The organism is Sphingomonas lacunae (assembly GCF_012979535.1).
GTDB classification, from domain to species: domain Bacteria; phylum Pseudomonadota; class Alphaproteobacteria; order Sphingomonadales; family Sphingomonadaceae; genus Sphingopyxis; species Sphingopyxis lacunae.
Map to the genome: position 1 here is coordinate 1814471 of NZ_CP053015.1, position 57671 is coordinate 1872141.

Genomic DNA, 57671 nt, shown 5'->3' on the forward strand with positions numbered 1-57671 from the left:
GCCTGCTTGTTCTACGGCACGTTTGAAGGCGCGCTGAAAGGTCTGGTCATACATGTGATGGCGACGCACGACACCGCTCCGTGGATCGGTCGAATGCGTGTGCTGCGCAAAAACCCAGAACCACGGCCAGGAATGCCCGGCGCGCGGATACTTCCGCTCAAGGGCGTCGGGAAGCGCAACGCCGCTGCGGCCCTCGGCCTGGTCCTTCAGCCACCATGCCCGTGCACGCGACAGCTGCTCGCGCAGGCTGGGTGCCAAGCTCTCGGGTAACATCAAGGCCCGATCCTTGGAGCCCTTGCCCTCCCGCACGATGATCGTGCCGTGATCGAAATCCAGATCCTTGACCCGCAGTTGCAAACCCTCACTGATCCGCATGCCCGTTCCATACAGAAGCTGGGCGAACAAACGATGCTCGCCTTCCAGAAAACCGAGGATGCGAACCACTTCATCCGGGGTCAGCACCACCGGCAAGCGCCGCGACGGCCGAGGTCTTCCGATCTCCTGAAGCCAGGGCAGATCCGTGCACAGCACCTTGCCGTAGAAGAACAGCAAGGCCGCCAATGCCTGACGATGCGTGGAGACCGAAACCTTGCGCTCGTTCGCCAGCCAGGACAGAAATGCCTCGACTTCGCTGCTGCCCAAGGTTGCCGGGTGACGCACACCGTGGAAACGGATGAAGGCACGAACCCAGTGGACATAAGCCTGTTCGGTTCGTAAGCTGTAATGCAAGTAGCGTATGCGCTCACGCAACTGGTCCAGAACCTTGACCGAACGCAGCGGTGGTAACGGCGCAGTGGCGGTTTTCATGGCTTGTTATGACTGTTTTTTTGTACAGTCTATGCCTCGGGCATCCAAGCAGCAAGCGCGTTACGCCGTGGGTCGATGTTTGATGTTATGGAGCAGCAACGATGTTACGCAGCAGGGTGACGGTGTTCGGCATTCTGAATCTCACCGAGGACTCCTTCTTCGATGAGAGCCGGCGGCTAGACCCCGCCGGCGCTGTCACCGCGGCGATCGAAATGCTGCGAGTCGGATCAGACGTCGTGGATGTCGGACCGGCCGCCAGCCATCCGGACGCGAGGCCTGTATCGCCGGCCGATGAGATCAGACGTATTGCGCCGCTCTTAGACGCCCTGTCCGATCAGATGCACCGTGTTTCAATCGACAGCTTCCAACCGGAAACCCAGCGCTATGCGCTCAAGCGCGGCGTGGGCTACCTGAACGATATCCAAGGATTTCCTGACCCTGCGCTCTATCCCGATATTGCTGAGGCGGACTGCAGGCTGGTGGTTATGCACTCAGCGCAGCGGGATGGCATCGCCACCCGCACCGGTCACCTTCGACCCGAAGACGCGCTCGACGAGATTGTGCGGTTCTTCGAGGCGCGGGTTTCCGCCTTGCGACGGAGCGGGGTCGCTGCCGACCGGCTCATCCTCGATCCGGGGATGGGATTTTTCTTGAGCCCCGCACCGGAAACATCGCTGCACGTGCTGTCGAACCTTCAAAAGCTGAAGTCGGCGTTGGGGCTTCCGCTATTGGTCTCGGTGTCGCGGAAATCCTTCTTGGGCGCCACCGTTGGCCTTCCTGTAAAGGATCTGGGTCCAGCGAGCCTTGCGGCGGAACTTCACGCGATCGGCAATGGCGCTGACTACGTCCGCACCCACGCGCCTGGAGATCTGCGAAGCGCAATCACCTTCTCGGAAACCCTCGCGAAATTTCGCAGTCGCGACGCCAGAGACCGAGGGTTAGATCATGCCTAGCATTCACCTTCCGGCCGCCCGCTAGCGGACCCTGGTCAGGTTCCGCGAAGGTGGGCGCAGACATGCTGGGCTCGTCAGGATCAAACTGCACTATGAGGCGGCGGTTCATACCGCGCCAGGGGAGCGAATGGACAGCGAGGAGCCTCCGAACGTTCGGGTCGCCTGCTCGGGTGATATCGACGAGGTTGTGCGGCTGATGCACGACGCTGCGGCGTGGATGTCCGCCAAGGGAACGCCCGCCTGGGACGTCGCGCGGATCGACCGGACATTCGCGGAGACCTTCGTCCTGAGATCCGAGCTCCTAGTCGCGAGTTGCAGCGACGGCATCGTCGGCTGTTGCACCTTGTCGGCCGAGGATCCCGAGTTCTGGCCCGACGCCCTCAAGGGGGAGGCCGCATATCTGCACAAGCTCGCGGTGCGACGGACACATGCGGGCCGGGGTGTCAGCTCCGCGCTGATCGAGGCTTGCCGCCATGCCGCGCGAACGCAGGGGTGCGCCAAGCTGCGGCTCGACTGCCACCCGAACCTGCGTGGCCTATACGAGCGGCTCGGATTCACCCACGTCGACACTTTCAATCCCGGCTGGGATCCAACCTTCATCGCAGAACGCCTAGAACTCGAAATCTAACGTCCGTTCGGGCATCGAGGTCCATGTCGGGGTGGGACGGGCCCGTGGCTTGGCATTGTCAGAGCAAAATTGCCGGTCGAGGGTGAGGGCGGTAAATCGGGTGGATGAGCAGATCCGCGAATCCGTTTCGGTACTTTAACTCTTCGCCCGAGATCATCCGCCTTGCGGTAATGATGTATGTGCGGTTTCCATTATCGTTGCGCAATGTGGAGGACCTGCTGTTCGAACGCGGGATTGACGTTTGTCACGAGACGGTGCGGTTCTGGTGGAACCGGTTCGGGCCAATGTTCGCATCTGAAATCCGGCGCCAGCGGGTGAGCCGGATGCGCGGTTTCAGGCATTGGCGCTGGCACCTCGATGAGGTGTTTGTGAAGATCAATGGCGAACGCCATTATCTATGGCGTGCTGTTGATCACGAGGGTGAGGTTCTTGAGAGCTATGTCACGAAAAAGCGCGACAAAGCGGCAGCTTTGGCCTTCTTGAAGAAGGCGCTGAAGAGGCATGGGCGGGCGGAATCAATCGTTACCGATGGGATGCGGAGCTACCCTGCAGCGATGCGGGAACTGGGCAATCTCGACAGACGCGAGGTGGGCCGCTGGCTCAACAATCGAGCGGAGAACAGCCATCTCCCGTTTCGACGACGAGAGCGCGCGATGCAGCGTTTCAGGCGGATGAAATCGCTGCAAAAGTTCGCATCAGTGCATGCCTCCTTCCACAACCACTTTTCTCAGGAACGCCATCTCGTCGATCGTCAGACTTACAAGCTTCGTCGCTCGGCCGCACTGGCCGAGTGGCAGTCGCTCGTCGCCTGAAGCTGTGCTCGATCTGCGCTAGCTCTGCGAATTGGAGACAAGTTGCGGTTAGACTGACAGCACCGTGCGCGACCGCCGGCAGGCTGGCGGAATCGGCCCTCTTGAAAAAACACCACAGTGGTGTTATCAAGAGCAATGACCGAGAAGCGAAAGCCGACCTATGACATTGAAGCGGTCAAAGCCGTTTTCTCGACGGTCGAGAAGCTCAATGTCACAGGTTCCGCTCTGAGAGGAGCGGCTTCGCTTGGTTTTGGCCGAAGCGAGATCGTTGCAACCATCCAGACGATCGAGCGACGCCATTTTTACAAGTCCATGACATCCTTTGCTGATCATCGGGTCTGGCAGGATGTCTACCACGTTCCCTCGGAACAGGGGGCTTTGTACGTCAAATTCACGGCCGATGCCGTGACCGAGTTTTTGCTTCTGTCGTTCAAGGAGAAGGGCAATGACTAACCCCACCTGCCCGGAAACGGGCCAGCCGATGTTCCGTGACGTTCGGCCGATGACCATCACCTACAAGGGGCACGAGTCCACCTTCGACATGCCCGGCTGGTATTGTGATGCAAGCGACGAGAGCATTCACACCGGTGACGACATGAAGGTTTCCGATCGGGCTCTGAACCGGCTCAAGGCCCAGGTGGAGGGCTTGCTCGATCCCGAGGCGGTGCGTCGGATCAGGAAGCGCCTGCATCTCACCCAGAAGGATGCTGGCCGCCTGATCGGGGGCGGGCCCAACGCCTTCCAGAAGTACGAGAGCGGTGACGTGGTTGTCAGTCATGCGGTGATGAGTGCCCTGCTGCTGCTCGACAGGGATCCGTCCGGCCTATCAGTTCTGAAGCAGAGGGTGCATCGGAAGGAGGCCGCATAGGCCTCTTGCGATTGCCTTTCCGCAATTGCCGACCGCAACCTTTCGCAGGCTCACTGCCTGATTAGATGCCCTTCGATGAGAGAGTTCGTCCGCAAGCTCTCTCCCACCGCCAACGCACCGAGTTGCGAAACAAACTGTCTCCCCCGGCCATGGTCAGTGAGCATGACCTCTTGAAAACCGTTGAATTTCGGTTGTTTCTGAGCGGAATGGCTCTCCACTGCCGCTTCGCCATCCACAGGCCGTGAGTTGGAAAAACCGCCCGCCTGCCAAGAGCTTCACGAACTCTATCACCTGCCCGAAAACCTAAAGCCCCAGAAAACGGCCATTTTCACCGACCGAACCCCTTCTTTCGAGGTTCGGTCGATATGATGTTCTCGCTGTCTGCGACGACCTACGCCACTGGCGTAGGTCCGACATTTGGAATTCTTTCCGCAGTTACGTCATCTACTCTGCCGCTCGTGCGATGATACGAAATGTCGCACTAGCCCGTGCAATCAGATCGTCATCTGCGAAAATCCGAGCGTTTGCGAAGGAAAGCGTGCGGCCAAGTTTGTCCGGCCGGGCGCGCACCTCCAGCCAATGACCAATCTTCCCAACGTGCAGGAAATCGACCGCAAGATTGACGGTCAAAGCAGAGACATTCTCCATCTGAAGGATGCAGCTCAGACCCATGGCATTGTCAGCCAATGCTGATATGACGCCTCCATGGAGCAGGCCTCGTGCGTTGCAATGTTGCCTGTCGATCCTCAGTGCCAATATAAAATCTGGCCCTGATCGCTTGATATAGAGCGGCTCCCAAGGATCGGTGACCGGACTTTGCCGGAAATGCGGTTCAAAGCCGGGCGGTATGGGATGTCCCGTGCCGGTCATGACCGGTCCACAAAGTTAGTGATTGCGTCGAGGACCAGCGCTGGCTCCTCCAACTCGGGTGTATGGCCAAGGTGGTCGAAGGTCACGCTGTGCACGTCGCTATACAGCCGGGCCAGCGAATGTGCGTTACTTGCCGGATGCGAGCGGTCGGCGCTTCCCCAGATAGAGAGCATAGGCTGCGGCGGCTGGGGTAGTTCTTGCCGCTGGTCGAGGTAAAGCTGATAGGCGCTGGCCAGCGACCACATCGCACCATGTGCGAATGACCGCTCGGCACAGGAACAGAAATGCTCGACCTGTTCCCTTCGCCCGACAGACAAGCCATACCATTGCGGCATTCGACGCGGAGCCATGCGCTTCATGGTCAGCTGCCCAATAACGGGCTTGGCAAGAATGCCCTTGGGGTCCCGAGCCGCTTTCCAGATCGCGAACGCCTCTGTCCCTCCTGCCTGGATCAAGCAGAGGTGCGACGCAAGCTCAGGCATGCGGTGGGCAATATCGATTGCAGCCAGGCTGGCGGCGCATGAAAAGGCAAAAATGCTTCCCTCACCGCAGACCGCACGAATGAAAGACGCCAGGTCATCATTTGTCTCATTAAAGCCGAAGCTGTAGCCGCTTAAAGTTGCGGAGAACCCCATTGCAGGCAATTCAACCACCACCACACGAAACTGTTTGGAGAATGCCTCTACCAGCGGACCATAGACTTCGATCGTCATTGGCGGGTCGACGGTAAAGATAATCGTCGGTCCATTACCTTCGTCAAGATAGCGGTATTGCACCATGGGCGTTCGATGAAACCGGACATTGGGTGTTGCCTTGGCAGGCCAGCCGTTCCGGTACTGCTCCATTCTCTTTGCACCATTCCAAGTGTCGATGCGCGCGCCGAGACTAGATATGAAGCTTCTCATCAATTGCTGTCCTGCCTTTGGATTAACGTTAAGGTCACTAAATTTTGCCGATCAGGAAATTTGCTTGGATTGCCCTTTATCCACGGGACCACGGATTCTCGATCGATAGCCGATTGAATGGCACTCTCCATTTTGCAATAAAGCAAAACGTTTTCTTGTTTTTGCAAAGATGTATTGGTGGCCATCGACCCGCAGGATCTTAATGACCTTATCGCTATCCGCGACGCAGGAACGCTCAGCGCCGCGGCCAGGGCGCGCGGTGTTGCGGTATCCACGGTCTCTCGGCGGATTGAGACGCTGGAATCCATGCTGGGCATACAGCTTGTAGATCGTCGCGCCGATGGAGTCAGGTTGACGCAAAACGGTCTTGCAGTTGCCGAGGCGGCGGACCCCCTGGCCGAGCAGTTGTTGCGTGTGCAGCGTTTGGCGACGAGCCTTCGCAAAGGTGCCCAATCAACCCCTATACGGGTTTCCGCCACCGAATTTGTAATTTCTGACGTGCTCGCCCCTGCCTTAAACCGACTGTGGGAAAGCGGAGCAGATTTTCCGGTGCATCTTCAGTCCCAGGCCGATGTTGTCAGCCTCGCAGGGCGTGATGCCGATCTCGCCATCAGGATGGTTCGCCCTGAAGGCGCCAGCCTCTATGCGCGCAGGCTTGCTGACATCCGGCTTGGCTTCTTTGCCGCCCCAAATTATCTCGCAGGCCGTTCGCCGGACGAGATCAAACTGCAGTCAGAAAAACTGCTGATCTATGATGACAGTTATGGCCGTTTGCCCGAACTTGATTGGATCGCGCGCCAAGGCCTTTCCGATACAGTCGTAATGCGGACAGCAAGCACAAGGGGCTTGATGACAGCAGCAGAGGCCGGAGCGGGCATTGCGCTACTTCCAGCGGCCTTTGCTTCCCGTTCGGCCTCGCTTATCCCCATCCCACTGCCTGAGGCCTTACCGACGCGTCAGCCCTGGCTCATAGTGCATCGCGATCTTCGACATCTGCCGGCTGTCAAAATCGTTCAAAAGTGGATCATTTCAGCCTTTGCAGCGCTTTAGGGCCCGGTATCTCGTTACATCAGATAAGGGCTGTCACTAGCGGCTTTGGCGCTTGAACGGACGCATAAAGATCATTTAAATTCAATCACATAAACTAAGAGAGAGTTGGTTGGGGGTCGCTCTCGCACCGCCATTTGACAAATAGGGCCCAAATACAAACTCGGTTAGAGGCCTCATCTTTCTGAAAAATGGCTTATTTTCAATGCTTTCAAGCGATTTTTGGTTGGTTTCAGTCGAGAGCCTGGCAACCATTTGATCATTCGAAAAAAACGCGAATTCAAATGCCTACCATTGTGATTTTTGCGAACCACAAAATGCACCTTCAGAACGAAACGGCGAAAATCCGCCATTTTTGAGCCCTAAAAAGCTCTCCACTGAATTGTGTTCGGTACGGTTTTTGAGCCAGCCACCGTTCCTGCCTGCCTCCGGCCCAAGTGTGCGCCATTGACGCACTTTTGCGTCGAACTTAGCCAGCCCCATGACAAAGAGAAAAAGCGCCCTCGGTGGGCTGAAGGTAACCGTGACTTATGTCGGTTCTGGCAAAAGCGCCGGCAGACAGCCTCGCGTTAAAGTCCCGCCGGTGAATGTCGGGGCTCTCCGTGCGAAAACCGGATTGTCCCAGTTTGAGTTCGCCCAGAGCATTGGGGTGCCCAAAGGCACTTTGCTCAATTGGGAACAGGGCCGCCGTGAACCTACCGGGCCTGCGCAAGTCCTGCTGGCGATCCTCGCGAAGAAGCCCTCGCTGGTGAAGGATCTCTTTGCCAACAAGCATGTCTATCAACCGCAACCGGATCGAGCCTGGTCGCCTGGAGGGCCGCACCCGGATGATATGACGCCCGAGGAACGCATGGCGGAGATTTGCCAGATCTTGGGATTAGGTCTGGTGCGACTTCATCAGAAGCAGGCGATGCAGTAGGCCTTCAGGGTCTCAGCTCAAACTGAGGCTGGTATGCCGATACTTTCGTGTCGGGCATTAATGAGAGGTTGCCTATGTTCAAATTTTAGAACCGCAGCCGCGCTCCAATCTGAACTGATCGCGGCGCGCCCCCTGCATAGAACGTCGATGACAGCAGAGGTCGATCGCCGTCGATCACAGGGCCGCTAAACGGCCGAGCAACGAAGTTACCATTGGCATCGAAGGCCGTCGGTCCGAGTTGGGCCGCAGTGGCATATTGCTTTTCAAACAGGTTGCGAACCGTAGCGAACAGCGTGACCGCGCTAGCCGGACGGACCTCTACGCCGAGGTTGAACACCGCGTAAGCATCGGTCTTGCCCGGGCCGAGGAAATAGACGCCGTCAGGCTGGTGAAGATTGTTCTCGTTGCCGCGCGCATTGACCCCGGAGGCCGCAATCATATCGAGACTGAAACTGACCTGCCGAATCGGGCTCCATTGAGCTCCGGCCTTCAACAGGTGGCGTGGGATCAGCGGAATGCGGTCACCGGGACTGATGGCAATGCTGCCTTCGAAGCCCGGTGCCACAGCATCATTGGCCGAGTTGGGAGAGCCGCCAACCACTTCGGGCGAGCGGTAGGTCGCGTCTAGATAAGTGTAGCTGGCCAAGAGCGACAACGCGCCGAATGTGGCCGAGCCCTCGATTTCGAAACCTTGCCGCCGGGTCTTCCCGAAATTGCGGAAATAGCCGAACCCTGAGGGATCGTCGGTCACGAACAGGATGTCGTCGCTGGCATCGGTCCGGAACAGGCTGCCGCCGAGCGTCCACGTATCACCTCGCAGCGAAGCACGCGCTTCGATCGTCTGTGCTACCACCTGCCGCAGCGGCGGATCGCCCGCGAGCGCATTGGGCAGGCGGCACGGGCTGGCGGGGTCAGAGCAGCCTAGCTCGATCGCCGAGGGCGCGCGCGAGGCTTGCGACCATGATAGCGTGAGTTCCGCCCCCTTTGTTGGCTGCCAGGTCAGCGAAGCCGAGGGGTTGAAGTGATCGTAGACCGGATCGCTGTCGAGCGAACCGGTGCCGCCGCCGGGGGTGATACGGTCACGGTTGTGGATGGATGTGCGGTCATAGCGCCCTCCCAGATCAAGCCGCAGGCGCTTGGCCAACTGCGCGCTTTCCAGCGCGTAGATCCCGAGGCTGGCGGTGCGGCTGTGCAGGTCGACCCGCGCATCGAAAGCGCCTTCGGAATTCTGGGTCCCATCGGCAAAGGCACCGGGACCATCGACCGTGACCACCGTGCGGTCGGGTAGCAGATAGCCGAACTGCGAACGCTGCGCGAAATCGGCACGGGCATTCACGTAGGACAGGCCGAAAGTGAGGCTCTGTTCGATGCCCGCAATGGGTTCGCGCATCGCCAGTTCGCCGCCAAAGCCCCATTCGCTTTGCGTCGTCAGTGAACGGTTCGCGAGGCCGTTGCACTTCTCGTTCGGTTCCTCGTTGAGCAGGACATTGGCGATGCAGCGCCACTTGGGAAACGCCGTGTTAACCTGACTCTCGCCAGTCAGCGGAAACCCTGTATAGCCCGCAGCAGTCAGCGCGGCCCGTTCGGCGGCATTGGGCTGATACAAGCTTTGGCCCAGCGAGCCGTCGTTGACGTCGCCGTTGAAAGTCGCGGTGCGGGTGCGCCGCCAGAACGCGTTGCTGCTGAAGCTGACTGTGTCGGAGAGCGCATGGCTGCCCTTGAGATTGACCAGCCAGGCCCGGCTTCTGGTGTTGTCGGGCGCGGTGTAGATACTCGACCGGTCGGCGGCAAGCAGACGCATTTCCTGAAGGCCGTTGCCGTTGAGGTTTGTGTCGGCGAAATGGCCGGAAAGCGACAGATCGCTTTGCGCGTCGCTCCAGCCCAGTTTGGCAAAGGTGCGGGTCGCACGCGAGGGCGAAAAATCGCGCCAGCCATCCTCGCGAAAATGATCGGCGGTGATGAACCAGTTGAGGCCATTATCGGCTTGGTCGCCCCACTGGGCGTTGCCGGTGAAGCGATTGAACGAACCATAGCTTGCTTCCAGCCCAATGCCCGGATCGTTCTTGCCATCCTTGGTCCGAACCGTCAGCGCGCCGCCCAACGAATTACGTCCAAACTGTGGGGCAGAGCCTGATATTAGGTCGATTTGGGCTATGGCCGATGTCGGGATCAGGTCCCAGTTGACCACTTCGGCAAAGGGCTGGTTGACCCGCACCCCATCGAGATAGACCGACAGACCTTGCGGCGTGCCGAGCAGCGGCGAAGCCGTGAAACCACGAAAGCTTATATCATTTTGCAGGGGATTGCCCTGCATGTCGTTGACACTCACCCCTGCTGCGGTGCGGACGAGTTGATCGGCCACGCTGACCGCGCCTGAAATTTCAAGCGCCTTCGCATCAGCGACCTTAGCCTCAGCACCTCCGAGCGGACTTGCCGTGACTAAGATCTGATACTGGTCTTTTTCCGCACCAAACGCTTTGCCGGGCAGCACGCTCCAAGCAATTGATCCGAGTACGATTGCTCGCAGTGCAGTCATGGAGCTCAATTTCTTATCCTAAATACCGCTCTCACCTGACGAGGCTCGACTGGATGGATATGTCGATCTTCCGTTCCTCCGGACTGCTCTCCAGGCAACCGCGAGGCATACCAGTAGCTGATGTCCGGGTCCTTGGCATCAAACAGGTTCAACACGTCCAATCCAAGACGCACCCGGCCAGACTCCCAATAGGCTCCCAGGTTCACAAGCGTTGTTGGTTGCGATCGCTGCGAACTATCCTCGATCAGCGGAGCACCTGCAAAATGCCGCAGCCTTGCCGTTAGCGTTGTTCGAGGTGAGACTTTTGCGCTGATCCCGCCGCCCAGCACAAATGGCGTCGCACCCGGGATATGACCCTGCCCAGCATCCACACCCCGAAACCGTGCATGCGTCCAGGATGCTGTGCTGTCTAAAGTGAGCCCTTCACTTGGCCGCCAAAACAGCGCGAGTTCACTGCCAAACCGCCGCGACGCGTCATTGGGCTCCGTGGTTCCAGCATCTCCCACAAATACAAGTTCTGATGCCAGATCGAGCCAATAGCCCACTAGCGACGCCGTCAGGCGTGAACGCTCTATGCGTGCACCGAGCTCTGCGCCGCGGGAGCGTGCGAAGACTGGAACCTTATCGGCTGACGCGCCGCTCGCTGGATCCACTTGGATAGCGGCTCCGCGGACATCGTTAGAATGATATCCCTCACCATAATTGGCGTAGAGTTCGATCCCGCCACCCGCTTGCCATGCCAATGCAGCCTTGGGCGTTACGATTGCAGCCGATCCCTTCCCAGAGTTCAGCGCTAGATCAGACTTCACATCATAGGTGATAGCATCACCACGCAGGCCAAGCACGAGGCGTAGGTTGCGCGCCAATGAGAGTTCCGCCTCACCGTATAGGCCCCCACCAAATTCGTCGACTCGATCTTCGCGAACGGTGCCTACCACTTCTCCCATGACCGTATCGTAGAGCCCAACTTGGCCGATCCTGTCCCAGCGCGTGTCGGCACCAATGCGCCAGGTCACGCGGTCACCCTTGAACTCATGACGAATCGAGCCGCCAAATACGCCACGCCTGTCGGCCTGACGGAACTGATCGCCGCTCACAGGATCATCGAGAAAGTAGGTGAAATTTGAGGTCAGCTCGAGGCGCGATCCAATCGCATAGGCCGAGACACGCGTATCCCCGAATTGGCCGTTGAATGTCAGCGCGATCCGTCCAGCTCGGCCACCAAGATGAGGGTCGATAAAGCCATTGCGCGGTATCAGACCAGAGGCGATCGCGCGTTCCGGCACCTGATCGGTCGAGGTCCAGCTATTGGCATAGCCTGACAGGCCAAGTGACCAATTGACCGCTGTATATTTGAGCAACCCATTGAACTTGCGCTGCCGTTCATCAAGCACCCATGGCCCATCGGAAACGGTAGCGTCCAATGCACCGAGTAGCGAGCCGCTTGCGATATCGGCGCTCCCGGCGGCCAAGCCGCGCCAATAGCCAAAAGATCCCCCCGTCACTTCGACAATGGGACGGCCAAGCCGCGACTTTGTTACAAACCGCATCGATCCGGCAGAGGCAAAATCACCATCTGCAGCGTGGTAGGGTCCCTTTGCATAATCGATCCGCTCGACCATTTCGGGGATCAGAAAGTTGAGATCGAGATATCCCTGCCCGTGCCCATGGCTGCGCATATTGATCGGTGCACCGTCGACAAAGCCAGCGAGGTCAGTGCCATGGTCCAGGTTAAACCCGCGCAGGAAATACTGATTGGCCTTGCCTGAACCGGAATGCTGCGTAGCAATCAGGCCGGGCACATTTTCAGCCAGCTCGCCAACCCGGCTAATCGGACGATTTTCAAAGTCGGCATAGCCAACCACGCCTTCAGACCCGCTGGTAGCGATCCCGACCTGATCTATCGACCGGCCATAAACGATGATTTCGTTTTCAATGGCACCTGGGGGAGCCTCGGCAAACGCCGGCGCGGCGGGCAGAGCCAATGCAACAGACAGCCATCGAACATTGATCATGGCCCTACTGCCGCCCTTCAATCTAAGTATCATTTTAGCGCTGGTTACCAACCGATATGCCGAGCCATTTCGCCAAGCTCGCAAATCGGCGAATGATTAGCAACTCGATGAGCCACATCGCCAGCAGTGAGGCGGCAAGCAGCGGCAGAAAAGCAGCTAATACCAGGATTAGAGCTGCGATGCCCTTCAGCTTTGTCGGTGACGCCGAAGCCGGCGGAGCGCCAAGCTGCCCGTCGGGCTTCCGCCGCCGCCACATGACGAAACCCGTGATAGACAACGTCACAAGCATCAGGGCGGTTACAACACCGATAAGTTGGTTGAACCACCCGAACAGCTGACCTTCATGCCAAGCGACACCATAGCCGACCACCTGGTCGATGACGTGTTTGTCGGCAAACGTCTCGCGGGAGGTCTGATTGCCAGTCATTGGATCATAAGTCAGCGTTACGCGGAGCGGCCGGTTCTGAGTGTCAGATTGCACTGACCAGTCGGTGGTGGCCTTTCGGCCAAAGCGCTGTGGCCCACCCGGAGGGGTCACGATCACCGGGAACGGCAAGCGCTGGCTTTTCGCTTCGGCAACGATCTGGCTGAGCGAAACGGGTGTCATGGCCATGGTCATCACGGACCCATCCGGCATTACATGCGACATCGTTGGCATGGCTGGATTGCTGACCGCCATCGCGCCGTGAGCGTGATCAGCGTGTTCAGTGTCACCGGCAGGTTGACCGCCGATGGTCCAATCTTGCTGACCCTTAACCCAGCCCATTTCAGTTCGCACAGCCTTGAAGGCGCTGCCCCATACGTCTGCCCAGGGCAGCCCGGTCAGTAAGAGCACCATGGCAAGGCCCGAGACCCAGAAGCCCGTCACGGAATGCAGATCGCGCCAAACCACTTTTTTCCCGCCTGAAAGGCGTGGCCAGACCACCCCCGCCAACCCGCGTCCGCGCGGCCACCAGAGGTAGAGCCCGGTCAGGATCATGACGATTGCCCAGCTGGCTGCGAGCTCCACAATCCAACTGCCGCGCTTGCCAAGCAAAAGTTGCCCATGAATGTCGTGGGCCACCTGCATGATCCGCCGCTCGGGGTCGAGAACGCCGACCACCTTACCCTGCGGCGAAACAAAGACGTCGCGCATTTCCGGCCGCGCTGAGCCTTCGCTGGCCAGTGTGACGTGGATCAAAACGGCGTCGCTCTCGCTCTGCGGCAAGCGATAGGAATGAAGCCGCGATCCGGGAAAAGCCGCAAGCGCAGCCTTGACCTGAGCATCGGGAGAAGCGGCGTTTTCGGTTGGCAGATCACGCCAGGCTCGTTCCTCCCAGCGCTCTACCTGTGGTTTGAACAGGTAGGCCGCGCCGGTCAGGGACAGGATCAGCACCATGGGCACGACGAACAGTCCAGCATAAAAATGCCAGCGCCAGATCGTCCGATAGAGCCAGGCTCTGCTGGTCTGGTCGTTCATGACTTTACCACTTCGCTTTCAGATCAAGAACGAACGTCCGCTGCGGTAGCGGATGCGACACATAGGCCTGATCGTTGAACAGGTTATCAATCCCAGCGCCTAGTTCGAGCTGCTTGCTGAGCTGCCAGGTCACGCGGGTGTCGACTGTGAAGTACTCGGTCTGGAAACCATATGCGTCCCCGCGGACTATTCCAAAAAGGTCGGAGTTGGGACGCGATGCGTAGCGCCACCCGATCGATGCCTTGACCGGCTCAGCCACGCGATACCGAATGTTGCCGTTGGCTCGCCATTCCGGGATACGGGGGAACTGAACCCCTTCGGCGGCTGGATTGGCAGCGTTCTTAACCGTCTTTGCATCGATCCAGGCCAGGTTAGCGTCAACATCAAGGCCCTGAATCAGGATGTCCTTGGCTTCAACCATTAGCTCGGCGCCGTATTGCCGGACCTGATCGACATTCTTGTAGCTGGTGATGACCGTGCCGAACTGATTGAGGCCGCTGAAGCTGAAGATGGCATCCTTGATGTTCTGGTAGAACAGGCTGAGCGTCGTTTGAACCTTCCCGGTACCGTAACGCAGGATGAGGTTTGCATCCTCCGAGCGTTCAGCCTTCAGGTTAGGGTCGAAGCTTTGCGGATCGATGGCTTGCGATATGTCATCAAAGCGACCTTGGTAGAGTTCGCCAACCGTTGGAAAGCGCTTGGACGTTCCAAGGCTGATCTGGACCGCCAGTGCATCGCTTAGTTCACCTTGCAGGCTCAGCTTGGGACTGAAGCTGTTATCCGTTCGCGTGGGATAACCATCGTCCTTGCGGGCGCCCGAATAGACTTTCGCAATGCCGCCATCATAAGCGCGCCAGCCGTCATACCTTAGGCCTCCGGTCAGGACCCAGCTATTGCCAAGGTCAATCGCGTCTTCAAGCCACACCCCCCAGAGGCTGGTCTTGCCATAGGTTGAGGTTGAATAGGTTGGGGCAGTTGCAGCGTCCCAGTTTGTCGTCGTGAAGCTATCGGTCGAGGTCTGGTAGAGGTTGGCGTTCGCACCCAAGGCGATCTTGTGCTGGCCAAATGCGCGCTCGATCGTAAGATCCCCGGTGTACCAGCCGGGTGCGTTGACGAGAGACTGCGTGCCCTGTCCCAGCGCAACGCCTGTGGCATAATCCTTCGAAGTGCGGGTGTCCCACTTGGGGATCCAATATCGCGAGAGGTTTAGAGACACATCCCAGCCGGCAGCAGGGCCCGCCAGCTTGAGGCCGGCCAGATATTCGGTTCGGCGGGTCTTCGACATGGTGAGGCCGGTTGCATTCCAGACTCTGCCGCCGAAGCTGACCTTACCCTGATAGACCGGCGCAACAGTACTGGCGTTCACCAGCCAGCTTCGCGGGTCAGTCAGATCCTGCCTGGTCAACCAGACCATGCCCAGCGCGTCGATTTGCCAACCGTCCGCAGTCGCGTAGCCAATGCGCAGTCGGGCCTGATCTTGGGTCACGTCAACGGGTGAGGCGGCACCAAACACCGGCGTGGCGAGACGTGGGTCTTCATAGGCTCCGGTCACGGCTGTGCCGGTGCCGGTTGTGGCAGTCAGCAGGTTATAGGTCATCGACTGGCCGGTGTTTTCAAAATGGCGGCCAGAAATCCGCACCGACCAAGGGCCATCTTTCTGCTTCCAGTTGACGCCGCCTTCCAGGCTGTAGCCCTTGAAGGTCTCGTCAAAGCCATATTCCTTAAACGGCATGATCATGGTTTGCGCCGTCGCATAGGCCCCAGTTTCTTTAGGCTCCTGGGTCGTCACAGAGATCACGCCGCCCATCGAGTTGCCGCCATACCGCGCAGAATAGGGACCATAGACAATGTCGAACTGGCGCACTTCGGCCGGGCCGACGACATTCCACTTGGGCGGAAAATCCCACCGGTTGCCAAGGAAGTTGGATACGACAAAGCCGTCGACCATGACGATCGTGCGCGCGCTCTGGATCGTATTGGCGCCGCGCAGTGCAACCACCGCGTTATCATCGCCCGCAAACCGCTTGCGAACGAAGAAGTTCGGCGCGTACTTCATAAGGTCTTCGACATTGAGCGCGTTGACTGCGTCGAATTCCTCCTGCCCCAGCGAGACGGAAAGCCCGCGTGGGACCACGGTGATGGGAGCGTCCTTCTGGCCTACCACTAGAATTGTTGACGCGTCTGCGGCTGCATCGGCTGAGGAGGCGGATTCTTCTGCAAAGGCAGTTGTGGAACTCAGTGCTACCGCCAGTGCAATCATCGACGACTTAATTGAAATCTTGGGCGAGATCGCCGCATTAACTTTAGACATGATAAAACCTGTTCACTGTGACGCCTGATCATCCGAACCGGATGTCAGACGCGCGCGAAGGCAAAGCCTGAGCGCAGGTCAGCAGCGAACGTGGTGTTTGTTGTCCGCTGCGCGAGCTTAGCTCAGCGCAGGCGGGCCTTGAGATGGCGGCGGCGGGGCAGCAAGACGGCTGATTGTCAGATCAGCAATGGCCGTCCCAACGAAGATGGTCAGGCCATAAACGAAGGGGAGAATAGTCGGCAACTCAGCGCTTGCCAGTAGACCATGGCCCAAGCCCGCAGCGAAAACGCAAGGGCTATCAGCGGTGCGCTGCTGCTTTTCGCCAGGGAGCTTTTTGCCGAGGTCAATGGTGACCGTTTTGCCGCTCATGCCAGAGCAGAGTTCGACGACCAGACCTTGGGAGCTGACCGTCGGCATAAAGCCGGTCGGGATCAGAACGCGCAGGGAGAGCGCGAGCAGCACAGCAATCGCAAAAAGCGACTTCCCTGCCTTCGAATCTCGGGCCCATGCGTTCATGGGCAGGGTCGGTAGCGTAAGAAAGTTACGCTGTCACCTTTTCAGCCGAACCCCTCATTGCGAGCTGCACTCTTGGTTGCGAGAGCATATGCAGATGGGAGCCAAATGCTCCGTCATGAGATTCGAAATTTCACTACGGTTGATATATTTCAATAGCTTATGCCCCAGAGAAGGTTCGACGCCGGTCGACTGCCCCCCGCCAGCACAATAATTCGAATCCAGCCCATATCGGCTGGTATTCTTAGATGCCGGTTGCGCCTCAAGCTGAAGGACGGTTACGGCGAAGCGAACGGGGCTTTGACCTTTAGTCCAAGGCTCCCGCAGCGCGGTTGGTCCAGCCGCTGATCTGACCTGACAGGCATTGGCCAGTGCGGGCATCGAAACGGTATCCGTGCCATGGGCAGATCATCACGCCGTGAGCATCGGGTTCACAGTCGAGCGGCAATCCCTGATGCGGGCAGGCCAAGGGTACATCAATAATGGAACCGTCAGCCAGCGCCACCTGGCGCCTGGATTTGTGGAGTTTGGCGCCTTCCTTGAGCGCACGGGCGCGGTGAATCATCTTGGGTTCGTCTTCGTCGATCAGTTGATTCCACAACGTGGCATAAAATTCGCCCGCGGCCGCGATGTCGAGACCGGGATGGTCTGGAACGAAGAAGCGCAGCCGCATGGTAGTGCGTTCATCGCCTGCTGGTAAGGTCCGGCACGTCGTCCTACCGATTTCGTAACCTTCCTCGTCAAAGGTCCTGTTGCAATAACCCAGCCGGTCTGCGTCCAGAGTAACAGTCATTCGCAGTGCCTGCCCGCCACGCAGCACAACCCGCGCATCCCACCCATTGCGATCAGCGTGATTGAGGGCAATGCTTTCAAAAGCAAAGGCGTGGACATGGGGCAGATGCTCCCAGTCCAGTTCATCCTCTATCACCCGGACAGCGCTGGCCCGGACTTCGCGCACCAATTGGCCGACTTCAATCATCATAATGATGCTTTTCCCGACCCCTTGATGGACCCGCTCGCCTGAGCAGACAAGCCCGCAAGGTCAGAGCGGGCCGCCGCCTGCTATCCATGGCGGGGTTGATGCTGCATTCGGGCAGGCCAGAGTATTGCTGATTCCAGCTTTGGCCATTTCGGCGAGCACCGTGACCGAGAAGAGCCGGGGCAACTGTGTCGGCAATGCGAGAATGGAAAGGCGCAACGTGCCCAACACTCAAAGGCGCCAGGTCCGAGAATGGACAGGTATAATCGAGGTTTTTCGAAGCAAAACTGGAGCGGGCGAAGGGATTCGAACCCTCGACCCCAACCTTGGCAAGGTTGTGCTCTACCCCTGAGCTACGCCCGCTCTGGCGTGTCGGAAAGACGGGGCCGATGGCCACCGCCGGGGACAGGAGGCGGCCAATAGCGGCATGGTGCGGGTGCGGCAAGGGGGAATCCGCATAAAATTTCAAAAGTGGCCATTGGCCGTGTCAGGGGTTTGCAGCGACGAGGATTCGACACCATATGGAGGCGGGACGAAAATTGCGGGCTGGCCGACTTTGGCCGCAATGCGCCATGGTGAGGAACGAAGATTGTGGCAACATTGGGATTGAGTGCGGAAGATCAGGCAGCCGTCGAGGCTTTCCGCAAGGATGTCGTCGAGCCGTCGATGACCAGCCTGGTCATCCTTGATTTCTGGGCGGAATGGTGCGGCCCTTGCAAACAGCTGACGCCGGTTCTTGAAAAGGTAGCAGAGGACTATGCCGGGAAGGGTGTGGTCCTGAAGAAGATCAATGTCGACGAGAACAAGTTCATCGCCGCGCAATTCCGCATCCAGTCGATCCCCACCGTCTATGCGATGTTCCAGGGCCAGCCCGTCGCCGACCTGACCAATGCCCGCACCGAATCGCAGCTGAAGGGGCTGCTCGACCAGATCCTACGGCAGTTGCCCATTGAGGGTGAGGATGCCGCAGCGGAGCAGCAGGTCGAGCCGCTGCTTGCGATGGGTGATGATGTGCTAGCCAATGGCGAGGCGGAACGGGCGGTCGGCATTTTTGCGCAGATCATCGAAATTGCGCCAACCAGCGCTGCGGCGCACGGCGGCCTGATCCGTGCGCTGACGGCGGCGGGCATGCTGGAAGAGGCAGAGGCCGCTCTGGCAGATGTGCCGGCGGACCTCGCGAAGGATGCCGCGATCGGTCAGGCGCGCTCGGCACTGGAACTGGCGCGCAATGCGCCGCCCTCTTCCGAGATGATGGTCCTGCATGACAAGGTGGCGGCCAATCCGGAGGATCATCAGGCTCGGCTTGAATTGGCTCTCGCCCAGATCGGTGCAGGCCAGCGCGACGGTGCGGCAGACAATCTGCTGCACATCATCGCCGCTGATCGGGGCTGGAATGATGGTGAAGCGCGGACACGTTTGCTGGCCCTGTTTGAGGCGGTCGGATTGGAAGACGGCTGGGTGAAAGCGCAGCGACGGCGCCTGTCCGACATATTGTTCGGGTGAGTTCCTGTATGACCCGGCAGCGCATATCCCTGTTTCCGCTGGGCGGTGCGGTTCTCTATCCGGGACTGCAGTTGCCGTTGCACATTTTTGAGCCGCGGTATTGTGCCATGGTATCGGACTCGCTGGCGCGCGACCGGATGATCGGCATGATCCAGCCACGTGAAGGGGAACGGCCAGGTGCGGACAAACCAGCGCTGTTCGAGATAGGGTGCATCGGCCGGATCGCCGAGATCGAAGCACTCGACGACGGGCGCTATAATCTGATCCTTGAAGGCAAGTCGCTGTTCAGGCTGATCCGCGAGCTGGATGCTCCAACGCTGTTCCGTCAGGCGGAGGGGGACCTGATCGCGCCGCGTGCCAATGAGGCGCTGGCAGCAGTTGAACGGGCCGCGCTCGACAATGAAGCCCGCCGCTTTGCGGCCTGGTTGGGGTATCGGGTGGACTGGGACGGTATTGCCCAACTGGATGATGTGACGCTGGTCAACGCCATGGCTCAGATTGCGCCCTTTGATGTGGCCGCCAAACAGGCGCTGCTCGAGACAGCGACAATCAACGAACGGGCCGAATTGCTGATGCAGCTGATGCGCTTTGCCACCAGCCAGCGTGGCCCGGACGACAATCGGGCAACCCTGCAATAGGCTGTGCGGCTTCAGTGAGTTTTAAGCCCTGTCGGCTAGTGCGCTGACAGGAATGTATGACGCATGTGCCAGGATGCTGCCCTTTCGGGTCAGGCTGTTGCGGGCCGCTTGGCCCGCCTGCGGTGCCATGGCTTTGCTGGCCTTTGGCAGCGTGCCGGCGAACGCGCAGATGCGGTCGCTCGAAAACCCTTCGTTCGAGCTCAATGATCCGGCGGGGCCGGGCGCGCCCAATTACGAGATTTTGCCCGACACGTCGGTGCCGGGCTGGGCGACGACGACGGGCGAGATCGAGCTGTGGGACACGAATTTCAGCGGCGTTCCCGCCTATGCAGGCAATGTCTTTGCCGAGATGAATGCCAATGTGAATGGCACATTCTACCAGAATATCTGCCTGATCAATGGTGAGCCGATCAGCTGGACCTTTGCTCACCGCGCCCGCTCAGGCGGTGCGGCGACGCAGACGGCGGTGTTCCGGGTGGCGACCAGCACCGGCACGGTCATCCAGACGCTGGCGACGCAAAATTCGACGACCGCCAACCAGGTGTGGAACGTCAACACCGGCACCGCCACCTATACCGGCCCATCGGGCATGCAGCGGGTGCAGTTCACCACGACCAACACCGGCTCCTATGGCAACTTCCTCGACGGCATCCAGTTGGGCTTGAGGCCGTTTGTCCAGCTATCCACCGGGTCGGGCACTGGCTTGGAATCGGTGCCGTTGGCGAATATCGCCACGCTGCTGGTGACCGGAAGCACGACGAGTGCGATCAACGTCAATGTGACGATCACCGGCGGCACGGCAGTGCGCGGCACCGACTATACGACGCCGGGTGGCGGGGCGAGCTTTACCGTCACCGTGCCGGCAGGCACCTATTACAACAGCGCCATTCCGCTCGGCATCACGATCACCAATGACACGGCGGTCGAGGGCAGCGAGACGATCACCTATTCGGTCGGCACCGGCACCGGATACACGCTGGGCCATACGACCAATTGCGGCGCGACGGTGCAGTCGACCGGCACCTATACCATCACCGATGATGATGCGCGGGTGACGCTGCGCAAGCAGTGGGTCAACGCCATCGTTGGCGATGACGCCAGCCTGACGGTGAGCCGGGGCGCGACGGCCATCGAGACATTCGCGTCCGATGCGGGAACTGCGGGTCAGCTGGACACCGACCCAACGGCCACGCCGGTGGTGATCGGTGAGACGGTGACGCTGGCCGAGACGCTGCTCGGCACCAATGCCGGGCGCTATTTCGGCGCGGTGGCGTGCAGCGGGACGGCGGACAGCAATCTGGCCGATGGTCTGACGATTGGCGCGGGAGAGACGGCGATCATCTGTACCTGGACCAATACGCGGATACCGCCGCTGACCTTTGCCAAGACGTCCAGCGTGGTGTCCGACCCGCTCGGCAACGCGGTGCCGATGGCGATCCCCGGCGCGCGGATGCGATATTGCCTGCTCGTCACCAACCCCGGCACGCTGGCGGTGAGCAATGTCTTTGCCAACGACGCGGTGCCCGCGACGTTGAACTATATTGCCGGGACCATGCGATCCGGCACCAGCTGCGCCGGGGCGACAACGGTCGAGGATGATGATGCGGCGGGGACGGACGAGAGCGACCCGTTCGGCCTGTCGATTTCGGGTCTGACGATTACGGGATCGGCGCTGACGCTGGGGGCGGGGGCGAGCTTTGCGATGCTGTTTGATGCGGTGGTGAATTAGGGAAAATAGCTTTGAGGGCGCTGTCTCGCTTCGCTCGTACCCACCCCCACCTACCTTGCAGGAAGGGAGTCAGTGCGGCCCTTCACTCCCCCCCCCCCCCCACGCATCCCCGCATGACATATCGGCTTGGCCCTGCTACCGGCGCGCCATGCTTTCCCTGTCCGGTATCACTGTCCGCCTTGGCGGGCGCACCATTCTTGAGCGTGCCACCGCCTCTCTGCCCACCGGCGCGCGGGTGGGGCTGATTGGCCGCAATGGGGCGGGCAAGACGACGCTGATGAAGACGATCATCGGCCAGATCGACCCTGATGAGGGATCGGTCGACATGCCGCGGGCAGCGCGGATCGGCTATATTGCGCAGGAGGCGCCCGATGGGGCGGCGACGCCGATCGAGACGGTGCTGGCCGCCGATGTCGAGCGGGCGGCGCTGCTCGCCGAGGAAGAGGCGGGGGCGGAGCCGGAGCGGCTGGCCGACATCCATGAGCGGCTGATCGCGATTGACGCCTATACCGCGCCGGCGCGGGCGGCGCGCATCCTTGTCGGTCTCGGCTTTGACGAAGAGATGCAGCAACGGCCGCTCTCCACCTATTCGGGCGGGTGGAAAATGCGCGTGGCGCTGGCGGCGCTGCTGTTTTCCGAACCCGACCTGTTGCTGCTCGACGAACCGTCGAACCACCTCGACCTCGAAGCGACGCTGTGGCTGGAGAATTTCCTCAAAAGCTATCGCGCGACGATGGTGGTGATCAGCCATGAGCGCGACCTGCTCAACAATGTTGTCGATCATATCCTCCACCTCGAGGGAGGGCAGACGACGCTCTATGTTGGCGGCTATGACGCGTTCGAGCGGCAGCGGGCTGAGCGGCTGGCGCAGCTGGCGGCGGCCAAGGCGTCGCAGGATGCGCAGCGGGCGCGGTTGCAGGATTATATCGCGCGCAACAGCGCCCGGGCCTCGACCGCCAAGCAGGCGCAGAGCCGGGCCAAGGCGTTGGCCAAGATGCAGCCGATTGCCGAACTGGCGAGCGACCCGACACTGTCGTTCCAATTCCCCAGTCCCGACCCGCTGCGGCCGCCGCTGATCACGCTCGACTTGGCGTCAGTGGGCTATGACCAGACGCCGATCCTGCAGCGGCTGAACCTGCGCATCGACCCCGATGACCGGTTGGCGCTGTTGGGGCGTAACGGCAATGGCAAGACGACGCTGGCGCGGCTGCTGGCGGCGCAGCTCCCCGCGATGGAGGGGGCGATGACCGCGTCGGGCAAGATGCGCGTCGGCTATTTCACCCAATATCAGGTCGAGGAGCTCGACGGCGAGGATACGCCATTGGAGCATATGACGCGGGCGATGGGCAGCGGGGCGAGCCCCGGCGCGGTGCGGGCGCAACTGGGGCGTTTTGGCTTTTCGGGGCCGCGGGCGACGCAGAAGGTGGGCAAGCTTTCGGGCGGCGAGCGGGCGCGGCTGGCGCTGGCGCTGATCACGCGCGAGGCGCCGCATCTCCTCATCCTCGACGAGCCGACCAATCACCTGGATGTCGATGCGCGTGAAGCGCTGGTGCAGGCGCTCAACGACTATGACGGTGCGGTGGTGCTGGTCAGCCACGACCGGCACATGCTCGAACTGACCGCGGACCGGCTGGTGCTCGTCGATGGCGGGACGGCGCGCGAATATGCCGGCAGCATGGATGATTACACCGACCTGATCCTGAGCAAGGGCGAGGGCAGGGGCGACGGCGCGGCACAGGCATCGGCCAAGGCGGGTGGCGGAAGCGGCGGCGCGGCGCGCAAGGAGGAGAAGCGCAGCGGCGCGCAATATCGCGAGCGGCTGAAGGCGCTGCGGGCAGTGGTGCGGGCGGCGGAAAAGAAGGTCGAGGCGCTGACCGCCGAGATAAGGGCGATTGACGATGCGCTGGCTGATCCCGCCGGGACCAAGGGGGCACTGGCGAGCGTCAACCTGTCTGACCTGATGAAGAAGCGGGCGGAGCTAGAGGGCCAGTTAGAGCGGGCAGAGGCGGAGTGGATGGCGGCCGAGGAGGCCATTGAGGGGGCGTGATGTTGCCCGCCTCATCCCTTCCCCAGGGAAGGGATGGATGTTGCCGGTTCAGCGCCCCTGACCCGCCACCTTGAGCACACAATCGACAAAGCCCGCCGGGTCGTCTTCCTGAATAAAATGACCGCCTTTCAAGGTGGTATGCGGCTGGTCGGCGGTACCGGGGACGCGGCCGATCCAGCGGCTTTCCCCGCCTCGGGTGATCGGGTCACCATCGCTGAAGCAGCAGATGACCGGTTTGGTCCATTGATCGAGCACTTCCCATGCGCGCTTTTGGTCCGGAACCGCCACATTATTTTCGAACGGCACGAAGCTGGGGAAAATGCGTGCGCCCGCCTTGAAGCTGTCATCAGGGAATGGTGCGTCATAGGCGGCGATTTCAGCCGGGCTGAACGGCCGCTTGGTGCCGGCAGCGACGATGCGGCTGATGCGGAAGATGGGGCTGTATTTCGAGAAGGCCCGCCAGATGCGGAAAGCCAGCGGAGCCGGGCCGCCTTCGGGCAGTCCGCCGTTGGAAAGGGCGATGCCGTGGAAGCGGTCGGGACATTCGGTGAGAACGCGGATACCGACCAGCGACCCCCAATCCTGACAGACCAGGGTAATGCGGTTAAGGTCGAGTGACTCTACTAGGGTACGAACCCAGGCGACATGTTTGGCATAGCTGTAATCGGCCTTCGCAGCCGGCTTGTCCGACCGTCCGAAGCCGATCAGATCAGGCGCAACGACGCGGTAGCCGGCGGCGACCACGGGGCCGATCATATGGCGGTAAAGATAGGACCAAGTCGGTTCCCCGTGCATCATCAGCACGACCGGTGCGTCCCTGGGGCCTTCATCAATATAGGCCATGCGCAATTCGGGCGTAACCTGATGATAACGGGGTTGGTAAGGGAAATCGCTGATCGCGGCAAAGGCGCTGTCAGGCGTGCGCAAAACCTGCATGAACGGGGGCTCCAGTGATTATGGCACTATTTATGTCATAATCACTGGAGGGCGTCAATCGTCCCACCCTGCTGGTCAAGTGGCCGGCCGGTTGGCGAGCAGATGATCAACCACCGACGGGTCAGCCAGGGTAGAGGTGTCGCCAAGGTTGCTGACGTCATTCTCGCCGATCTTGCGCAGGATCCGGCGCATGATCTTGCCCGATCGGGTTTTGGGCAGGGCAGGGGTGAACTGGATGATGTCCGGCGTGGCGATGGGGCCGATTTCGTGACGGACCCATTGCACCAGCTCCTTACGCAGTGCTTCATCAGGCTCGACTTCGGCATTGCAGGTGACGAAGGCATAGATGCCCTGGCCCTTGATGTCGTGCGGCATGCCGACGACTGCGGCTTCGGCGACCCTGGAATGGGCGACGAGTGCGCTTTCGATCTCGGCGGTGCCCATGCGGTGCCCCGAGACGTTGATGACGTCGTCTATGCGCCCGGTGATCCAGTAATAGCCGTCGGCATCCCGGCGACAACCGTCCCCGGTGAAATAGAGACCGGGGAAGGTCGTGAAATAGGTCTGGAAGAAGCGTTCGCTGTCCCCCCATACTCCGCGCATCTGCCCCGGCCAGCTGTCGGTGATGACAAGACAGCCGTCGCCTGCGCCCTCGATAGGTTTGCCATCATTGTCGACCAGCATTGGCTGGACACCAAAGAAGGGGAGGGTAGCGCTGCCGGGCTTTAACGCGGTGGCGCCGGGCAGGGGGGTGATCATCGTGCCACCGGTTTCGGTCTGCCACCATGTGTCGACAATCGGACAGCGGCGTTCACCAACCACCTTGTGATACCATTCCCATGCTTCAGGATTGATCGGTTCACCGACTGAACCGAGCAGACGCAATGTCGAACGGCTGGTCTTTTTGACCCATTCATCGCCTTCGCGCATCAGCGCACGCAGGGCGGTTGGGGCGCCATAGAAGATTTCGACGCCGAATTTGTCGACCACCTGCCAGAAGCGTGAGGGATCGGGCCAGTTGGGCACGCCTTCGAACATCACTGTGGTCGCGCCGTTCATCAGAGGGCCGTAAACAACATAGCTGTGGCCGGTGACCCAGCCAATGTCCGCGGCACACCAGTAAATCTGTCCTGGGCGGTAATCGAAGACATAGTGGTGGGTCATTGATGCCCAGACTGCATAGCCGCCGGTCGTGTGCATCACGCCCTTTGGCTTGCCGGTCGAGCCCGAGGTGTAGAGGATGAACAGCGGGTCTTCGGCGCCCATTTCCTCGGCCGGGCAATCGGCGGACTGAGAGGCGACACCTTCGTGCCAATCGACGTCACGCCCGGCAAGCATCGGCACATCGGCCCCGGTGCGGCGCAGCATGATGACGCTGGTAACGCCGGGACATTGGTTCAACGCCTCATCGACATTCGCCTTGAGCGGAACCTTGCGCCCACCACGCAGCCCTTCGTCAGCGGTGAGGACGATGCTGCTGTCACAGTCCTTTATGCGGCCAGCGAGAGCGTCGGGCGAGAAGCCGGCAAAGACGATCGAATGGATGGCGCCGATGCGGGCGCAGGCGAGCATGGCGACGGCGGCTTCGGGCACCATTGGGAGGTAGATGGTGACGCGATGGCCGCGGCCAACACCTTGTTGCTTGAGCAGATTGGCAAAGCGACAAACCTGTTCATGCAGTTCGCGATAGGTGATGCGGCGTTCCGGTTCTGTCGGATCATCGGCTTCCCAGAGGATGGCGATGGCATCCCCGCGTTCGGCGAGATGGCGATCAAGCGCATTGGCGCACAGGTTGAGCGTGCCATCCTCGAACCAACGGATGCCGAAATCAGCTTCGTGGAAGCTCGTGTTCTTGACTCTGGTGAAGGGACGGATCCAGTCGATGCGCCGGGCCTCTTCACGCCAGAATTCTTCCGGGTCGTTGACCGAGCGGACATAGCGGTCCTGATACTGCGCGGCATTGACCAGTGCGCCCGACGCCCAGCTTTCCGGAACCGGATAAATGGCCTCGCCCATGCGACTCTCTCCCATCATTGTTTCACCTTTGCCCATGGCCATAGCCAAGGGTGCGCACGGAATGAAGGGCAGGCAGGGTATTTGACGGCCAGGGTGTGTTTCAGTGCCGGGACAGCGGGCTGTCACTTCTCCCCCTACCCATCCGCGCTGCTTGCCGATAGGTTGCCCGAAACGGGAACCGCAAAAGCGAAAGCGGTCGCAAGGGGGATAGATTGATGAGCGAGGACGCGGGGGTTCTGCCCAAGCATCATGTGGCGACGCAAAGTGAGAAGAAGGTGATCACCGCCTCTTCGCTCGGCACGGTATTCGAATGGTATGATTTCTATCTCTACGGATTGCTCGCCACCCACATTTCCAAGGTGTTTTTCTCTGGCGTGAACGAGACGACGGGGTTTATCCTCGCGCTCGGTGCCTTTGCCGCCGGCTTTGCGGTGCGGCCCTTTGGCGCGCTGGTGTTCGGCAGGGTCGGGGATCTGGTCGGACGCAAGAACACCTTTCTTGTCACTATGGGGATCATGGGCCTTTCGACCTTTGCGGTCGGCTTGCTGCCCGGATATGAGAGCATTGGCGTGGCGGCGCCAATCATCCTCATCTTCCTGCGTATCCTGCAGGGGCTGGCGCTGGGCGGAGAATATGGCGGGGCGGCGACCTATGTCGCCGAACATGCCCCCAACAACCGACGCGGCCTGTACACCAGCTTCATTCAGATCACCGCTACTTTCGGCCTGTTTGCCGCGCTGCTGGTGGTCATCGGCATACGCACCAGCATGGGTGAGGAAAGCTTTTCTGCTTGGGGATGGCGCCTGCCTTTCCTCATCTCGATCCTGTTGCTGGGCGTGTCGCTGTGGATCCGGATGCAATTGAATGAAAGCCCGGTCTTCCAGAAGATGAAGGAAGAAGGGACCACATCCAAGGCGCCACTCACCGAGGCATTCGGGCGATGGAGCAACGCCAAATGGGTGCTGATCGCCCTGTTCGGCGCTGTTACCGGGCAGGCGGTGGTTTGGTACACCGGGCAGTTTTACGCGTTGTTCTATCTAGAGAAAATCCTGAAGGTCGATGGCGCGCAGGCGAATATACTGATTGCAATCGCGCTGTTGCTGGGCACGCCATTTTTTGTGCTGTTCGGCTGGCTGTCGGACAAGATCGGCCGGAAATACATCATCCTCGGTGGTTGTGCGCTGGCTGCGCTCACCTATTTTCCGGCGTTCAACGCCTTGTCAAAGGCAGCCAATCCGGCGCTCGGCACTGCGACGATCAACGCGCCGGTGACGGTGACCGCTGACCCGAACGAATGTTCTGTCCAGTTTGACCCGATTGGCCGCAACAGGTTCGACAGCACCAGTTGCGACATCGCCAAGGCCTGGCTGGCCAAAAATGGCATCGATTATCGCAACGTGGAGGCCCCAGCCGGCACGGTGGCGACGGTGCAGGTGGGCGGGGCCAGCCTGATGGCGCCCGACCCGGCGGAAGTGAGCGGTGAGGCGAGAGCGGCGGCAATCACCGCCTTTCAGGGAGAGCTGAAGACGACGCTGACGGCGGCAGGTTATCCTGACAAGGCTGATCCGGCGGGCATCAACAAGGTGATGGTAGTGGCCATCCTCTTCTACCTCGTGCTGCTGGTGACCATGGTGTATGGCCCGATTGCGGCGATGCTGGTCGAACTGTTCCCCAGCCGCATCCGCTACACGTCGATGTCGCTGCCCTATCATCTAGGCAATGGTTGGTTCGGCGGATTCCTGCCGACGACCGCCTTTGCCATGGTCGCGGCAACCGGGGATGTCAGCTATGGCCTGTGGTATCCGGTGATCGTCGCCACCTTGACCGTCGTCATCGGCCTGATCTTTTTGCCCGAAACATTCCGGCGCAACATTGACGATTGAGGCGAAGACGGACCCGCGATGAGTGAAGCCTATGCCCGCGCGCTGCGCGACAGTATCGAAGACCCAGAGGCGTTCTGGCGGCAAGCGGCAGCGGCCATCGACTGGGTGACACCGCCGTCGCGGGCATGGGATGATCAAGGCGGCTGGTTTGCCGGCGGTGCCCTCAACACATGCTTCAATGCGCTTGACCGGCATGTGCTGGCAGGGCGCGGGGATGCGATTGCCCTGATCTATGACAGCCCCGTCACGGGCACGATCCGGCGGTTTAGCTTTGCCGAAATGCTCGATGAGGTCGGCCGGGTGGCGGCGATGCTGGTGCGGCTGGGCGTCGGCAAGGGTGATCGGGTGGTCATCTATATGCCGATGATCCCTGAAACGGTTTTCGCCATGCTCGCCTGTGCGCGGCTGGGAGCAATCCATTCGGTGGTGTTCGGTGGCTTTGCGCCGCTCGAACTGGCGAAGCGGATCGACGATGCCCGGCCCAAGCTGTTGCTCACCGCCTCGTGCGGGATCGAAGGGGCGCGAACCATCGCCTACAAGCCGATGGTCGACGAGGCGCTGGTGTTTGCCGAACATCCGCCTGAGCATGTGCTGCTGTTTCAGCGCGACCGGGTGACAGCCGACCTGCATGGGCCGCGCGATATCGATTGGGCGGTGTTGCGCGAAGCGGTGGCGGGCGAGGCTGTGCCGGAGTGCGTGGCGGTGGCAGCGGATGATCCGCTCTACATCCTCTATACGAGCGGAACGACAGGCACTCCCAAGGGCGTGGTGCGCGACAATGGTGGCCATGCGGTGGCGCTCGCCTGGTCGATGGCGAACATCTACGGGATTGGCGCAGGCGACGTGTTCTGGGCGGCATCAGACGTGGGTTGGGTCGTCGGGCACAGCTATATTGTCTATGCGCCACTGATCGTCGGGGCGACGAGCGTCCTGTTCGAGGGCAAGCCGGTCGGCACGCCCGACGCAGGGACTTTCTGGCGGACGATTGCGCGGCATGGGGTGAAGACATTCTTCACCGCGCCCACGGCGATCCGCGCGGTGCGCAAGGAAGACCCCGACGCGACCTTCTTGGCTGCCGAGGGGTTGGGTGGTTTGCAGGCCATTTTCCTCGCCGGAGAGCGCGCTGACCCGGATACCATCGGCTGGCTGGAGGAGAAGAGCGGCCTGCCGGTGATCGACCATTGGTGGCAGACTGAGCTGGGCTGGCCGGCGATTGCCAGTTGTGTGGCGCTGGGCGACTCGCGCCGAAAGCGCGGCAGTGCGGGCTTTCCGGTTCCGGGCTTTGCCTTTGCCGTGCTGGGTGAGGATGGGCAGCCGGTGCCAACGGGCGAAAGCGGGGCGGTGGTGATCAGGGCACCGCTGGCGCCGGGCGCGTTCCGCACGTTGTGGAACAATCATGCCGGCTGGGAGAAGAATTTCGCCACCTTCCCCGGCTGGTACGAGACCGGCGATGCGGGCTTCATCGATGCCGAGGGTTTCGTCCATGTCATGGGGCGGACGGATGATATCATCAATGTCGCCGGGCACCGGCTGTCGACCGGACAGATGGAACAGATCGTGGCGGCGCAGGATGGCGTTGCCGAATGCGCGGTGATCGGCGCCGATGATGCGATCAAGGGTATGGTGCCGATCGCCTTTGTCGTGCCGCGCGCCGGGTATGAGAGCGACAGCGCGATGGCGACGCGGGTGATTGCGGCGGTGCGGCACGAGCTCGGCGCTGTGGCAGCTCTGAAGACGGCGCATGTCGTGCCGGCGCTGCCCAAGACGCGTTCGGGCAAGACACTGCGCAACCTGTTGCGGACCATCTGCAACGGGGACGAGTTGGTGACGCCGCCTACCATCGAGGATGCGGCGGTGCCGGGCATGATCGCGGCAGTGGTGCACGTGGAGAGCTGATGCGGCTTACGGCTGGACAGGAGCGCGGTGGGCTGACAGACCGGCGCTGCTGTTGAGGAGATCCGCATGACCAACGCACCGACCCATCTGTTCACTGGCGCCGGAGGAGTACGGATCGCCGCTGATGTGGCCGGCGAAGGGCCGCCGGTGCTGTTTGTCCATGGATTTCCTGAACTGCGCCAGTCATGGGCGCGATTGTCGGCTGCAGCGGCGGAGGCTGGCTATCGCGCCTGCGCGATCGACGTGCGCGGTTATGGTGACAGCGACGCACCGCCGGAAGTGGCTGACTATCGCATGGAGTTGATGGTCGCTGATCTCGCGGCAGTGGCAGCAGAACTGTCGCCCGGACAGCCGGTGACGCTGGTCGGGCATGACTGGGGCGCGGCGATTGTATGGAATGCTGCGATGGCTCGTCCCGATATATTTGGCGCGGTCGCGGCGCTGTCGATCCCCTGGTCAGGGCGGGCCAAGATGCCGTTCGACGAATTGTTCACGCAGCGATTCACAGCGAAGAACCGATTTTTCTATCAGGCCTATTTTCAGCAGCCCGGAGTGGCTGAGATGGAGTTGGAAGCTGATCCGGCGCGCTTCCTCAAGGCATTTTACCACACGATTTCCGGTGATGCCGCTCCCGGTGACTGGCCCAATGACAAGACGGCGGACATGACGCTGATGCAGGGCCTGCGCTTTCCGGACCGCGTCCCGCCATGGTTGCACCAGGGCTATTTCGAGGCGGCCGTGTCGCAATTCTCCCGGTCAGGCTTTCGTGGCCCGCTCAACCGCTACCGCAACCATCAGCGCGACTTTGTCTGGGCAGGACAGTTTGACCCGGTCATCCGTATCCCGGCGCTGTTCATTGGCGGTGCGAGCGACCCGGCGTTGGTGCTGGGCAGTGCCGACCCGCTGCCGATCATGCGTGATCATGTGCCGGGCGTGGAAACACATATGCTCGAAGGATGTGGGCACTGGATACAGGCTGAACGCGCCAGCGAGGTAGAAACATTGTTGCTAGACTGGCTGCGGCGCACCATTCGGGTCTGCTGACCTTGCGGTCAATCCGGGCTGCCAGAATGACAAAGGGGCCGGACGATCGCTCGTCCGGCCCCTTTCATGTCTATCGTTGCCGGGGGCAGCGCCCCCGGCGCGATCAGAAGCGCCAGCTGATCGAGGCGCGATAGGTCTGGTTGCGATAGTCGCTGCGGAACACCGTGGTTTCTGCCGACAGGCTGGCCGAGATGTTTTCACCACCGATGGTGACACCGGCAGCAGCTTCGCCCCAATTCTTGTCGTCACCGTCAAAGCCGAACAGGACGCCATTGCCGCTGCCCAGGGTGAAGTTCCCAAGAACACCGACCGGTTGGTCAAGCAGTTCGTGGACATAGTTGAGCGACAGATAAGGACGCACATTGCCCGCAGAGGTGCGCGCAGTGAAGCCCGCCCGTGCCTGGAGGCTTTCCGACGAGTCGAGATCGTAGGTCATGCCGGCGGCACCACCCGTTTCGGACAGCGGCTTGAAGTTCAGCATGCTGTAGCGCAGCGAAACACGCGGGGTAACCGCAATACCGGCTGTGCTGGCCGGGAGGACGCTGAGGCCCAGTTCGCCCGACATCGACATCACATCGTCGTTGGCGGTCAAGTTGAAGGTGTTCAGACCGACAATTGCCGTGCGTGCTGACGAGAGGCTGTAAATGCCGCCGCTGGCCTGGAAATCAGCCAGAGCGCGCGACCCCACATGAACGCCGCCATAGACGGTGCCCTGATAAAGGTTTCCACCGGTTTCAGCGAGGTTGTTGGGCGCGGAACCGTCGAGATCGGCATAGGTGAAGCCGAAGCCGAAGAAGTCCTTGTCGCCAACCGACTGTTCGATACCGGCGGTGATGTAGAAGCCGTCGAACTTGTTGCGACCGCCCGGTGTGGCGCCGGTGGTGGCAACGCCACTGCCGTTGATATAGCCGCCGGCGAGGAACAGCGCGCTGTCTTCGTCGGTGGTGCCAGTGTTGACCATGCCGGTGCCGACATCGCTCATCACCTCCATGCCCATGCCGTCATTGGCATTGAGCGCTGCAAGCTGTAGCGGGCGGCCGTACATGGCGACCGTTCCGGCCGTTTCCCCTGTGGCGGCATTGGCGATACGTTCACGGAAGAAGCGTCCGAGCACTTCGTTCATCACCACACCCGAGCCGATGGTCATCGACGGAGTGCGCGGTGCCAGACCTTCCAGGGTCGAACGAATGTTCGCCTGGGTCATGAGGTCGAGCTCACCATAGACGCCAGCGAGGTTGCCCGCCGAGCCTGGACGATTCTGATCAAGCAGCTGGGCGAAGGCGCGCTGGATCGGCGAGCTGGCGTCGATCACCGTATTGTATGAGCGTGCGTCGATACGGACAGTCACGCTGCTAGCGCCATAGCTGACAACCGGATTGAGGATCGGCGAGAACGCGCCCGGTGCGACGAACTGACCCGAGACACCGCCCGCGGCCGAGACGATGGTGAACTGGTCACCATAGGTTACCCGGTAACCGGCCACAGGAGCGAGGCTGAGCGTGCCGCCGACATTGGCCCGACCGCCAGCCGGATCGCCATTCACCACGACCGTGATCCGGTCAGAGGTCTGGTTCGGGCCCAGATTGACGATGTAGTTGGTGCCGGACGACATGACCAGGTTGCCACCAACCGTCAGGTTGCCGACCGTCGTCGTGGTTCCGGGGTTGAAGGTGCCGAGAACACTGGTGAGGAACGGCGTGTTGATGCGGCCGGTGCCCGAAATGGCGCCGCCGAACAGGCTGTAGTCACCAACGCTGGTCAGCGTGCCGTTCACTGCGACAGTACCGGCGAACTGGTTGACGTTGATCAGCGAGGTGAGCGTGCCCGTATTGGCGATCACCAAGCCAGCGCCCGCCGTGCCGATCGTCAGACGATCGATCACGATGTTGGCACCCGACAGGGTCGTCGTGCCAGTGGCCGACAGGGTTACGTCAAAGTAGCGGGCCAGGACACCGGTTTCGCGCACCGGATCGCTGTTGTTCGGGACAAAGTCGCTGGCACCCGGCAGCCCATTGGCCAAGGTAGCCGCCGGCAAGACCGGTGCGCCATTGTGCGGCGTCGGCCCGGTGCTGACAAAGCCATTTCCGGCTGCGTTGGCGACGGCATCACCATCGACATGCATGATGGTCAGGCCATCAGTAGGCTGTCCGGCCGTTGCCGGTTGGCCATTGACGAGGAAGTCGCCGGTTGCCGTGTCGTAGCATTCATCCGACTGGAAGAAGGTCGACTGGAAGCAGATCTGGCCGAAGTCGCCACTGGTACCAGCGGCCTGCTCACCCGGAACGGTGGGGATGCCGTTGACTGGCTGACCGCCCGACAAAATATAATAGGACGGATCAAGCGTGGAGACCCAGCGGGTCGGGTCGGTCCAGCTGCCGTCGCCAGCCTTGGCAGACACATAGTGGTAAGGGTTGTTGGCGGCGATCCAGTCCCAATAGAGATAGAGCGGCTGGTAGAAGCTGACCGTGCCATAGCCATTGGTCGACTGACCGTTGAAGAAGCGGGTGTAGCCGCCCGACAGTACGCCGATCACCAACTGGCGCGAGAAGTTCTGGAGAATCATCGGGCCGCCCGAGTCACCACCGGCGGTGGTGCCTTCGCTCGGCACGCCATTCTTAAAGCGGGCGTCATCCTTGAACGCGTTGAAGTCAAAGATGCTGGCGCCTTCAGCACCACGAAGCGGATCATCGAAGTCGATGAAGTAGAGGTTCTGCGTCAGGGTCGAAGGCGGTGAACCGAACAGGAATTGTTCGAACGTGTTGAGGTCGGTCAGCGCGCCGATGACATTCTCAGCCGCACGGCGACGGAAGTCGATCGGTTGAGTGCCCGAAGTGCCGGTGCCGTTGCCGCCGTAGCCGACGATGCCGACATTATAGCCGGTGCCAGTGGCCTGGCTGATGGTCGACGGAGCCGACAGCGGCGAGAAGAGCAAGGCCCAGGTCGGGATGTTGGCAGCAGGTGTGTCGAGCGTTGCAAGCGCCACGTCGCCATACAGGAAGCCGCGTGACGCCGGCTCAAGGCTGAACGGGTTATAGACCACCTGATTGACGTTGTAGAAGGCCTGGGCGAGGTTGGTCTGGAAACGGCCCGCGCCAGTGCCGGCGTCGCCAAGCAGCCAGCGGCGCAGCTCGTCCACTTCGCCAGGTGCGTTGGCGCGCGTAAAGGCTTCGAAACCAAAGGCGATTCCGGTGCCGCCCGAGTTTGCGCCATAAGCGGTGGCCGGGCGGGTGTTGACGCAGTGCGCCGCGAAAATGACGGTGCGCGGATTGATGAGCGTACCGGTGCACAGGCCGATGAAGCCGCCGCCGCTATCAACCACCATCTGGCCAACGCCGGTGATGCCCGTGTCACGAGCCGTGGTCGGTGTGCCCGGGTTGGAGATCAGAATCTCAGGCTCGGGTTCCGACGGGTCAATGAAAGCGCGATGCGGAACCGGCGCGGTTGCTTCAACATAGGTGTGGGCTTCGGGAACGACAGCAGGCAACAGCGCCGATTGTGCCTCGGGAAGAACAGCCGTCAGATTGCCATGCGCTTCCGGCTGTATATTTTGCAACGCTCCGGTCCCTGCCAGCGCGCCACCGTCGGCAAGGGCTGGCGCAGCATAAGCAAAGGAAGCGGCGCAAGCAGTGGTCAGCAGCGACAGGCGCGCGACCCGGCCAGCGGAACGCTTGAATCCTGATGTGGTCATGTTTGGAAACCCCTATGGATTGAACGAATAACTTATTGTGTTGTTAAGCGAGAATCGTCCCGAATGATCGCATGCTATGTCGCGAATTGGGGGCTGGCAATGGCATTGGGCGCGATTGTTGCGACTGTGGCAATCCGGCAACGCAAGAACAAATCATCCAAGTTGTGCCCTCCGGCAGGCTTTTTGGAAAGGATCGAGCTCTGGCCTTCCCCCCTCCTTCCAGCTCGCGTTCGCCATTGCATGGTACCCGCTTTCGTCCGCTCTATCGCGTGGGCATGCGTCTCCTCAAAGCTGCGGCTTGCGGATTGTTTGTTTTTGGCTGTCATCCGCGCGAGGGCCGGGCCGTCAGCATTGTCAACTACGCGGGTCGCCAAGCCCCGGTCTCGCTGAATGGGCAGCAAATTGACCTGTTGCTGCTGCTACACAATCAGGAACGGTCGCGTTTTGGGTCGCCTCCGCTAGCATGGGATGCAGGCTTGGCAACGGGGGCCGAGCAATGGGCTGCCCGGATCGGAGGCGACGGCATCCTGGAGCACAGTGGCGTTGAGGCGTTGGGCGAGAATTTGTGGATGGGGACGGCCGGTCATTACCGGATTGAGGATATGGTCGGGGCATGGGCCGAGGAAAGGCAAGATTTCAGACCCGGCCGTTTCCCCGACGTCAGCCGCACCGGCAATTGGTCTGCGGTGGGGCATTACACACAGATGATATGGCGCGACACCCAATCCGTCGGCTGCGGCCTGTACCGCGGTCGAACCTGGGAGGTGCTGGTTTGCCGCTATGCACCGGCCGGCAATGTCATGGGCGACCCGGTCCCCTGATCATCATGCGACAAGCGGCGCAAGGCACCCCGCAGCGTCCAGGATCGGATCGACATTCTGGCGTGCGCTGGCAGGCAATGCCGCATGAAGCGCGCGCAATGCCGCGAGGCACTTGGCCTGATATCCGAACGGTCCCTGCACATAGGGCAGGCCCATTGCGGTCATCCGCACCTCTGTGTGACCAGCTTCAAGTGCTGCGGTATTGGCGAGGAGAAACGGCAGGTAGACTTGGCCGATTGCGTCGAGCAGGGCTGGCACAACCGGTGGCAGCGGTGTTTCGACGGCATCCCACTCGCCCTCAATGCCGGACATGTCGTCGATATGGGAGAGCCAGCGGAAGCTGTAGGGATAGTCCGCGCGCATCATTGTCTGGGCGGTGGGATCCACCCCTAGTTGGGACAATTGTCCGTAGATGCCGAATTCGGCAATCGACGGCCGGGTGCCGAACAGGCAGTGGCGGTCTGTGACATGGGCTTCGAGCGCGGCGAGGACGGCACGTGTCGACGCTTCGATAAGCGGGAAATTGTCCTTCGTGCAGCCGACTATGGCCATGCGGCTGACCTGGCGTTGCCGGAAGATTTCGGCGTTGTTCTGTGACGTTTCGAGGCCACCGCCCTTGAGCGCGTCAAAGGCGAGCCAGCGGCTCATCTGGATCTGGTCGATGTCTTCGAGCCAGCGGTAGCCGAACATGGCCTTTGTCAGCCATTCGTCGGCAAAATCCTCAATGAGGGCTGCGAGGAAGGCCCGGGCGGGATCGGGCGGGATCAACGAACGGTCGGCGGGATGACGGCGCTCCAGTTCGTGGATCAATGGTGTTGAGTCATTGTGCCAGCTGTCATCGGGAAAGCGGACGACGGGGATGACCGGCGCCCGGACATTCGCCAGCGCGGCGCCTTGGGTGGCGAGGCCGTGGATCCAGATGTGCGGCAGGCGGCGGTAGCGCATGACAGCGCGCACCTTGAGCGAATAGGGCGAGCCGAGTGCGCCGTGGATTTCATATCGCTGGGTCATCGTCGGTTCACTCCATGTCTGGCAGGTAGAGGGCAAGTTAGAGCGGCCTTGGCTACCTGTTCGCGGATGTAATGGCATCAAGTATGTCAAAATATTGCCGATCACAAGCCGGCTTCGGTTGATCGGGCCGGTGCACAGATGTAACAAGGCGGAGTCGCATCCACGAGAAATCCGTGGCTATTCAGGGGGGAATATGAAGCGCACATCGTTTTTGATGCTGGCCGGAACCGCGTTCGCTGCCTGGTCCATGCCGATCCAAGCCCAACAGAGCGTTCGCGCCGGGCAGACGATCAACGGCAGCCTTGCCTCTACAGACGCGACCATCAGCACGGGCGAATATATCGACCGCTACACGCTGTCGGGCCGCGCCGGTGAGACGTTGACCATCCGGGTCGAATCGGGTGCCATTGATCCCTATTTGCTGATGCGCGGCCCGGACGGTTTTTCGGAAGACAATGACGATGTGTCGGAAGCCGACCGGTCATCCGAACTGGTTGTCACGCTGCCGGCGAGCGGGCGCTATACCATTGGCGTCACCTCTTACAGCGCGGGTGAAACCGGTGACTATCGGCTGAGTGTTCGAAATGGCAGCTTTGCCTCGGCCCGGCCAAGCGGCGGCACCGCCATCGTCGCGGGCAGGCCGGTGAATGGCCAACTGGCAAGCGGGGACACCACTTTGCCCAGCGGCGAGTTCATCGATTATTACACTCTGCAGGGGCAGGCCGGCGAGACGTATGATATCAGCATGCGATCAGCGGCGATCGACAGCTACTTGCTGGTGCGTGGACCGGGCGACCTGTCCGAGGACAATGACGATGATGACCGCGGCGCGACACGCAATGCCCGTGTGCGCGTCACGCTGCCCGAAAGCGGCCAGATGCGGATCGGCGCGACCAGCTATGCTTCGGGTGAGAGCGGTGCCTATTCGCTGAGCGTCAGTCGCTCCGGCCGTGCCGAAGCAACGACCGACCTGGCGGCGAGCGATGGGGAACGGGTGCGCGATGGCGGAGACCGCGGCGCCGGCGTGACCCTGTTGCCAGGCAGCGACGTATCGGGACGGCTGGCGCAGGGGGATACGCAACTTTCCTCTGGCGAGTTCACCCGGGAATATAGTTTTCAGGGGCGGGCCGGCCAGCGCGTCGACCTGACGCTGCGGTCGAGCGATTTCGACCCCTATCTGATGGTGCGGGGACCTGGCGGCTTTTCCGAGGATAATGATGATGATCCGGCTGGTGGAACGAACAGCCGGCTGAACGCCACTCTGCCCAGTGACGGGCGCTACACCGTCACCGTCACATCCTATCGCCCGGGGGAAACCGGTGCATTCAACCTGAGACTGGAAACCGATGGCGGCGAGCGGTCACTGGCCACGAGCGACCGTGATAACAGCACGACCCCGGCGGTGCGCCCGACCGCCAGCGCCGGTACGTTGCTGGCCATCGGAGAGAGGCGGTCAGGCCGTCTGGCGCAGGGCGACGCGCAGCTGAATTCGGGGGAATATAGCGACAGCTACCGATTTGTTGGCCGCCGGGGTCAGCGGGTAACGATTGACGTCGGTTCAAGCGCGTTTGACACCTATGTCATGATGCGATCGCCTTCGGGTGAGGGCACGGACAATGATGATGGTCCTGACGGCACCAATGCCCAGATCGCTCAGGTGCTGAGCGAAAATGGCGAATATGAGGTTATCGTCACATCCTATCGGCCGGGCGAGACGGGTGATTACACCCTGTCGGTGATGCCGGGCGAAGAGCCACCGGCGCTGGCCGCGGTGCGGGGTGGCCAACGGGTATTTGCGGTGATGGTCGGCATTTCCGACTATGAGGGTGAGGGCAATGACCTGCCGCTGACCGATGAGGATGCGACCAAGCTGGAGCAGACGCTGCGCGGTCAGGGGTTGCTCAATCCGGCAAGCATCACCCTGACCAATGCCGAAGGGACGGTTGCCGGGGTGCGTCAGGCCTTTGCCCGAGTGGCAGCGCAGGCCGGGCCGGATGATGTCTTCCTCTTCTTTTATTCCGGACATGGCGGACAGGAACGGGGGCAGGTGAGCCCTACCGAACCTGATGGCATGGACGAAACGCTGACCCTGTATGATGGTGACCTGACGGATGACGAGCTGGCTCGCCTGTTCGGCACAGTCCGCGCCCGCGTAGCACTGGCGGTTCTGGACAGTTGTTTCTCCGGCGGGTTCGAACGCGATGTGGTCAGCCGTCCCGGCGTGATGGGCATTTTCTCTTCCGAAGAGGATCTGACCAGTTCAGTTGCGGACAAGTTTGAAGCCGGGGGCTATATTGCCCATTTCATTCGCGATGCCTTTGCCGGGGCGGGTGACGTCAACGGTGATCGCATCCTGGCGGCGGGCGAACTGTCAACCTATCTGCGCGAACGGTTCAATGCGCCCGATGTCGGCCGGATTGAAGCGACGACCATTGATGATCAGCGCAATTACCAGAATCTGGTTATCGTTCGCGGCAGCGTGAAGGTCGATGATGCCATCGTCCGGCTGCGGCCGGGCAGGGACATAGCGGCGCTCGACCGCTAAGCGCCTATTCGCCGTCCGGGACAAGCGGGCCGGGGTTGATCGTGTCAAAGGGGGGATCGAGCGATCTTTCTTCGGCGATGCGGGCAGCAATCAGCGGCAGCTGTTCATTGATGATGGCGCGCCGTCTCGCCCAGGACGGATGGGTGGGCGCCGAGGGACCGATGCGGCTTTGGAGCAGGTCAAGCCAGACCAGGGCGGCGCCGGGATCACGACCGGCACGGGCCATCAGCCATGGGGTCAGCCGGTCAGCCTCGGCCTCCGCCGCGCGGGACAGGGCGGCGCTGCGTCCAAACATCCGGGCAAGGCCGCGCCGCATGCCGGCGGCGTTCTGTCGTTGGCGATGGTGCAGGATGTTGTGGGCAAGCTCGTGCGCGATACTCGCGGCGAGCACATCATCATCGGCAGCTGTTTCGACCATGGTTTGGCCGATCCGCACATAGAGGCCATCGGCCAGTGCTTCGAAGCCACCGCCGGGGTCCATCTGGAAGCGGGTGGGGCAGCCATTGATGCCGTGCAGCACCAATTGATGGTCGCTGCCATCGCTGCGCCGCACATGCAATCGCGCTACGCCGTCAGCCAAAGCCGCATCGAGTCGGTCGAGCGCGTCCCTGGTTGAAGCATAGTCAGGGCGGGCGCTGGCAGCGGTGACAGGTACAGGCACGCCATCCATGGCGATCAGGCCGTCGCCACTGCGCAGCCCGGCCCTGTCAGCGGGCGAGCCGGGGACGACCAAAAGGACCGCGACGCCATTTGCCGCCGGAAACATCGCGGCGGCCTGTTGAGCGGTGAGGCGACCGTACTGGGCGCGGCTGTGCAGATCCATGCCGGTGCGCGCCACCGGGCCGCTGCAGAGACCATGGGCCGCAACAGCCAGGGCTTCGCCCAGCGTTGCGACGCGCAGGTCAAGAGCGGCAATGTCGCTGCCTGCCGGAGTCTCATTTGCGGCGTGGAGGGGCGCCGCCGCCATGGCCAGCCCAAGCAACAGCAGCAGATGCAGCCATGGGCGGGACAGGCGCGAATGGATTGGGTTGGGACGGCAGTCCATGCGGGCATGATAGCATGGCTCGACGCCATTGTGACAAGTGCCCAGAAGCGAGTGGCGCTGCCCAATGATCCGGATAGTGATTCGTAACCGCGCGGTAGATTGAACCGGAATCGCAACAATCGGTTCATCTTGTTTTTGCAGCGACTTGACCCAGGACAGTCATGATTCTTTCTATAAACTTGACTTTAACCTGACTTGGAGCAATAAGCGTTTATCAAATCTGGACCACAACAAGTAAGGAGCCTCCCCATGAGCATTCGCAAGCTGGCCTTGGCCGCCATCCTCAGCGCATCGCTTTCGAGCGCTCCGGTCATGGCTCAGACCGCGCCGGCACCGGTTACCGCCGAACGCGCAAGCGTCCAGTCGGAAGAATTCAGTGCGCAAGCTGGCGGCTTTCCTTTTCTGATCGTTTTCGTTGTCATCGCGGCTGGCCTTGGCCTGTTCTTCGCGCTCGATGACAGCAACGACACCCCGACCAGCGTCTGACGCAAGGTCCATCTTGATTTCCTGAAAGGGCGGCCGTTCGGTCGCCCTTTTTCGTTGCTGTAAAGTCGCTCTTGGCCCACGGCTCGTTGAAGTGGCAAGGGGCCTCGGCTAATGGATCAGCCAGCACAAGGGCTGATCAAACCGAACATGGGGTTCGGATGTGATGCAGCATCCTTTTGGCAAGAGATTCAACCGCTAGTTTGCGCGGCCGCATGTGGCAATGCATGGCCATAAAGATGATCAACGGGAGTAACGAGTTCATGCGCAGCATCCCCCATTTCCTCGCCCCCGGTGTTGCCGTCTCGGGCAACCGGACCAGCGACGTATTCGATCCCAATGCCGGGTCGGTACAGGCGCAGGTGACGCTGGGCGACGCAGCCCTGCTCGAACGGGTGGTGGCAGCAGCGCAGGCGGCACAACCGGGCTGGGCGGCGACCAACCCGCAGCGGCGCGCGCGGGTGATGTTCGAGTTCAAGCGGCTGGTCGAAGCCCATATGGACGAGCTGGCGCATTTGCTGTCGAGCGAGCATGGCAAGGTAATTGCCGACAGCAAGGGCGACATCCAGCGCGGGCTGGAGGTGATCGAGTTCGCTTGTGGCATTCCGCACGCGCTGAAGGGTGAATATACGCAAGGCGCGGGGCCGGGCATCGACGTCTATTCGATGCGCCAGCCGGTCGGCATTGGCGCGGGCATCACGCCGTTCAACTTCCCGGCGATGATCCCGCTGTGGATGTCAGGCGTGGCGCTGGCGACGGGCAATGCCTTCATACTGAAGCCGAGCGAGCGTGACCCGAGTGTGCCGGTGCGGCTGGCAGAACTGTTCCTTGAGGCCGGTCTGCCCGAGGGCGTGTTGCAGGTGGTGCAGGGCGACAAGGAGATGGTTGATGCCATCCTAGACCATCCTGGCATTGCCGCGGTGAGCTTTGTCGGGTCGTCGGATATTGCCCATTATGTCTATAATCGCGGGGTGGCCGCGGGCAAGCGGGTGCAGGCGATGGGTGGGGCCAAGAACCATGGCATCGTCATGCCCGACGCCGATCTCGACCAGGTGGTCAATGACCTGACCGGCGCGGCCTTTGGCTCGGCAGGTGAGCGTTGCATGGCGCTGCCGGTGGTTGTGCCGGTGACCGACAAGACAGCGAACGAATTGCGCGAGGCGCTGATCCCGGCGATTGCCAAGCTGCGCGTGGGTGTCTCGACCGATGCTGACGCCCATTATGGCCCGGTGGTCAATGCCGCGCACAAGGCGCGGGTCGAGGGCTGGATTGCCAAGGGCGTCGAGGAAGGTGCCGAACTGGTGGTCGATGGACGCGGCTTTGCCCTGCAAGGGCATGAGCAGGGCTTCTTCATCGGGCCGAGCCTGTTCGACCGGGTGACGACCAGCATGGAAAGCTACAAGGAAGAGATATTCGGCCCCGTGTTGCAGATGGTTCGTGCCGGCAGTTTCGAGGAGGCGCTCGCGCTGCCCAGCCAGCACCAATATGGCAATGGCGTCGCCATCTTTACCCGCAACGGCCATGCGGCGCGCGAATTTGCCCATAGGGTCAATGTCGGCATGGTCGGCATCAATGTGCCGATTCCGGTGCCGGTCGCCTATCACTCGTTCGGCGGATGGAAGCGCTCCGCGTTCGGCGACATCAACCAGCATGGAATGGAAGGCGTCCGCTTCTGGACCAAGACCAAGACGATCACGCAGCGCTGGCCCGACGGATCAGTCGACGGGGGCAACGCGTTCGTCATCCCGACGATGGGTTGAGATGAGCCGAGCGGGAGAGAATTTATGACCAGCATAGCCTTTATCGGCCTCGGCAACATGGGCGGCGGGATGGCGGCCAATCTGGCGAAGGCCGGGCATGACGTGCGTGCCTTTGACCTGTCCGCCGAGGCCTTGGCGCGCGCGGCTGAGGCGGGCTGTCTGGGCGCCGCGAGCGCCGGGGAGGCGGTGACGGGGGCCGAGGTGGTCGTCACCATGCTGCCCGCCGGCAAACATGTCGCGGCGGTCTATGAAGGCGATGTCTTCCCCCATGCGGCGCCGGGCACGCTGTTGATCGATTGCTCGACGATCGATGTGGCGACGGCGCGGTCGAACATCGAGGCGGCATCGGCCAAGGGTCTCGTGGCGGTCGATGCGCCGGTCTCGGGCGGGATTGCCGCAGCCAATGCCGGGACGCTGACCTTCATGGCTGGCGGCAGCAAGGAGGCATTCGACCGGGCGGAAGTGATCCTCTCGGCGATGGGCAAGGCGGTGATCCATGCCGGCGGACCGGGCGCGGGGCAGGCGGCGAAAATCTGCAACAACATGCTGCTCGGCGCGTCGATGATCGCGACGTGCGAGAGCCTGGCGCTGGCGCAGAAGCTGGGGCTCGACCCGCAGACATTCTTTGACATTGCCTCGGTGAGTTCGGGCCAGAACTGGTCGCTGACCAGCTATTGCCCGCTGCCCGGTGTCGGGCCGGAGACGCCCGCTGACCGCGATTATCAGGGGGGCTTTGCCGCCGCGCTGATGCTCAAGGACCTGCGGCTGGCGATGGAGGCGGCGCAATCGGTGGATGCCGACACGCCGATGGGGGCCAAGGCGCGCGAGCTCTATGAAGCGATGGACGCCCGGGGTGAGGGGGGACTCGATTTCTCCGCCATCATCCGCGCGTTGCAGGCGGGGACGGCCTGACCCGGCCCCTGCTCAGCGGCCGGTGAAAGCGGCGGGGCGCTTTTCGAGGAAGCTGTTGATGCCTTCCTTGAAATCGTCCGAGGCGAACAGCGGCAGCAGTTGCAGATAGACATGCTGGACATGCGTCGGGAAAGTCTCGTCGAGGCCCATGCGCATCATCCGCTTGGCAGCGCGGACGGCCTTGGGTGCGTTGGCGGCGATGTCGAGCGCCATGGTGCGGGCCGTGGCGGCAACCTCGGCGGTCGGCACGACATGGTTGGCAAGCCCCTCGGCGAGGCAGTCGGCGGCGCTGAGGGTGCGGCCGGTGAAGATGATCTCCGCCGCCTTGGCCCAACCGACCATGCGGGGGAGAAACCAGGTTCCACCGGATTCCGGCACAATGCCCCGCTTGACGAAGGCCGGGGCGAGCTTCGCATCCTCTGCCATGATGCGGATGTCGCAGCCGAGCGCGAGGTCCATGCCATAACCGGCGGCTGAACCGTTGAGCGCGCAGATGACGGGCTTGTCCATTTCAAACAGGACGGTCGGCGGCGTGTTGCGCAGGTCGATGGTGTCGGCAAAGCTGCTGCCGGTGCCGATACCTTCGCCGTTGGCTGCCTCGTTAAGGTCAAGCCCGGCGCAGAAGGCACGGCCGGTCCCGGTGAGAATCACGACGCGGGCTTCCGGGTCGCGATCAGCGCGGACCAGCGTCGCGGTCAGCTCGTCGAGCATTTCGCGCGAGATGGTGTTCATCCGCTCGGGCCGGTTGAGGGTAATGGTCGCGATGCCTTCGCTGACCGCATAATCCAGTGCTGCCATGATCTGCTCTCCCTAGATGCGCTCTCTGGCTTTTGGCCAAGCTGTCATATCGGCACGCCCTTGTCCCCTGACAGTTGCAATGGGTGTCGGCGAAGGTGTCAGTCGAGCCTGGACAGCAGGGTGTCCATTTCGACCAGATATTTGAGGCTGCTTTCAGTGAGGCCGTTGAGATTGGCTTTGGCCTTGTCAGTCACGGTCATGAAATTGCGCTCATCCTTGGTGATCCAGCCCTTGTCCTGGAGGATATGCAATTTGCGGCGGACGGTTTCGCGGGGGATGCCGCTATAGTCGGCAATGGATTGGAGATTGATCGCGGCCGAAAGCAGCATTGCCGTTGTCAGCCTGACCGAGGCGACGAACAAGGCGTCGGCAATATTTCCACTCTCAATCTTCTCTGGCAGGTTGGGAATAAGCCGTGTCATAATAAAGAAGATGGCCATCTGAATGAACAGGATGGGTATGCTCCAGATGACGATGTCCCAGACATTGATCGAGCCAGCGAGGCAAAAAAGCCAAGGGCAGGCCAAGGCTCATCAGGGCCGAGCTTGCCACGATGGCTACGGCAATATTTCCCTGCTGGATCAGAGCCAACTTGCTGAGCGGCGTGACATAGAAGTAAATGACTGTCGTCGCCACCCAGAGGCAGAGGGCTACCCCAAGATGGAGTAGCAAGATCGGCAGGCCGACAAAGGCACTATCCAGAACAAGAGATGCAGTTTCCATGACGTTCCCCCAATACATATTGGAGCAGGGGGTAGTGGTCCTGACACGCTAACACATTGATCCAAATCATAATACCAAGCAGGCGTCAGGGTCGCTCCTTTTCCGCAAGGGGGCGCGGTTTGAAAGTCAATTGACTGTGAAGCTGACCGTGCCGGTGACGCGGTGGCCGTCTGCCCCGGTAGCTTGCCAGCGCACATCGTAGCTGCCGACCGGCAGGGGCTGGCGCAGGGTCAGGGTCATTGTCTTGTTGTCCGATGACCAGGCGGTAGTGAAGTTGCGGATGACCATCTCCCCATGGTTGGGGACACCGGGCATGGCGGTCATGACGATCGACGCGGCACTCGCGGTCGGTGAGACAGCTTCGGCGAAAGTCAGTGTGACCGTGCGCGGACGTGCGACGGTTGAGGACTGCGCCGGGGTGGATGCGGCAAGCTGTGTGTGGGCAGCGACGCCGACGGGTGTTGCCGCAACGGCGAGCAGCGTGAGGGCAGCGGCGAGGGAGCTAATGCGCATGGGGGGCTTCCTTTTTTCAGAACCAGAAACGGATGCCGGCGACGAGGGAGGTGGCGCTGGCGCTTTCTCCGGCAGCGCGGGCGAAATCGGCGCTGTTGCCGAAATGCCAGCCCTGTTCAATGCCGATATAGGGGGCGAATTCACGGACAATCTCATAGCGCAGGCGCAGGCCGATCTCGGCGTGGTCGAGACCGGCCCCGATGCCGAGGCGCGGAATATCCTGTGCGGCAAGGGTCAGCTCAGCGCGCGGCTGGAGAATGAGGCGGCGGGTGATGCGTTGGTCCACTTCGGCCTCGATGCGCGCCGTGACATCGCCGCGGTGCGAGACGAACAGGGCGGCATCGATCTCGAACAGGTAGGGGGCAAGGCCCTGGACGCCGATGACGGCATGGGTTGTCGCCGGGCCGGTCATATCCTGCCTGAGGCCCAGCTGGAGATCCCAGAATGGCGCAACCGCGCGCGACCACAGGGCCTGCACCTCGGCCTCTTCGATGGCCTCTCCCAGTGCGGCTTCACCCTCGCTCTTGAACCAGAAGCGGCTGGTCGGGCCGCCATGGTAACCCTGAATGTCCCACAGCGCGCCATTGTGACCTTCGCGAAGCTGAACCTCGGCACGGTCAACCTGAATCCAGAGCGTGGGGAAATCACCGTGATGGGCGGCCAGTGCCTCGCGCGACGGGCGCATTGCCTCAGCGCCCCAGATGGCATCGGCGGCACGCGGCGGGCCGCTGCCTGCTTCGGGTGGTGGCGGCGTCTCCATGATCGGACCGGGCGACGGGTCTGTTGCCGGAGGGGGCGCGGGGGGCATTGTGTGACCCGCGTGCGGATCGGACTGGACCGGTATGGTCTGCGCGTGATGATTGCCGTGGCTGCCATGTGCAGCCTGATCCTGAGCCTGTGCCATGACCGGCAGGGCGAGGAAGACGAGTGCGGGGAGCAGCGCCTTCATGCCGCGCCCTCCGGCCCCATGACGGTGACAATCTGCATCATCCCGCCGTGCATGTGGTAGAGCAGGTGACAATGGAAGGCCCAGTCGCCGGATTCATTGGCGGTGAGGTCAAAGGTGGCACTGGCGCCGGGCTGGACAATGACGACATTCTTGCGCGGCTGGTGCGCCGGGCTTTGGCCATTGACCAGTTCGAAGAACATGCCGTGCAGATGGATGGGATGCGCCATCATCGTGTTGTTTATGAGCTTGACCCGGACGCGCTCGTTCCAGGCAAAGCGGATCGGCACATCATCAACCGCGCCGAACATGCGGCCGTCGAATGACCACATGTACCGTTCCATATTGCCGGTCAGATGCAGTTCAAGCAGGCGTGAGGGCTCACGCACATCGGCATTGGGTTCGAGCGCGGAGAGCAGGCGGTAATTGAGGACGCGGTGCGGTACATCGCGCAGGCCGATGCCGGGGTCGCCGGTCTTGTCGACCGGCGCCATCGAGATCATGTCAATGCCCGGCCCCAGCTCGACATCCGGGGGAACAAGCGATGTGTCCCGCATGCTCATGCCATCCATGCTGTGGCTGGAGCCATGGTCTCCGTGATTCATGCCCATGTCGGCCATGGTGAGCAGCGGCGGATCACGGAGGGCAGGGACAGTGGCCCGCGCGCCGGGGCGGCTGGCGAGCATGGCGAGGGCCATGCCCGAGCGGTCCATGGACTCGCAGACGATGGCATAGGCTTCCGCATTCCCCGGTTCGATGATCACATCATAGGTTTCGGCTGTGGCGATTTGCAGTTCGTCCACCTCGACAGGACGGACATTCTGGCCATCGGCGGCGATGACGGTCATCGGCAGGCCGGGGATGCGGACGTTGAAGAAGGTCATGGCTCCGCCATTGATCAGGCGCAGCCGGATGCGTTCGCCGGGTCTGAAGAGATATTCCATCCCTTCGGTCGGGCCACGGCCATTGGCGAGATAGGTATAGGTCGGCGCGCTGACATCGGCGATGTCAGTCGCCATCATGCGCATTTCCGCCCACATCCGCCGCTCCTCGCCCGACATGGGATAGCGGTCGGTCCAGCTGCTGAGGCGATCGTTGAAATAGCCTTCGCCGGTCCGCAGGCGGCTCATGATGAAATGCGGATGAAGCGGAGTGAACTCGCTGAGCAGGAGGATATAGTCTCGGTCGACGTGATGGATGTCGCCACCAGCCGGTTCGATGATCAGCGGGGCGTAATGGCCCTGCTGTTCCTGCAGACCGGAATGGCTGTGATACCAATAGGTGCCCGACTGGCGGATGGGGAATTCATAAGTGAAGGTCTCTCCCGGCTTGATGCCGGGGAAACTGACGCCGGGCACACCGTCAAACTGGAAGGGGACAAGCAGGCCATGCCAGTGGATCGACGTGTCCTCGGCCAGATGGTTGGTGACGTTGAGCCGGACATTCTGTCCTTCGCGCAGGCGGACCAGTGGTCCCGGCACCGTGCCGTTGATGGCCACACCATGGCCGCGCCGGCCCTCCACCACTCGCCGGCCACCGCGCACCGCGAGATTGATGACCTCCCCGGTCAGTTCACCAAAGCCGGTGGCGATCTCTCCGCCGCCATGATGGCGCATGCTGTGGCCCTGGGCCCAAGCCGGCATCGTGGCAAGTGAAGCCGCGCCGATGCCGAGGCCGCCGAGCAAGGTTCGTCTGGAAATCACGTTGGACATCTGCTTGTTTCACCTCGGGGGCCAGATAGTATACCCCCCTATGGTATATCAAGGGTAATGGTGGGATCATGGCCAAGGACCGGACGGCAATACTGAACCGGCTCAACCGGATCGAAGGACAGGTGCGCGGCATTCGCCAGATGGTGGCGGATGACCGCTATTGCATCGACATCCTGCATCAGGTCCAGGCGGTGAAGGCCGCGCTGGCCAAGGCGGAAAGCGAGATATTGAAGGACCATGCCGCCTGTTGTGTTTCAGAGGCCATCGCGTCGGGCGACGCGGCCGAGCAGCGGGTGAAGTTCAACGAGCTGATCGACCTGATTGACCGCGTGAAACGCTGAAACAGTCAGCGGCCATGCCGCGTGATACCCAGGATCAGGCCCAGGGCACATTCATCCCCAGTGACAGGCCATGGCCATGCCATTCGACGGCCAGCGTGCCCTTCAACTGGCGCTCAACCGCATTGCGGATGAGCGAATAGCCAAAGCCATGGCGTTCGGGCGCAATGACATTCTGGTCGCTGGTTTCCGTCCAGTTGACGGCGAGGCGCCTTTGTTCGCCTGCACCGTGCAGCGACCAGCGGACTTCCAACCGGCCGTTGGCCACAGACAGGGCGCCATATTTGGTGGCGTTGGTGACAAGTTCATGGATGACCAGAGCGATTGACTGGGCCGTGCCGGGGGGAAGCTGCACGTCCGGGCCGGCACAATGTATCGTTCCGCTCTGTCCTACCTCTGACAGGTCAACGGCATGGGCAGCCAATTCGTCCCTGATGACCTGCCCCAGTTCGGCGCCATCCCAGCGATTGTGGGCGAGCAGGCTGTGGGTCCGGGCGATGGCCTGTATCCGCGCCGCAACGGATCCGCGAAAAGCCTCCACAGTATCGGCCTTGGTCAAGCGGATGACGGATTGCATGACGGCCATGATATTCTTGGCCCTGTGATCCACCTCATGCGCAAGGATGCTCTCCCTGACCTCTGCTGCCTTGCGGTCGGTGATGTCGACAAAGGCGGCAACTGCGCCGCGCACCGTGCCGTCCGGTGCGTAGAGCGGCGTCGCATTGCCAAGCAGATCATTGGCTGACCCATCCGCAAACTCGACCCGTTCCTCGAAATCCCGGATCAGTTCCCCCCTTGCCGCCCGCTGCACCGGCAGGTCTTCTGGAGCGATTTCCCTGCCGTCGCTGTCCAACACGCGAAAATGGCTGACGGGCGACGGGTCATCGGCGGTTTTCGACATGTTCTCCGCCTGATCAGGCAGGCGAAGTATTTGCCGGGCATATTCATTGCCGACAACTTCCCGGCAATCGGCATCCTGCGCGACCCAGACCGCAGCCGGCAAGGCGGCCAGGACAGCTTCCAGTTCCTCGGCGCGGGCCCGGGCATTCTCCTCGGCCTCCCTGAGTTGATGTTCGCGTTGTTCCAACGCCTCCTTGGCCCGCCTTTCATCGGCAATCACGGCAAGCAGCAAGAAGGTGATCGCCAGGATTGCCATGAATTGCTGCAGCAGCGGAAAGCGCGCAGTGGATGTTCCGTTGGCTTCGATGAAGGGTCCCAGGCCTTGGGACGTTGCCCAGATGGAAATGACAGAAACGAGGATCAGCGCCAGCGATGCACCGCGGACATCGAAAAAAATCGCCGCCAGGACCAGCAAGGGCAACACGTGCCAAGTCTGCAATTTATCGAACTCTGGCCACAAAAAAATCATGGCTGTCAGACCGGCTATAGCGGCCATGAGGAGCAGCAGCAGGCCGGCTTCCAGCGGTGTCAGACGTGAACGCGCTGTGGCCCAAGCGAGGATGAATGGGCCGACCACCGCTCCGCCGACGAAATTCCCTACAAACAGGGTCCAGAACAGTTTGTACCCCTGTGGTGCGGTCAAATCGGACGATATGGTCAGGATGAGCGCCAATAGTGAGGCGGTGATGGCGGCGCCCAGCGTGACCCCGGCGATCAGCAAATGGAGCATCCCCCGCATCGACAAAAGATGATCGCGCCTGTCGCGGTTACGGGTGATCAACAGGACGGGCAGAACCGTGCCGAGCGTGTTGGACATGGCCAGCAGACATTCCGCCCAGACAGGCTGATCCGACCCTGCCAACAGAGAGGCGGCCAGCCGGCCGAACAGGATCGCCGGCCAGAACCGCCAGCCGCCCAACAGGAGCACTGCCAGCCCGACGCCCGCAGCAGGCCAGATGGGTGAACCGGCGCCGCTGAGGTACGCCCATTGCAGCCCGACCACGGCGGCAAGCGTATAAAGGATGAAAGCCAGCAGCAGGCGCGGGGCGTAGGGTCCGACATGCCTGAATGAAATTTGCATCGGCCCGTGCCGTTCCTATGACCGTGATGCTGCTGCAGAAAATCCGCAGCTTTGCTGTCCTAGATGGGACGGCTTGTCAAATGCCCTGCTGCGGGCTGCGGCTGGCCATCATGTCGAAATGGTGACCAAATCCGACCTTGCGGAAATGGGCAAAGCCGCTGTCCCGCAACAGCTGGGCAATCGTGGCGGAATCTGACCAGCGGGTGTCAACTTCGTAAAAGATCGCGGCGATGCGCGGAGCAATGGCGCTTTTGAGCAGTTGGCGGATAACCGCCAGTTCCTGTCCTTCGACATCGACCTTGACGATAAGCGGATCATCGCCATCCAACAGGGTGTCGAGCCGGTCGGCGGTGACCGCCTCTATCGTTTCAGTCCGGCTGTTGACCGATTGCCGGTCAGGTGAGGTAACGAGTGATGCCATGCCGCTGTGCCCATCAGGAACAGTGATGGTCAATGGCCCGGCCTGATCAGATATGGCCAGCCGCAACGGCTGGATTTTCTGGTCGAGCCCGTTGGCCATGATGTTGGACTGGAGGGTTGCGAAGGTCGCGCTGACAGGTTCGAAGGCGATGGCCCGGCGACAGGCCGGGTTCCTGCCGGCGATGAGGCTGTAGAGGCCCTGGTTCGCGCCAATGTCGACAAAGGTGAAGGCTGAAGCCCTTTGCTCCAGTCGGTCGGCGAGGAAGCGCCCGTAAATCCCGGCATGGCAATAGACAAAGGTCCGGTCATGCCAGTTTTGCTGCATCAGGACGCCATAGGCAGTCATGCCCGCGCCCTGTGACCGCTGCTCACTGTCCTGCTGGCGTGCACGGCCGCGGGCCAAGGACAGCCAATAGGCCTTGCGCAGGGTCTTTATGAGTCCATAGCGCCAGAAGCCGCCAATCATTGCGCATGTTCCAGATTGTTGAGCCAGCTGACGATAGCGTCGGCGGCCCGGTGAGATGACGGCTTTTCTCCCAGATCAAAGCTGTATGAAAACAGCTTTTTCTGGGTTTCCAGATGACGTGCCGGATGGATGACCGCATCGTCAAGAGCATCAGCCAGCGTTTCAATGCTGTTGATCACGCGCCCTGTTGTCCAATGGGTGAAATCAGGATTGCCCTGCCAGTCATGGTTGCGTGGATTGGCGAAGATGCAGGGCCGGGGCTGTCTCAGGAATTCGTAGACTTGGCTGCTGGCATCGCCGAGATAGATGTCAGCCGCGTTGGTGTAGGTCATGTCCACCGACCGGCGGCTGCCCAGATCAATCCGCACATGATCAAGATTGCCTGCCTCTTCCGGCACTGCCGGCACCCGGCTGATTCCCAGGGGCGACAGGCTGACTGTCCAGCGTTTGGCAAACAGCATCACATGCGGAGCAAAGACGAGATTGAACCTGTCCTGCCCAGCGAACCAGCGAAGGACGGCCGGACCCATCGCATACCATGAGGACAGGGCAGGTGACGGGTGAGGGTTGTAGAGCACCGTCGGTCGGTCATTATCGAACAATGGCTCGCGCGACGCTGTGCTGACCGTGTCGAACTTGGGGTAGCCGACAATCGCCCAGCCATCGGGTTTCAGCAAGCCGGCATCGGACAAGCGGTCGCGTATCTTTTCTCCGGACATGAGGACCAGGTCAAATCGGGCGCTTGCTGCATCAAAGCCGATCGCCCGATCCCCGGCGCCGTGCCGCGTGTGGATCAACGCCAGCCGGTCGAGGCCAAAGCGTGTCTTGAGCAGGGTTGACGTTTTTTCAGGGACAACCAGCGCATCGAGCGCGCGGAAATGGTCCAGGTTTCGGGAAAGGATTGACAGCCGGTCGGCCGGGACAGCATTGCCGGACATGCGCGTTGTCCAGGCGGCAACAGGGGATGGCGGCGCCAGGCGTGTGATTTTTGCATGCCTATCAGTCAGTCCAGCTTCGTTCCAAAGGCGTCGGACCTCCTGTTCCGCTTCGCCGCCGGCAACCAGCAACTGCACATCGACTGCCGGGTGATGACGGGCCATTGCAATGGCGATCGGCAGGCTGTGGGCAACCTGATGAGCGGCAGCGTGGTTGAAAAGAAAGCCTGTGCGAAGCCGGCTCATGACGGTCGCCAATCCAGCTGGAGCCATCCCTTTTGGCGGGCCAGCTGTTCCATTGCCTTGCCCGGATTGGTCGCGACCGGTTGGTCTACCCAATCACACAAGGGGCGGTCCGAAACATCGTCGCTGTAAAAACGGATGAACAATTGGTCACGCTGGAGCCCGCGCTGTTCCAGTAACTGCTGGATACGCCTCAGCTTTTCCCTGCCGTAGCAATTTTCACCATCGATGCGGTGGCTGAGACTGTCGCCGTGCCACAGCGAGCGTGTAGCCACCCAGTCGGTTACCTGTAACCGGCGGGCCAGCGGTTCGATGTAGAAATCTGCTGCCGCTGTCGCGAGCATGATATGCCATCCGTCGGCCCGTTCCTGCTCGATTTGCGCCAGCCCTTGCGCATGAAGGCCGTTGGCAAAGAGCCCTTGGGCAAATCGGTCGGCGAGCAGCACGGCCTCATTTCGAGGAATCGCCGGTCCCAGGGCCACCCGGTGCATTGCCTGTTTCATGAGGCGCCGAGGGATGAGACCCAGTACGTAGAGTATGGCGATCGGCACCAGCAGCGGGATCAATAGCGCACGCCAAGGGGCGCGATAGGCCATGGATTGGACCAGGAACAGCCACCATGTCGGTCGCCGGGTGAGGGTGCGATCAACGTCATAGATGGCAATCCGCTTTGCTGCGGACGGCGTGGTCATTCGTGGACCGGCAGCTTCGGGTGTCGGATCGGCCTGCTTCATGAGCAAGCCAATGCCGGGCCATGATGAGACTTTCGTGACGGATTTATTTGATTTTGCCCATGTTGCGCGGGGCCTCTGGTGGATGGCGCTGGACCGGTCCAACTATGGTTGGTCCCTGAAGGGCTCTGAACCTGATTCAGATTGTTGGTCGAACGGAACGGGAAGTGGAATCGCCATGCCCATCAGCATCATCGCCCTAAGCGCTGTCTTCGCCTTTGCCCAAGCGGCGAGCGAGGCACCCGCAGTTTGCCTGCGCCACGCGGTTGCCATCGCCGAGCGCGCGACATCCGGGAAGGTGATCGAAGCCGAGCCGCAGTGGTCGCAAGGGCGATCGATCTATGAGGTCGATGTAATCGATGGCTCGGAATTGCGACGGCTGGTCATTACGTCGACCGGGCGCATCCAGCGCAATGAACGGCTGATGGTCCGCAATGTCTGGAGCGGTGTAGTCGATCGAGAGGAACGGCGGGCCATTGCCCGTGCTGGCCGACTGTCAGAAATACTGGCGGGACTGGAGCGGCGCAGCGGTGGCCGCGCGATAGAAGCCTCATTCGAGGTGGAGGGGGACCGTCCGCTTTACGAAGTGGAACTGATGACTTCCATCGGCCAGACGACTATCTACCTTGATGCAGTCAGCGGCACACAGGTGCTGCACGTGCCGGACGATTGAGGCACAGGCCGAAGAAGGGACTCTGTTTGCAGATATTGCTCGTCGAGGACGATGACAAAGTGGGTGCCTTCATAGCCGGTGGCCTGCGGCAGGAAGGGCATGTCGTCACCCATTGCGTGGATGGTCGTGCGGGGCTGGTGACCGCATCGTCTGAGAGTTTTGACCTGATCATCCTCGACAGGATGTTGCCAGCTATCGATGGCATGCGGATCATGCAGGCGATCCGTGCCACTGCCGATCCGACCCCGATATTGATGCTTAGTGCGCTGGGTGATGTCGATGAACGGGTGAGGGGGCTGGAAGCGGGCGCTGATGATTATCTCGCCAAACCCTTTGCCATGTCCGAACTGCTGGCGAGGGTGGCAGCGCTGGGACGGCGCAAACCCGCGCTTCCAGCCGTGAATGCCGATTTTCGCATCGCCGACCTGGTCATTGACCGGCTCGGGCAATCGGTGCGGCGGGGAGGGCGGCGCATCGACCTGACGCCGCGCGAATATCGGATTCTCACTATACTGGCTGACAATAGCGGTCGCGTCGTGACGCGGGCGATGCTGTTGGAAAAGGTCTGGGACTATAGTTTTGACCCCCAGACCAATATCATCGACCAACACATCAGCAAGCTTCGCCAAAAGATAGACGCCGATGCGGATGCACCGTTGATCCATACGGTGCGCGGCAGCGGCTATGTGATGCGCCTGTCATGATGATCCTGCGCAATTTCTCGGTTCGCATGACGTTGGGCTACATTGCCATTTTTCTTCTTTCGGCGATGATCCTTTTCTCCGCTTATTATTCCTATTCGATCCACTTTCCCTTGGCAGCGTTGAAAAGGGACATTTCCCGCGAGATGGCGGCGCTTGAGCAGCTTTATGCGGTGGAAGGCGATGATGCACTGAACACTGCACTGGCACGCCGTGCCGCGAGGCCCGATGAATATCCGGCCTTGCACGTCCTCATAGCGCGCGACGGCAGGACCGTGTCGGCCAATATCCCCAGTTGGCCAAGCGTTGTCGGTCCGCTGTGGCAAAGGATCGAGGCCGACACATTTCTCGACGGAGTCGAATATGATCGGATGGGCTTGATGCGTGACAAGCGCTTCGCCGATGGCAGCCGCCTGATCCTGGGCAGGGACATCGACCGGATTGATGAGCTTGAGGAGAATTTGCAGGAGGCGGTGCTGTGGCTTGCTGTCACGAGCATCTTGTTGGGTCTGGCCGGCAGCCTGTTGCTGAGTGGTGCGATCCGGCGGCGTATCCGGCACATTTCCGATGCGGCCAATCGTGTGATGCAGGGGCAGTTGTCCGAGAGGATTCCAGCCAACGGCAGCCGTGACGAGTTTGACAGGCTGAGCGCCACTTTGAACGCGATGCTTGATCGCATCGATACGCTGTTCGGTTCGGTCAGGCGGGTATCGGACAATGTCGCCCACGAACTGCGCACGCCGTTGGCGCGGATGCTGGCCCAGGCTGAAACGCTGGAGGCAACGGCTGATGCTGACCGTCACCCCCAGGTGGCGGCCATTGTCGACGAGGCGCGCAGGCTACAGCGGGTCTTTGATGGCCTGTTACGCATTTCCCGGCTCGAGTCTGGCCGCCATGAGCTCGCGCTGAAACAGGTCAATCCGCTGACCATCTGTTCCGATGTCGCGGATTATTACGCCCCCGCCGTCGAGGAAGCAGGCGGGCGCATCTCGGTGAGCCAGGACAAGGCCACCATTGTGGTCGCCGATGCCGATCTCTTGTTCCAGGCAGTGGCCAATCTGGTCGACAATGCCCTGAAATATGGCGGATCATCGCCGGAGATCAGTATCAGCGTAGTCGTCGCCGACTCCGGCGCGACCATTGATGTCAGGGACAAAGGGCCCGGCCCCGATGCTGTTGACAATGAGCGCCTCGGCGAACGTTTCTATCGCGGAAGCAATGCCGCTGGGCTACCGGGAGAAGGGTTGGGGCTGGCGCTGGTGCAGACTGTGGCGGCGCTCCATGGCGGGCACTTCCGGTTGAGCAGGGCCGAGGGGAGCACCTCCGCCTCACTCGCTCTGCCCGCAGCAGATCGCGCGCGCCACTGAACCCTATCCCGCCGATGACCGGAGGGAGTGCCCCAGCGGCCTGCTGTCATGTCCTTGCTGCGACTGGTGCAGGCGATTCCGACAGGCTCCGGGGCAAGGCGATCCTGATGGCCAGTCCGGGGCCATCGATATCAACCGCATCTATGGTTCCGCCATGCAGTGCGATCACCTGTTTGACGATGGCCAGTCCAAGGCCGGTACCCGGCCGTTCGCCAACATTGCTGGCTCGGCCATATTCGGAGAAAATGCTCTCGCGTTCCTCGGCCGGGACGCCGATGCCCCAATCGCGGATCAGCAACTGCACCTCGTCGGTGGTCACTGATACCTTGATCAGGGCACGTTTTTGCTGCGCAGCATATTTGGCCGAATTGGAGAGGAGATTGCTGATGACCTGCTCAATCAGGCCGGGGTCAAGTTCCAGCAGAGGCAATGGCGGCAGGTCAACGTCGATCCGCAGGTCCGGGTGGCTTTCCCTGAAGCTGTCAACAACATCAGCGATCAGTCCGCTGAGGTCGGTCACCCGGGGGGCATAGCCGAGAACGCGCTTGTCTTCGCGCGCCTGTTCCAGAGTGTTGTCCATCAACTGGAGGAGACCTGCCACGGCCCGGCGGATATTGCCGACGCGTGACCGGATATTTTCTTCGTCCGCCTTTCCGATCAATCTTTCTATGCGTTGGGCAGCGCTGTCGATGACCGCAAGGGGCGTGCGGAACTCGTGCGAGGCTATGGCCAGGAACCGTCGTTGCGCATCGGTTATCGCCCGTTCCATCGACAAGGCGGCTTCGAGATCCGCGGCGATGCGGTACATGGCATCAACATCGGCCAGCAGAATGGCAATGGAATCCTGTTTGTCATAGCTGATGCGTGCGGCAGACAGCGATGCCCAAAATGGTTCACCGTTCGCGCCGCGAAACTGAACCGGGGCGGCGCTGGCCTGGCCCGACAGCACCGATGACCGAAGCCTTTCGAAATCACCATGATCGACGAACAGGCTGTTGGCGGGGCTGCCGATGGCAAGCGCTTGATCGAGGGCCTTGCGGGCCGAAACATTGACGTTCAACACCTTTCCGTCGGAGGCTGCCAGAATGACAGTGGGCGTCAGGTCGAGATTGAGGATTGCATCGAGTGCGTCCTCACTGGCGGCCAATTGCCGCAATGTCTGGACGAGCAAAGAGATGTCATCATGCGCCACAAGCCATGCCGGTTTGCCGCTGATGGGGTCAGTGGCGACTGAGAGGTTAAGGGCGTGGATGGGCGAACCGGGCAGGCGCAAGGGTGCCTGCAAACGTCCGACCTTCCCGCTTTCGGCGGCAGCGACAAGTGCGTCGCAATCGGCCGGATTGGCAAACATGCTGCTGAAATGGTCGGCACCCGGTGGCAGGGAGTGGTCGAACTCCGCAAACAGGGCTGTGGCGGCAGGATTGCGCATCAACACCTCGCCCGATCGGGAGAGGAGGGAAATTTTGAGCGGGGTGTGCCGCAGGGCTTCTATGCTCCGCACCTCGGCGGCAGTGATGCCGACTGCCGATTCCAAGCTGCATTCGA

At 61.3% G+C, this 57671-nt stretch carries 47 protein-coding genes, 1 tRNA gene and 1 pseudogene (2 of these 49 running past the window's edge); 23 read left to right on the forward strand and 26 right to left on the reverse strand.

All coding sequences use genetic code 11. The features are described 5' to 3' along the window. A pseudogene (gene intI1 / locus GV829_RS08790) lies at positions 1-807 on the reverse strand (class 1 integron integrase IntI1) (its annotated part extends 18 nt beyond the left edge of the window); the annotation flags it as partial. A 101-nt stretch (positions 808-908) separates the two neighbouring features. Here intI1 and sul1 point away from each other — a divergent pair. The 5 genes from sul1 to GV829_RS08815 all read left to right on the forward strand — a co-directional run bounded on the left by sul1 (position 909) and on the right by GV829_RS08815 (position 4068). Then, the gene (sul1, locus tag GV829_RS08795) at positions 909-1760 is read left to right on the forward strand and encodes a sulfonamide-resistant dihydropteroate synthase Sul1 (protein ID WP_000946487.1); all 852 of its coding nucleotides are present in this window, start codon (positions 909-911) and stop codon (positions 1758-1760) included. 127 nt (positions 1761-1887) lie between these two features. Further along, positions 1888-2388 carry a GNAT family N-acetyltransferase gene (locus GV829_RS08800; protein WP_000376623.1) on the forward strand — a complete coding sequence of 167 codons (501 nt, stop codon included), beginning with the start codon at positions 1888-1890 and terminating at the stop codon, positions 2386-2388. 104 nt (positions 2389-2492) lie between these two features. Beyond that, positions 2493-3200, forward strand: coding sequence for an IS6 family transposase (locus GV829_RS08805; RefSeq protein ID WP_169945897.1), 708 nt, complete (start codon positions 2493-2495; stop codon positions 3198-3200). A gap of 135 nt (positions 3201-3335) precedes the next feature. After that, the gene (locus tag GV829_RS08810; RefSeq protein ID WP_169945899.1) at positions 3336-3653 is read left to right on the forward strand and encodes a type II toxin-antitoxin system MqsR family toxin; all 318 of its coding nucleotides are present in this window, start codon (positions 3336-3338) and stop codon (positions 3651-3653) included. Next, on the forward strand, positions 3646-4068 hold the full coding sequence (locus GV829_RS08815; RefSeq protein WP_021245886.1) for a type II toxin-antitoxin system MqsA family antitoxin: 423 nt from the start codon (positions 3646-3648) through the stop codon (positions 4066-4068). The genes GV829_RS08810 and GV829_RS08815 overlap by 8 nt, the downstream gene beginning before the upstream one ends. A gap of 444 nt (positions 4069-4512) precedes the next feature. Here GV829_RS08815 and GV829_RS08820 read toward each other — a convergent pair whose 3' ends face one another. After that, complete coding sequence (locus GV829_RS08820; RefSeq protein WP_169945901.1) at positions 4513-4938, reverse strand: PaaI family thioesterase; 426 nt, start codon at positions 4936-4938, stop codon at positions 4513-4515. Continuing rightward, positions 4935-5843, reverse strand: coding sequence for an alpha/beta fold hydrolase (locus tag GV829_RS08825; protein ID WP_169945903.1), 909 nt, complete (start codon positions 5841-5843; stop codon positions 4935-4937). Before GV829_RS08825 ends, GV829_RS08820 begins: the two co-directional genes overlap by 4 nt. Before the next feature lie 177 nt (positions 5844-6020). On the opposite strand from GV829_RS08825, the gene GV829_RS08830 reads away from it, so the two are divergent. Continuing rightward, on the forward strand, positions 6021-6893 hold the full coding sequence (locus GV829_RS08830; RefSeq protein ID WP_169945905.1) for a LysR family transcriptional regulator: 873 nt from the start codon (positions 6021-6023) through the stop codon (positions 6891-6893). 478 nt (positions 6894-7371) lie between these two features. Continuing rightward, a complete protein-coding gene (locus GV829_RS08835; RefSeq protein ID WP_169945907.1) occupies positions 7372-7809 on the forward strand; it encodes a helix-turn-helix domain-containing protein in 438 nt (145 codons plus the stop codon). Between the two features lie 85 nt (positions 7810-7894). On the opposite strand, the gene GV829_RS08840 is transcribed toward GV829_RS08835, so the two are convergent. From GV829_RS08840 to GV829_RS08870, 7 genes are all read right to left on the reverse strand, one after another. Then, entirely contained in the window at positions 7895-10345 is a 2451-nt protein-coding gene (locus tag GV829_RS08840; protein ID WP_169945909.1) for a TonB-dependent receptor, read from the reverse strand. A gap of 5 nt (positions 10346-10350) precedes the next feature. Then, positions 10351-12381 (reverse strand): TonB-dependent receptor, encoded by a 2031-nt coding sequence (locus GV829_RS08845; RefSeq protein WP_246202792.1) that lies wholly within the window; start codon positions 12379-12381, stop codon positions 10351-10353. A gap of 13 nt (positions 12382-12394) precedes the next feature. Continuing rightward, positions 12395-13819 (reverse strand): PepSY-associated TM helix domain-containing protein, encoded by a 1425-nt coding sequence (locus GV829_RS08850; protein ID WP_169945911.1) that lies wholly within the window; start codon positions 13817-13819, stop codon positions 12395-12397. 4 nt (positions 13820-13823) lie between these two features. Beyond that, positions 13824-16130 (reverse strand): TonB-dependent receptor, encoded by a 2307-nt coding sequence (locus tag GV829_RS08855; protein WP_246202794.1) that lies wholly within the window; start codon positions 16128-16130, stop codon positions 13824-13826. Positions 16131-16247: 117 nt separating this feature from the next. After that, a complete protein-coding gene (locus GV829_RS08860) occupies positions 16248-16646 on the reverse strand; it encodes a hypothetical protein (protein WP_169945913.1) in 399 nt (132 codons plus the stop codon). A 304-nt stretch (positions 16647-16950) separates the two neighbouring features. Continuing rightward, a complete protein-coding gene (locus tag GV829_RS14260; RefSeq protein ID WP_212612116.1) occupies positions 16951-17625 on the reverse strand; it encodes a Rieske (2Fe-2S) protein in 675 nt (224 codons plus the stop codon). A 285-nt stretch (positions 17626-17910) separates the two neighbouring features. Beyond that, positions 17911-17985, reverse strand: a tRNA-Gly gene (locus GV829_RS08870). A gap of 228 nt (positions 17986-18213) precedes the next feature. On the opposite strand from GV829_RS08870, the gene GV829_RS08875 reads away from it, so the two are divergent. The 4 genes from GV829_RS08875 (at position 18214) to GV829_RS08890 (ending at position 23539) form a co-directional block, all read left to right on the forward strand. Next, positions 18214-19125, forward strand: coding sequence for a tetratricopeptide repeat protein (locus tag GV829_RS08875; protein ID WP_169945915.1), 912 nt, complete (start codon positions 18214-18216; stop codon positions 19123-19125). A gap of 8 nt (positions 19126-19133) precedes the next feature. Next, positions 19134-19763, forward strand: coding sequence for an LON peptidase substrate-binding domain-containing protein (locus GV829_RS08880; protein WP_169945918.1), 630 nt, complete (start codon positions 19134-19136; stop codon positions 19761-19763). Between the two features lie 127 nt (positions 19764-19890). Next, on the forward strand, positions 19891-21492 hold the full coding sequence (locus GV829_RS08885) for an autotransporter outer membrane beta-barrel domain-containing protein (RefSeq protein ID WP_169945920.1): 1602 nt from the start codon (positions 19891-19893) through the stop codon (positions 21490-21492). A 148-nt stretch (positions 21493-21640) separates the two neighbouring features. Continuing rightward, a complete protein-coding gene (locus GV829_RS08890) occupies positions 21641-23539 on the forward strand; it encodes an ABC-F family ATP-binding cassette domain-containing protein (protein ID WP_169945922.1) in 1899 nt (632 codons plus the stop codon). Positions 23540-23587: 48 nt separating this feature from the next. On the opposite strand, the gene GV829_RS08895 is transcribed toward GV829_RS08890, so the two are convergent. Together GV829_RS08895 and acs are read right to left on the reverse strand one after the other, a co-directional pair. Then, entirely contained in the window at positions 23588-24475 is an 888-nt protein-coding gene (locus GV829_RS08895) for a haloalkane dehalogenase (RefSeq protein ID WP_169945924.1), read from the reverse strand. Between the two features lie 75 nt (positions 24476-24550). Beyond that, the gene (gene acs, locus GV829_RS08900) at positions 24551-26491 is read right to left on the reverse strand and encodes an acetate--CoA ligase (protein WP_169945926.1); all 1941 of its coding nucleotides are present in this window, start codon (positions 26489-26491) and stop codon (positions 24551-24553) included. Positions 26492-26706: 215 nt separating this feature from the next. On the opposite strand from acs, the gene GV829_RS08905 reads away from it, so the two are divergent. The 3 genes from GV829_RS08905 (at position 26707) to GV829_RS08915 (ending at position 31314) form a co-directional block, all read left to right on the forward strand. Beyond that, a complete protein-coding gene (locus GV829_RS08905) occupies positions 26707-28374 on the forward strand; it encodes an MFS transporter (RefSeq protein ID WP_169945928.1) in 1668 nt (555 codons plus the stop codon). 18 nt (positions 28375-28392) lie between these two features. Next, the gene (locus tag GV829_RS08910; protein ID WP_169945930.1) at positions 28393-30270 is read left to right on the forward strand and encodes an AMP-binding protein; all 1878 of its coding nucleotides are present in this window, start codon (positions 28393-28395) and stop codon (positions 30268-30270) included. 66 nt (positions 30271-30336) lie between these two features. Continuing rightward, on the forward strand, positions 30337-31314 hold the full coding sequence (locus tag GV829_RS08915; RefSeq protein ID WP_169945932.1) for an alpha/beta fold hydrolase: 978 nt from the start codon (positions 30337-30339) through the stop codon (positions 31312-31314). A 103-nt stretch (positions 31315-31417) separates the two neighbouring features. On the opposite strand, the gene GV829_RS08920 is transcribed toward GV829_RS08915, so the two are convergent. Continuing rightward, a complete protein-coding gene (locus tag GV829_RS08920) occupies positions 31418-35002 on the reverse strand; it encodes an autotransporter outer membrane beta-barrel domain-containing protein (protein ID WP_169945934.1) in 3585 nt (1194 codons plus the stop codon). A 275-nt stretch (positions 35003-35277) separates the two neighbouring features. Between GV829_RS08920 and GV829_RS14390 the strand changes: the two genes are divergently transcribed. Next, positions 35278-35823 carry a CAP domain-containing protein gene (locus GV829_RS14390; RefSeq protein ID WP_169945936.1) on the forward strand — a complete coding sequence of 182 codons (546 nt, stop codon included), beginning with the start codon at positions 35278-35280 and terminating at the stop codon, positions 35821-35823. A 3-nt stretch (positions 35824-35826) separates the two neighbouring features. Here GV829_RS14390 and GV829_RS08930 read toward each other — a convergent pair whose 3' ends face one another. Beyond that, positions 35827-36834, reverse strand: a complete 1008-nt coding sequence (locus tag GV829_RS08930) for a glutathione S-transferase N-terminal domain-containing protein (protein ID WP_169945938.1) — start codon at positions 36832-36834, stop codon at positions 35827-35829. A 247-nt stretch (positions 36835-37081) separates the two neighbouring features. On the opposite strand from GV829_RS08930, the gene GV829_RS08935 reads away from it, so the two are divergent. After that, the gene (locus GV829_RS08935) at positions 37082-39379 is read left to right on the forward strand and encodes a pre-peptidase C-terminal domain-containing protein (protein ID WP_169945940.1); all 2298 of its coding nucleotides are present in this window, start codon (positions 37082-37084) and stop codon (positions 39377-39379) included. A gap of 4 nt (positions 39380-39383) precedes the next feature. Here the strand turns inward: GV829_RS08935 and GV829_RS08940 are convergent, their stop codons facing one another. Then, positions 39384-40424, reverse strand: coding sequence for a M48 family metallopeptidase (locus GV829_RS08940; RefSeq protein WP_169945942.1), 1041 nt, complete (start codon positions 40422-40424; stop codon positions 39384-39386). A gap of 249 nt (positions 40425-40673) precedes the next feature. Here GV829_RS08940 and GV829_RS08945 point away from each other — a divergent pair, with 249 nt between their 5' ends. From GV829_RS08945 to mmsB, 3 genes are all read left to right on the forward strand, one after another. After that, entirely contained in the window at positions 40674-40910 is a 237-nt protein-coding gene (locus GV829_RS08945) for a hypothetical protein (RefSeq protein WP_169945944.1), read from the forward strand. Positions 40911-41170: 260 nt separating this feature from the next. Next, complete coding sequence (locus GV829_RS08950; protein WP_169945946.1) at positions 41171-42667, forward strand: CoA-acylating methylmalonate-semialdehyde dehydrogenase; 1497 nt, start codon at positions 41171-41173, stop codon at positions 42665-42667. A 24-nt stretch (positions 42668-42691) separates the two neighbouring features. Continuing rightward, positions 42692-43579 carry a 3-hydroxyisobutyrate dehydrogenase gene (gene mmsB, locus GV829_RS08955; protein ID WP_169945949.1) on the forward strand — a complete coding sequence of 296 codons (888 nt, stop codon included), beginning with the start codon at positions 42692-42694 and terminating at the stop codon, positions 43577-43579. Positions 43580-43591: 12 nt separating this feature from the next. On the opposite strand, the gene GV829_RS08960 is transcribed toward mmsB, so the two are convergent. From GV829_RS08960 to GV829_RS08985, 6 genes are all read right to left on the reverse strand, one after another. Beyond that, positions 43592-44377, reverse strand: a complete 786-nt coding sequence (locus tag GV829_RS08960; protein WP_169945951.1) for an enoyl-CoA hydratase/isomerase family protein — start codon at positions 44375-44377, stop codon at positions 43592-43594. A 98-nt stretch (positions 44378-44475) separates the two neighbouring features. After that, positions 44476-44868, reverse strand: coding sequence for a DUF350 domain-containing protein (locus tag GV829_RS08965; protein ID WP_484592839.1), 393 nt, complete (start codon positions 44866-44868; stop codon positions 44476-44478). Further along, positions 44762-45100, reverse strand: coding sequence for a DUF350 domain-containing protein (locus tag GV829_RS08970; RefSeq protein ID WP_169945955.1), 339 nt, complete (start codon positions 45098-45100; stop codon positions 44762-44764). Before GV829_RS08970 ends, GV829_RS08965 begins: the two co-directional genes overlap by 107 nt. A gap of 126 nt (positions 45101-45226) precedes the next feature. Further along, positions 45227-45613, reverse strand: a complete 387-nt coding sequence (copC, locus tag GV829_RS08975) for a copper homeostasis periplasmic binding protein CopC (protein ID WP_169945957.1) — start codon at positions 45611-45613, stop codon at positions 45227-45229. Between the two features lie 16 nt (positions 45614-45629). Then, entirely contained in the window at positions 45630-46562 is a 933-nt protein-coding gene (locus GV829_RS08980; RefSeq protein ID WP_169945959.1) for a copper resistance protein B, read from the reverse strand. Next, positions 46559-48271, reverse strand: a complete 1713-nt coding sequence (locus GV829_RS08985; protein WP_169945961.1) for a copper resistance system multicopper oxidase — start codon at positions 48269-48271, stop codon at positions 46559-46561. The genes GV829_RS08980 and GV829_RS08985 overlap by 4 nt, the downstream gene beginning before the upstream one ends. A gap of 68 nt (positions 48272-48339) precedes the next feature. Here GV829_RS08985 and GV829_RS08990 point away from each other — a divergent pair, with 68 nt between their 5' ends. Next, positions 48340-48612, forward strand: a complete 273-nt coding sequence (locus GV829_RS08990; protein WP_169945963.1) for a metal-sensitive transcriptional regulator — start codon at positions 48340-48342, stop codon at positions 48610-48612. A gap of 34 nt (positions 48613-48646) precedes the next feature. Here GV829_RS08990 and GV829_RS08995 read toward each other — a convergent pair whose 3' ends face one another. The 4 genes from GV829_RS08995 to GV829_RS09010 all read right to left on the reverse strand — a co-directional run bounded on the left by GV829_RS08995 (position 48647) and on the right by GV829_RS09010 (position 53388). Continuing rightward, positions 48647-50590, reverse strand: a complete 1944-nt coding sequence (locus GV829_RS08995; RefSeq protein ID WP_169945965.1) for an MASE1 domain-containing protein — start codon at positions 50588-50590, stop codon at positions 48647-48649. Positions 50591-50666: 76 nt separating this feature from the next. Next, complete coding sequence (locus GV829_RS09000; protein ID WP_169945967.1) at positions 50667-51476, reverse strand: FkbM family methyltransferase; 810 nt, start codon at positions 51474-51476, stop codon at positions 50667-50669. Then, a complete protein-coding gene (locus tag GV829_RS09005; RefSeq protein ID WP_246202796.1) occupies positions 51473-52657 on the reverse strand; it encodes a hypothetical protein in 1185 nt (394 codons plus the stop codon). The genes GV829_RS09000 and GV829_RS09005 overlap by 4 nt, the downstream gene beginning before the upstream one ends. Continuing rightward, positions 52654-53388 (reverse strand): HAD family hydrolase, encoded by a 735-nt coding sequence (locus GV829_RS09010; RefSeq protein WP_169945971.1) that lies wholly within the window; start codon positions 53386-53388, stop codon positions 52654-52656. The genes GV829_RS09005 and GV829_RS09010 overlap by 4 nt, the downstream gene beginning before the upstream one ends. A 175-nt stretch (positions 53389-53563) precedes the next feature. On the opposite strand from GV829_RS09010, the gene GV829_RS09015 reads away from it, so the two are divergent. From GV829_RS09015 to GV829_RS09025, 3 genes are read left to right on the forward strand one after another with little or no spacing between them, the layout of a single operon-like run. After that, entirely contained in the window at positions 53564-54058 is a 495-nt protein-coding gene (locus tag GV829_RS09015; RefSeq protein ID WP_169945973.1) for a PepSY domain-containing protein, read from the forward strand. Positions 54059-54084: 26 nt separating this feature from the next. Then, complete coding sequence (locus GV829_RS09020; protein WP_169945975.1) at positions 54085-54762, forward strand: response regulator transcription factor; 678 nt, start codon at positions 54085-54087, stop codon at positions 54760-54762. After that, positions 54759-56126, forward strand: coding sequence for a sensor histidine kinase (locus GV829_RS09025; RefSeq protein ID WP_169945978.1), 1368 nt, complete (start codon positions 54759-54761; stop codon positions 56124-56126). Before GV829_RS09020 ends, GV829_RS09025 begins: the two co-directional genes overlap by 4 nt. Positions 56127-56172: 46 nt before the next feature. Here GV829_RS09025 and GV829_RS09030 read toward each other — a convergent pair whose 3' ends face one another. After that, positions 56173-57671: the 3' portion of a sensor histidine kinase gene (locus tag GV829_RS09030; RefSeq protein WP_169945980.1), read on the reverse strand. The gene runs 355 nt beyond the window's last position; the window shows 1499 of its 1854 coding nt (coding positions 356-1854); the start codon falls outside the window, past its right edge; its stop codon occupies positions 56173-56175.

Coding starts and splice junctions, on each gene's coding strand:
- copC (WP_169945957.1), bottom strand. CDS start 45,613: ATGCGCATTAGCTCCCTCGCCGCTGCCCTCACGCTGCTCGCCGTTGCG.
- GV829_RS08980 (WP_169945959.1), bottom strand. CDS start 46,562: ATGAAGGCGCTGCTCCCCGCACTCGTCTTCCTCGCCCTGCCGGTCATG.
- mmsB (WP_169945949.1), top strand. CDS start 42,692: ATGACCAGCATAGCCTTTATCGGCCTCGGCAACATGGGCGGCGGGATG.
- GV829_RS08835 (WP_169945907.1), top strand. CDS start 7,372: ATGACAAAGAGAAAAAGCGCCCTCGGTGGGCTGAAGGTAACCGTGACT.
- GV829_RS09015 (WP_169945973.1), top strand. CDS start 53,564: ATGCCCATCAGCATCATCGCCCTAAGCGCTGTCTTCGCCTTTGCCCAA.
- GV829_RS08815 (WP_021245886.1), top strand. CDS start 3,646: ATGACTAACCCCACCTGCCCGGAAACGGGCCAGCCGATGTTCCGTGAC.
- GV829_RS08945 (WP_169945944.1), top strand. CDS start 40,674: ATGAGCATTCGCAAGCTGGCCTTGGCCGCCATCCTCAGCGCATCGCTT.
- GV829_RS08960 (WP_169945951.1), bottom strand. CDS start 44,377: ATGGCAGCACTGGATTATGCGGTCAGCGAAGGCATCGCGACCATTACC.
- GV829_RS08825 (WP_169945903.1), bottom strand. CDS start 5,843: ATGAGAAGCTTCATATCTAGTCTCGGCGCGCGCATCGACACTTGGAAT.
- acs (WP_169945926.1), bottom strand. CDS start 26,491: ATGGGCGAGGCCATTTATCCGGTTCCGGAAAGCTGGGCGTCGGGCGCA.
- GV829_RS08895 (WP_169945924.1), bottom strand. CDS start 24,475: ATGCAGGTTTTGCGCACGCCTGACAGCGCCTTTGCCGCGATCAGCGAT.
- GV829_RS08805 (WP_169945897.1), top strand. CDS start 2,493: ATGAGCAGATCCGCGAATCCGTTTCGGTACTTTAACTCTTCGCCCGAG.
- GV829_RS08935 (WP_169945940.1), top strand. CDS start 37,082: ATGCCGATCCAAGCCCAACAGAGCGTTCGCGCCGGGCAGACGATCAAC.
- GV829_RS08890 (WP_169945922.1), top strand. CDS start 21,641: ATGCTTTCCCTGTCCGGTATCACTGTCCGCCTTGGCGGGCGCACCATT.
- GV829_RS08985 (WP_169945961.1), bottom strand. CDS start 48,271: ATGTCCAACGTGATTTCCAGACGAACCTTGCTCGGCGGCCTCGGCATC.
- GV829_RS08905 (WP_169945928.1), top strand. CDS start 26,707: ATGAGCGAGGACGCGGGGGTTCTGCCCAAGCATCATGTGGCGACGCAA.
- GV829_RS09000 (WP_169945967.1), bottom strand. CDS start 51,476: ATGATTGGCGGCTTCTGGCGCTATGGACTCATAAAGACCCTGCGCAAG.
- GV829_RS08910 (WP_169945930.1), top strand. CDS start 28,393: ATGAGTGAAGCCTATGCCCGCGCGCTGCGCGACAGTATCGAAGACCCA.
- GV829_RS08850 (WP_169945911.1), bottom strand. CDS start 13,819: ATGAACGACCAGACCAGCAGAGCCTGGCTCTATCGGACGATCTGGCGC.
- GV829_RS08820 (WP_169945901.1), bottom strand. CDS start 4,938: ATGACCGGCACGGGACATCCCATACCGCCCGGCTTTGAACCGCATTTC.
- GV829_RS08940 (WP_169945942.1), bottom strand. CDS start 40,424: ATGGACTGCCGTCCCAACCCAATCCATTCGCGCCTGTCCCGCCCATGG.
- GV829_RS09005 (WP_246202796.1), bottom strand. CDS start 52,657: ATGAGCCGGCTTCGCACAGGCTTTCTTTTCAACCACGCTGCCGCTCAT.
- sul1 (WP_000946487.1), top strand. CDS start 909: ATGTTACGCAGCAGGGTGACGGTGTTCGGCATTCTGAATCTCACCGAG.
- GV829_RS08860 (WP_169945913.1), bottom strand. CDS start 16,646: ATGAACGCATGGGCCCGAGATTCGAAGGCAGGGAAGTCGCTTTTTGCG.
- GV829_RS08995 (WP_169945965.1), bottom strand. CDS start 50,590: ATGCAAATTTCATTCAGGCATGTCGGACCCTACGCCCCGCGCCTGCTG.
- GV829_RS08840 (WP_169945909.1), bottom strand. CDS start 10,345: ATGACTGCACTGCGAGCAATCGTACTCGGATCAATTGCTTGGAGCGTG.
- GV829_RS08855 (WP_246202794.1), bottom strand. CDS start 16,130: ATGTCTAAAGTTAATGCGGCGATCTCGCCCAAGATTTCAATTAAGTCG.
- GV829_RS14260 (WP_212612116.1), bottom strand. CDS start 17,625: ATGATGATTGAAGTCGGCCAATTGGTGCGCGAAGTCCGGGCCAGCGCT.
- GV829_RS08885 (WP_169945920.1), top strand. CDS start 19,891: ATGGCTTTGCTGGCCTTTGGCAGCGTGCCGGCGAACGCGCAGATGCGG.
- GV829_RS08930 (WP_169945938.1), bottom strand. CDS start 36,834: ATGACCCAGCGATATGAAATCCACGGCGCACTCGGCTCGCCCTATTCG.
- GV829_RS08915 (WP_169945932.1), top strand. CDS start 30,337: ATGACCAACGCACCGACCCATCTGTTCACTGGCGCCGGAGGAGTACGG.
- GV829_RS08970 (WP_169945955.1), bottom strand. CDS start 45,100: ATGGAAACTGCATCTCTTGTTCTGGATAGTGCCTTTGTCGGCCTGCCG.
- GV829_RS08810 (WP_169945899.1), top strand. CDS start 3,336: ATGACCGAGAAGCGAAAGCCGACCTATGACATTGAAGCGGTCAAAGCC.
- GV829_RS08880 (WP_169945918.1), top strand. CDS start 19,134: ATGACCCGGCAGCGCATATCCCTGTTTCCGCTGGGCGGTGCGGTTCTC.
- GV829_RS08800 (WP_000376623.1), top strand. CDS start 1,888: ATGGACAGCGAGGAGCCTCCGAACGTTCGGGTCGCCTGCTCGGGTGAT.
- GV829_RS09025 (WP_169945978.1), top strand. CDS start 54,759: ATGATGATCCTGCGCAATTTCTCGGTTCGCATGACGTTGGGCTACATT.
- GV829_RS08950 (WP_169945946.1), top strand. CDS start 41,171: ATGCGCAGCATCCCCCATTTCCTCGCCCCCGGTGTTGCCGTCTCGGGC.
- GV829_RS08920 (WP_169945934.1), bottom strand. CDS start 35,002: ATGACCACATCAGGATTCAAGCGTTCCGCTGGCCGGGTCGCGCGCCTG.
- GV829_RS09010 (WP_169945971.1), bottom strand. CDS start 53,388: ATGAAGCAGGCCGATCCGACACCCGAAGCTGCCGGTCCACGAATGACC.
- GV829_RS14390 (WP_169945936.1), top strand. CDS start 35,278: ATGCGTCTCCTCAAAGCTGCGGCTTGCGGATTGTTTGTTTTTGGCTGT.
- GV829_RS08990 (WP_169945963.1), top strand. CDS start 48,340: ATGGCCAAGGACCGGACGGCAATACTGAACCGGCTCAACCGGATCGAA.